Source organism: Streptomyces sp. NPDC004658 (genome assembly GCF_040609555.1).
Classification (GTDB): Bacteria; Actinomycetota; Actinomycetes; order Streptomycetales; family Streptomycetaceae; genus Streptomyces.
This window is the reverse complement of sequence record NZ_JBEXKG010000037.1, coordinates 1-55,622: the sequence shown is the minus strand read 5'-3', so window position 1 is coordinate 55,622 and position 55,622 is coordinate 1. Positions and strand designations below refer to the sequence as shown.

The 55,622-nt window shown below is 71.0% G+C and carries 53 protein-coding genes, 1 tRNA gene and 4 pseudogenes (1 of these 58 running past the window's edge); 36 read left to right on the top strand and 22 right to left on the bottom strand.

The genetic code is table 11. The features are described from left to right. The 3 genes from ABZV94_RS15935 to ABZV94_RS15925 form a co-directional block, all read left to right on the top strand. Positions 1 to 912, top strand: partial view of a P1 family peptidase gene (locus tag ABZV94_RS15935; RefSeq protein WP_356340848.1) — the 3' portion only. 114 nt of this gene lie to the left of the window's left edge; 912 of the gene's 1,026 nt are visible here — the last part of the coding sequence; its start codon lies off the left edge, out of view; its stop codon occupies positions 910 to 912. 149 nt (positions 913 to 1,061) lie between these two features. Beyond that, entirely contained in the window at positions 1,062 to 2,279 is a 1,218-nt protein-coding gene (locus ABZV94_RS15930) for an Ig-like domain-containing protein (RefSeq protein WP_356340847.1), read from the top strand. Between the two features lie 157 nt (positions 2,280 to 2,436). After that, entirely contained in the window at positions 2,437 to 3,183 is a 747-nt protein-coding gene (locus tag ABZV94_RS15925) for a DUF6227 family protein (RefSeq protein WP_356340846.1), read from the top strand. A gap of 3 nt (positions 3,184 to 3,186) precedes the next feature. On the opposite strand, the gene ABZV94_RS15920 is transcribed toward ABZV94_RS15925, so the two are convergent. From ABZV94_RS15920 to ABZV94_RS15900, 5 genes are all read right to left on the bottom strand, one after another. Further along, positions 3,187 to 3,447 carry a hypothetical protein gene (locus ABZV94_RS15920; RefSeq protein ID WP_356340844.1) on the bottom strand — a complete coding sequence of 87 codons (261 nt, stop codon included), beginning with the start codon at positions 3,445 to 3,447 and terminating at the stop codon, positions 3,187 to 3,189. A gap of 142 nt (positions 3,448 to 3,589) precedes the next feature. Then, positions 3,590 to 5,767, bottom strand: a complete 2,178-nt coding sequence (locus tag ABZV94_RS15915) for a fructose-specific PTS transporter subunit EIIC (protein WP_356340843.1) — start codon at positions 5,765 to 5,767, stop codon at positions 3,590 to 3,592. A gap of 286 nt (positions 5,768 to 6,053) precedes the next feature. After that, positions 6,054 to 7,001, bottom strand: coding sequence for a 1-phosphofructokinase (gene pfkB / locus ABZV94_RS15910; RefSeq protein ID WP_356340842.1), 948 nt, complete (start codon positions 6,999 to 7,001; stop codon positions 6,054 to 6,056). Continuing rightward, positions 6,998 to 7,759, bottom strand: a complete 762-nt coding sequence (locus tag ABZV94_RS15905; RefSeq protein WP_014673267.1) for a DeoR/GlpR family DNA-binding transcription regulator — start codon at positions 7,757 to 7,759, stop codon at positions 6,998 to 7,000. Before ABZV94_RS15905 ends, pfkB begins: the two co-directional genes overlap by 4 nt. Positions 7,760 to 7,998: 239 nt before the next feature. After that, a complete protein-coding gene (locus ABZV94_RS15900) occupies positions 7,999 to 9,528 on the bottom strand; it encodes an MFS transporter (RefSeq protein ID WP_356340840.1) in 1,530 nt (509 codons plus the stop codon). Between the two features lie 62 nt (positions 9,529 to 9,590). Here ABZV94_RS15900 and ABZV94_RS15895 point away from each other — a divergent pair, with 62 nt between their 5' ends. Then, positions 9,591 to 10,568: a WYL domain-containing protein gene (locus tag ABZV94_RS15895; RefSeq protein WP_356340838.1), complete on the top strand. Its 978-nt coding sequence runs from the start codon at positions 9,591 to 9,593 to the stop codon at positions 10,566 to 10,568. A 117-nt stretch (positions 10,569 to 10,685) separates the two neighbouring features. Here the strand turns inward: ABZV94_RS15895 and ABZV94_RS15890 are convergent, their stop codons facing one another. Both ABZV94_RS15890 and ABZV94_RS15885 read right to left on the bottom strand, forming a co-directional pair. Beyond that, positions 10,686 to 11,294 (bottom strand): TetR family transcriptional regulator, encoded by a 609-nt coding sequence (locus ABZV94_RS15890; RefSeq protein WP_356340857.1) that lies wholly within the window; start codon positions 11,292 to 11,294, stop codon positions 10,686 to 10,688. 568 nt (positions 11,295 to 11,862) lie between these two features. Continuing rightward, a complete protein-coding gene (locus ABZV94_RS15885) occupies positions 11,863 to 12,861 on the bottom strand; it encodes a sigma-70 family RNA polymerase sigma factor (RefSeq protein WP_171155379.1) in 999 nt (332 codons plus the stop codon). A 218-nt stretch (positions 12,862 to 13,079) separates the two neighbouring features. Between ABZV94_RS15885 and ABZV94_RS15880 the strand changes: the two genes are divergently transcribed. Next, positions 13,080 to 13,598 (top strand): N-acetyltransferase family protein, encoded by a 519-nt coding sequence (locus ABZV94_RS15880; protein ID WP_356340837.1) that lies wholly within the window; start codon positions 13,080 to 13,082, stop codon positions 13,596 to 13,598. Positions 13,599 to 13,616: 18 nt separating this feature from the next. Here ABZV94_RS15880 and ABZV94_RS15875 read toward each other — a convergent pair whose 3' ends face one another. Continuing rightward, complete coding sequence (locus ABZV94_RS15875) at positions 13,617 to 14,408, bottom strand: class III extradiol ring-cleavage dioxygenase (protein WP_356340836.1); 792 nt, start codon at positions 14,406 to 14,408, stop codon at positions 13,617 to 13,619. A 106-nt stretch (positions 14,409 to 14,514) separates the two neighbouring features. On the opposite strand from ABZV94_RS15875, the gene ABZV94_RS15870 reads away from it, so the two are divergent. Further along, on the top strand, positions 14,515 to 15,027 hold the full coding sequence (locus ABZV94_RS15870) for a MarR family transcriptional regulator (RefSeq protein WP_356340835.1): 513 nt from the start codon (positions 14,515 to 14,517) through the stop codon (positions 15,025 to 15,027). A gap of 58 nt (positions 15,028 to 15,085) precedes the next feature. Here ABZV94_RS15870 and ABZV94_RS15865 read toward each other — a convergent pair whose 3' ends face one another. Continuing rightward, the gene (locus tag ABZV94_RS15865) at positions 15,086 to 16,624 is read right to left on the bottom strand and encodes an MFS transporter (RefSeq protein WP_356340833.1); all 1,539 of its coding nucleotides are present in this window, start codon (positions 16,622 to 16,624) and stop codon (positions 15,086 to 15,088) included. 209 nt (positions 16,625 to 16,833) lie between these two features. Beyond that, entirely contained in the window at positions 16,834 to 17,481 is a 648-nt protein-coding gene (locus tag ABZV94_RS15860; RefSeq protein ID WP_356340832.1) for a helix-turn-helix domain-containing protein, read from the bottom strand. A 421-nt stretch (positions 17,482 to 17,902) separates the two neighbouring features. Here ABZV94_RS15860 and ABZV94_RS15855 point away from each other — a divergent pair, with 421 nt between their 5' ends. The 4 genes from ABZV94_RS15855 (at position 17,903) to ABZV94_RS15840 (ending at position 21,497) form a co-directional block, all read left to right on the top strand. Then, positions 17,903 to 19,213: a M6 family metalloprotease domain-containing protein gene (locus ABZV94_RS15855; RefSeq protein WP_356340830.1), complete on the top strand. Its 1,311-nt coding sequence runs from the start codon at positions 17,903 to 17,905 to the stop codon at positions 19,211 to 19,213. A 95-nt stretch (positions 19,214 to 19,308) separates the two neighbouring features. Next, positions 19,309 to 20,940 carry an IclR family transcriptional regulator C-terminal domain-containing protein gene (locus ABZV94_RS15850; RefSeq protein WP_356340856.1) on the top strand — a complete coding sequence of 544 codons (1,632 nt, stop codon included), beginning with the start codon at positions 19,309 to 19,311 and terminating at the stop codon, positions 20,938 to 20,940. Between the two features lie 26 nt (positions 20,941 to 20,966). Then, positions 20,967 to 21,039, top strand: a tRNA-Arg gene (locus ABZV94_RS15845). A gap of 113 nt (positions 21,040 to 21,152) precedes the next feature. After that, positions 21,153 to 21,497: a hypothetical protein gene (locus ABZV94_RS15840; RefSeq protein ID WP_356340829.1), complete on the top strand. Its 345-nt coding sequence runs from the start codon at positions 21,153 to 21,155 to the stop codon at positions 21,495 to 21,497. A 127-nt stretch (positions 21,498 to 21,624) separates the two neighbouring features. Here ABZV94_RS15840 and ABZV94_RS15835 read toward each other — a convergent pair whose 3' ends face one another. After that, a complete protein-coding gene (locus ABZV94_RS15835) occupies positions 21,625 to 22,440 on the bottom strand; it encodes a site-specific integrase (protein WP_356340828.1) in 816 nt (271 codons plus the stop codon). Positions 22,441 to 22,495: 55 nt separating this feature from the next. Continuing rightward, positions 22,496 to 23,629: a helix-turn-helix transcriptional regulator gene (locus ABZV94_RS15830; protein ID WP_356340826.1), complete on the bottom strand. Its 1,134-nt coding sequence runs from the start codon at positions 23,627 to 23,629 to the stop codon at positions 22,496 to 22,498. Between the two features lie 175 nt (positions 23,630 to 23,804). On the opposite strand from ABZV94_RS15830, the gene ABZV94_RS15825 reads away from it, so the two are divergent. From ABZV94_RS15825 to ABZV94_RS15795, 7 genes and pseudogenes are all read left to right on the top strand, one after another. Next, positions 23,805 to 24,242 (top strand): ATP-binding protein, encoded by a 438-nt coding sequence (locus ABZV94_RS15825; protein WP_356340824.1) that lies wholly within the window; start codon positions 23,805 to 23,807, stop codon positions 24,240 to 24,242. A gap of 2 nt (positions 24,243 to 24,244) precedes the next feature. Next, a pseudogene (locus ABZV94_RS15820) lies at positions 24,245 to 25,565 on the top strand (UDP-N-acetylglucosamine 1-carboxyvinyltransferase). Then, positions 25,562 to 26,808, top strand: a pseudogene (locus ABZV94_RS15815) (bifunctional metallophosphatase/5'-nucleotidase). Before ABZV94_RS15820 ends, ABZV94_RS15815 begins: the two co-directional pseudogenes overlap by 4 nt. Beyond that, complete coding sequence (locus ABZV94_RS15810; RefSeq protein ID WP_356340823.1) at positions 26,808 to 27,347, top strand: dCTP deaminase; 540 nt, start codon at positions 26,808 to 26,810, stop codon at positions 27,345 to 27,347. The pseudogene ABZV94_RS15815 and the gene ABZV94_RS15810 overlap by 1 nt, the downstream one beginning before the upstream one ends. 12 nt (positions 27,348 to 27,359) lie before the next feature. Then, a complete protein-coding gene (locus ABZV94_RS15805; protein ID WP_356340854.1) occupies positions 27,360 to 27,878 on the top strand; it encodes a deoxycytidine triphosphate deaminase in 519 nt (172 codons plus the stop codon). Then, positions 27,875 to 28,988: pseudogene (locus ABZV94_RS15800) on the top strand (glycosyltransferase family 4 protein). Before ABZV94_RS15805 ends, ABZV94_RS15800 begins: the two are co-directional and overlap by 4 nt. Before the next feature lie 98 nt (positions 28,989 to 29,086). Next, complete coding sequence (locus ABZV94_RS15795) at positions 29,087 to 30,136, top strand: serine hydrolase domain-containing protein (protein WP_356340822.1); 1,050 nt, start codon at positions 29,087 to 29,089, stop codon at positions 30,134 to 30,136. Positions 30,137 to 30,209: 73 nt separating this feature from the next. On the opposite strand, the gene ABZV94_RS15790 is transcribed toward ABZV94_RS15795, so the two are convergent. Beyond that, positions 30,210 to 31,460, bottom strand: coding sequence for an MFS transporter (locus tag ABZV94_RS15790; RefSeq protein ID WP_356340820.1), 1,251 nt, complete (start codon positions 31,458 to 31,460; stop codon positions 30,210 to 30,212). 7 nt (positions 31,461 to 31,467) lie between these two features. Next, positions 31,468 to 32,841, bottom strand: coding sequence for an FAD-dependent oxidoreductase (locus ABZV94_RS15785; protein WP_356340853.1), 1,374 nt, complete (start codon positions 32,839 to 32,841; stop codon positions 31,468 to 31,470). Positions 32,842 to 33,101: 260 nt separating this feature from the next. On the opposite strand from ABZV94_RS15785, the gene ABZV94_RS15780 reads away from it, so the two are divergent. After that, entirely contained in the window at positions 33,102 to 33,479 is a 378-nt protein-coding gene (locus tag ABZV94_RS15780) for a metalloregulator ArsR/SmtB family transcription factor (protein ID WP_356340819.1), read from the top strand. Between the two features lie 47 nt (positions 33,480 to 33,526). On the opposite strand, the gene ABZV94_RS15775 is transcribed toward ABZV94_RS15780, so the two are convergent. Beyond that, the gene (locus ABZV94_RS15775; RefSeq protein ID WP_356340817.1) at positions 33,527 to 34,741 is read right to left on the bottom strand and encodes an IS110 family transposase; all 1,215 of its coding nucleotides are present in this window, start codon (positions 34,739 to 34,741) and stop codon (positions 33,527 to 33,529) included. 245 nt (positions 34,742 to 34,986) lie between these two features. Between ABZV94_RS15775 and ABZV94_RS15770 the strand changes: the two genes are divergently transcribed. Next, positions 34,987 to 35,223: a hypothetical protein gene (locus ABZV94_RS15770; protein ID WP_356340816.1), complete on the top strand. Its 237-nt coding sequence runs from the start codon at positions 34,987 to 34,989 to the stop codon at positions 35,221 to 35,223. 105 nt (positions 35,224 to 35,328) lie between these two features. After that, positions 35,329 to 35,730 (top strand): TIGR02391 family protein, encoded by a 402-nt coding sequence (locus tag ABZV94_RS15765; protein ID WP_356340815.1) that lies wholly within the window; start codon positions 35,329 to 35,331, stop codon positions 35,728 to 35,730. 6 nt (positions 35,731 to 35,736) lie between these two features. Here ABZV94_RS15765 and ABZV94_RS15760 read toward each other — a convergent pair whose 3' ends face one another. The 3 genes from ABZV94_RS15760 to ABZV94_RS15750 are packed head-to-tail and all read right to left on the bottom strand — an operon-like array spanning position 35,737 to position 37,932. After that, on the bottom strand, positions 35,737 to 36,792 hold the full coding sequence (locus ABZV94_RS15760; protein WP_356340814.1) for an ArsO family NAD(P)H-dependent flavin-containing monooxygenase: 1,056 nt from the start codon (positions 36,790 to 36,792) through the stop codon (positions 35,737 to 35,739). Further along, complete coding sequence (locus tag ABZV94_RS15755; RefSeq protein ID WP_356340812.1) at positions 36,789 to 37,577, bottom strand: MIP/aquaporin family protein; 789 nt, start codon at positions 37,575 to 37,577, stop codon at positions 36,789 to 36,791. Before ABZV94_RS15755 ends, ABZV94_RS15760 begins: the two co-directional genes overlap by 4 nt. A 40-nt stretch (positions 37,578 to 37,617) precedes the next feature. Then, positions 37,618 to 37,932, bottom strand: a complete 315-nt coding sequence (locus ABZV94_RS15750; protein WP_356340811.1) for a metalloregulator ArsR/SmtB family transcription factor — start codon at positions 37,930 to 37,932, stop codon at positions 37,618 to 37,620. Positions 37,933 to 38,034: 102 nt separating this feature from the next. On the opposite strand from ABZV94_RS15750, the gene ABZV94_RS15745 reads away from it, so the two are divergent. The 8 genes from ABZV94_RS15745 (at position 38,035) to ABZV94_RS15710 (ending at position 44,635) form a co-directional block, all read left to right on the top strand. Continuing rightward, positions 38,035 to 38,670, top strand: a complete 636-nt coding sequence (locus ABZV94_RS15745; protein ID WP_356340810.1) for a three-helix bundle dimerization domain-containing protein — start codon at positions 38,035 to 38,037, stop codon at positions 38,668 to 38,670. Between the two features lie 47 nt (positions 38,671 to 38,717). Continuing rightward, positions 38,718 to 39,137 (top strand): arsenate reductase ArsC, encoded by a 420-nt coding sequence (locus ABZV94_RS15740; protein ID WP_356340808.1) that lies wholly within the window; start codon positions 38,718 to 38,720, stop codon positions 39,135 to 39,137. 257 nt (positions 39,138 to 39,394) lie between these two features. After that, a complete protein-coding gene (locus ABZV94_RS15735; RefSeq protein ID WP_356340807.1) occupies positions 39,395 to 40,228 on the top strand; it encodes a hypothetical protein in 834 nt (277 codons plus the stop codon). Continuing rightward, positions 40,144 to 40,512, top strand: a complete 369-nt coding sequence (locus ABZV94_RS15730; protein ID WP_356340806.1) for a hypothetical protein — start codon at positions 40,144 to 40,146, stop codon at positions 40,510 to 40,512. Before ABZV94_RS15735 ends, ABZV94_RS15730 begins: the two co-directional genes overlap by 85 nt. After that, positions 40,454 to 41,011 (top strand): hypothetical protein, encoded by a 558-nt coding sequence (locus tag ABZV94_RS15725; protein ID WP_356340804.1) that lies wholly within the window; start codon positions 40,454 to 40,456, stop codon positions 41,009 to 41,011. The genes ABZV94_RS15730 and ABZV94_RS15725 overlap by 59 nt, the downstream gene beginning before the upstream one ends. Positions 41,012 to 41,572: 561 nt before the next feature. Then, on the top strand, positions 41,573 to 42,547 hold the full coding sequence (locus ABZV94_RS15720) for an STAS domain-containing protein (RefSeq protein ID WP_356340803.1): 975 nt from the start codon (positions 41,573 to 41,575) through the stop codon (positions 42,545 to 42,547). A gap of 302 nt (positions 42,548 to 42,849) precedes the next feature. Further along, complete coding sequence (locus ABZV94_RS15715) at positions 42,850 to 43,302, top strand: DUF5994 family protein (RefSeq protein ID WP_356340802.1); 453 nt, start codon at positions 42,850 to 42,852, stop codon at positions 43,300 to 43,302. Between the two features lie 139 nt (positions 43,303 to 43,441). After that, on the top strand, positions 43,442 to 44,635 hold the full coding sequence (locus ABZV94_RS15710; protein WP_356340800.1) for a PP2C family protein-serine/threonine phosphatase: 1,194 nt from the start codon (positions 43,442 to 43,444) through the stop codon (positions 44,633 to 44,635). 2 nt (positions 44,636 to 44,637) lie between these two features. Here ABZV94_RS15710 and ABZV94_RS15705 read toward each other — a convergent pair whose 3' ends face one another. Continuing rightward, positions 44,638 to 45,117, bottom strand: a complete 480-nt coding sequence (locus ABZV94_RS15705) for a DUF5994 family protein (RefSeq protein WP_356340799.1) — start codon at positions 45,115 to 45,117, stop codon at positions 44,638 to 44,640. Positions 45,118 to 45,328: 211 nt separating this feature from the next. Here ABZV94_RS15705 and ABZV94_RS15700 point away from each other — a divergent pair. The 6 genes and pseudogenes from ABZV94_RS15700 to ABZV94_RS15675 all read left to right on the top strand — a co-directional run. Continuing rightward, positions 45,329 to 45,463, top strand: a pseudogene (locus ABZV94_RS15700) (deoxyxylulose-5-phosphate synthase); the annotation flags it as partial. A 724-nt stretch (positions 45,464 to 46,187) separates the two neighbouring features. Further along, complete coding sequence (locus ABZV94_RS15695; RefSeq protein WP_356340797.1) at positions 46,188 to 46,682, top strand: hypothetical protein; 495 nt, start codon at positions 46,188 to 46,190, stop codon at positions 46,680 to 46,682. 119 nt (positions 46,683 to 46,801) lie between these two features. Beyond that, positions 46,802 to 47,335, top strand: a complete 534-nt coding sequence (locus ABZV94_RS15690) for a hypothetical protein (protein ID WP_356340796.1) — start codon at positions 46,802 to 46,804, stop codon at positions 47,333 to 47,335. 37 nt (positions 47,336 to 47,372) lie between these two features. Then, entirely contained in the window at positions 47,373 to 48,386 is a 1,014-nt protein-coding gene (locus ABZV94_RS15685) for a hypothetical protein (RefSeq protein WP_356340794.1), read from the top strand. 18 nt (positions 48,387 to 48,404) lie between these two features. Continuing rightward, on the top strand, positions 48,405 to 49,739 hold the full coding sequence (locus ABZV94_RS15680; RefSeq protein ID WP_356340793.1) for a Dyp-type peroxidase: 1,335 nt from the start codon (positions 48,405 to 48,407) through the stop codon (positions 49,737 to 49,739). A gap of 248 nt (positions 49,740 to 49,987) precedes the next feature. Continuing rightward, complete coding sequence (locus tag ABZV94_RS15675; RefSeq protein WP_356340792.1) at positions 49,988 to 50,659, top strand: SGNH/GDSL hydrolase family protein; 672 nt, start codon at positions 49,988 to 49,990, stop codon at positions 50,657 to 50,659. A 137-nt stretch (positions 50,660 to 50,796) separates the two neighbouring features. Here ABZV94_RS15675 and ABZV94_RS15670 read toward each other — a convergent pair whose 3' ends face one another. Next, positions 50,797 to 51,999 carry an MFS transporter gene (locus ABZV94_RS15670; RefSeq protein WP_356340790.1) on the bottom strand — a complete coding sequence of 401 codons (1,203 nt, stop codon included), beginning with the start codon at positions 51,997 to 51,999 and terminating at the stop codon, positions 50,797 to 50,799. A gap of 88 nt (positions 52,000 to 52,087) precedes the next feature. On the opposite strand from ABZV94_RS15670, the gene ABZV94_RS15665 reads away from it, so the two are divergent. Together ABZV94_RS15665 and ABZV94_RS15660 are read left to right on the top strand one after the other, a co-directional pair. Then, on the top strand, positions 52,088 to 53,062 hold the full coding sequence (locus ABZV94_RS15665; RefSeq protein ID WP_356340789.1) for a winged helix-turn-helix domain-containing protein: 975 nt from the start codon (positions 52,088 to 52,090) through the stop codon (positions 53,060 to 53,062). A gap of 229 nt (positions 53,063 to 53,291) precedes the next feature. Beyond that, a complete protein-coding gene (locus tag ABZV94_RS15660) occupies positions 53,292 to 53,798 on the top strand; it encodes a glutathione peroxidase (protein WP_356340788.1) in 507 nt (168 codons plus the stop codon). Positions 53,799 to 53,927: 129 nt separating this feature from the next. Here the strand turns inward: ABZV94_RS15660 and ABZV94_RS15655 are convergent, their stop codons facing one another. Together ABZV94_RS15655 and ABZV94_RS15650 are read right to left on the bottom strand one after the other, a co-directional pair. Then, the gene (locus tag ABZV94_RS15655) at positions 53,928 to 54,119 is read right to left on the bottom strand and encodes a DUF397 domain-containing protein (protein WP_356340786.1); all 192 of its coding nucleotides are present in this window, start codon (positions 54,117 to 54,119) and stop codon (positions 53,928 to 53,930) included. Between the two features lie 189 nt (positions 54,120 to 54,308). Continuing rightward, complete coding sequence (locus tag ABZV94_RS15650; RefSeq protein WP_356340785.1) at positions 54,309 to 55,166, bottom strand: helix-turn-helix transcriptional regulator; 858 nt, start codon at positions 55,164 to 55,166, stop codon at positions 54,309 to 54,311. Between the last annotated feature and the right edge of the window lie 456 nt (positions 55,167 to 55,622).

The following is a 55,622-nucleotide window of genomic DNA, read 5'->3' as shown; positions in this document are numbered from 1 at the left end:
GTCGCGGCCGTGGACGTGCGCGGCGGCGGCCCCGGCACCAAGGAGACCGACGCGCTCGACCCGCGCAACGTGGTGCGCAAGGTCGACGCCGTCGTGCTGACCGGAGGCAGCGCGTACGGGCTGGACGCGGCCTCCGGGGTGATGGCCTGGCTGGAGGAGCGGGAGCGGGGCGTACGGGTGGGGACGGATCCGGCGCACGTGGTGCCGGTGGTGCCCGCCGCGTGCGTCTTCGACCTGGGGCGCGGCGGGGACTTCCGGGCCCGTCCGGACGCGGGGACGGGACGCGCCGCGGTGGAGACCGCGGCGGCCGGTGCGCCGGGGGCCCGGGTGGCGCAGGGGTGTGTCGGCGCGGGCACGGGCGCCGTCGCCGGGCGCCTCAAGGGCGGGGTGGGCACCGCGAGCACGGTGCTCGGCTCGGGGATCACGGTGGCGGCGCTGGTGGTGGCGAACGCCGCGGGGTCGGTGCTGGATCCGGAAACGGGGGTGCTGTACGGGGAGTTGTTCCAGGGGCGGGTGGAGTATCCGGAGCGGCGGGTGCACGAGGCCGCGTGCCGGCGCCTGGACGAGGCCGCCGCCGGGAACGGCCCGGCGCCGCTCAACACGACGCTGGCGGTGGTCGCGACGGACGCGGACCTGTCCAAGACGCAGGCGCAGAAGCTGGCGGGCACCGCGCACGACGGGATCGCGCGGGCCGTACGGCCGGTGCACCTCCTGCACGACGGGGACACGGTGTTCGCGCTGGCGACCGGCACGCACGCCCTGGACCCGCACCCCCTGGCCCTCAACGACATCCTCGCCGCCGGCGCGGACATGGTGACCCGCGCGATCGTCCGGGCCGTGCGGGCCGCCGAGTCGGTCGACGGACCGGGCGGAGTGTGGCCGTCGTACGGGGAGTTGTACGGGAAGGCGTAACGGTACCGTCCCGGCGGCGGGGCGGATTGTCGCGGTTCTGTCACGTGATGGCGTTCACGGGAGTCGGAGGGAACCTTCCCCGGCATCGACGCCCTCTTTCCTCACGCACTGGAACGGATCACGCACATCACACGAACTGGGAGCAGCCCGTGACAACGCCGGACATTGCAGCGCGGCGCGCACTCGGGGCCTGTGCCGCCCTGATGGTCGGCGCCCTCACCCTGACCGCCTGCGGCGGCAGCGCCAAGGCGAGCGACGACGGCAAGGGGGGCAAGGACTCCCCGAAGACGTCGACGGCGAAGATCGCGATCTCGGCGAAGGACGGTTCGACCGGGGCGTCCATCAACGCGACCGGGGTGAAGGTCAGCGACGGCAGGCTGACCGGTGTGAAGATGACCGTGGCGGGGTCGGGGCAGACCGTGCCGGGGACGATATCGGCGGACGGCCGCAGCTGGAAGCCGAAGGAGCAGCTGGAGCGCGGGACGAAGTACCAGATATCCGCGACCGCGAAGGACGCCGAGGGGCGCACGGCGGCGGCCAACTCCATCTTCACCACGGTCACCTCGGCGAACAGCTTCATCGGCACCTACACGCCGGACAACGGCACGACGGTCGGGGTGGGCATGCCGGTGTCCTTCACCTTCGACAAGTCGATCACCGACAAGAAGGCCGTGCAGTCGCACATCACGGTCAACACCACCGGCGGCCAGCAGGTGGTCGGGCACTGGTTCGGTGACCGGCGGCTCGACTTCCGGCCGCAGGAGTACTGGAAGGCCGGCTCCAAGGTCACGGTGAACATCGACCTGGACGGGGTCCAGGGCGCCAAGGGCGTCTACGGGGTGCAGAAGAAGACCGTCTCCTTCACGATCGGCCGGTCGCAGGTGTCCACGGTCGACGTCCACACGCAGACCATGACGGTCGTACGGGACGGCCGGACCGTCAAGACGGTGCCGATCTCGGCGGGCAGCCCGCAGCACACCACGTACAACGGGCAGATGGTGATCTCCGAGAAGTTCGTGCAGACCCGCATGAACGGCTCGACGGTCGGCTTCGGCGGGGAGTACGACATACCGGACGTGCCGCACGCGATGCGGCTGACGTCGTCGGGGACGTTCATCCACGGCAACTACTGGTACAACCGGGGCAACCCGCCGTTCGGGCGGGAGGGCACCAGCCACGGCTGTGTCGGCCTCGCGGACGTGCAGGGGGCGCAGGGCGCCACGTCGGCCAAGTGGTTCTACGACAACTCGCTCGTCGGCGACGTGGTGATCGTGAAGAACTCCCCCGACACGACGGTCGCCCCGGACAACGGCCTCAACGGGTGGAACATGTCGTGGAGCGCCTGGACCGCGGGAAGTGCCGTCTGAGCGGCGGGTTTTGACGGGACGGCGGGCCGCGCGGGAATTCTTCGCGCGGCCCGCGCGTTTTCCCGGCGTACGTTTTCTCGGTTCCCGGACATGATGTCCGACCGAGGGGCTACGGTATGCACCCACAAGGTGACATGCAGCAACGCCGGGAGATGCCTTGAGCGTTCCGTACGAGACCACAGCGTACGAACCAGCCGAGTCGCCCGAGTCTCCTGAGGAGCATCTCGCGCGGCTCCTCGGCCGTGCCCTGAACTCCTTCGAGCTGCCCGACGAGGTGATAAGGCAGCTCGACTGCGCGCTGGCGCACGACAGTTCGCTGCACTCGGCGTACCACAGCGCGGGGCTGCACCGGGAGACGTACCGGCACACCTGGCTGCTCGCCGACGGCTCGGCGGTCACGCTGTGGGAGCTGGTGCACAACCCCACGCCGGGCAGCGCACCGGAGCACGAGGTGTACGTCGACGAGGAGGAGGTGCAGACCGCCACGGCACGGCTGGGCCTGCCCCCGGAGACGCGGGACTTCGAGCTGCCCGCGCTGATGCGGCCGTGGGCGGTTCCCGAGCCCCGGCACATGTTCGCCGCGGACGACTCGGCGGACCACGCGCGCCGGCTGCTGCGCCGCGCGGAGAACCCGGACCGGCCCGACGCGCAGACGGCGGCGCTGCTGGCGACGGCGACCGCGCACGAGATCACCCAGGCGTTCGGCCGCCCGGGGCGGGCCGGACGGACGGGGCTGAGCTACGCGCTGTACGAGCACGCCTTCCTGCTGCCGGACGGCACGGAGATCTCCCTGTGGGAGGTGGAGCACACGGCCACGCCCGACGGCCGGCACATGTGCGAGGTCTATATGTCGGAGGACGCGGCCCGTGACGCCATGGAGCGGCGGGCGGCGCGGCAGGGCTGAGGATCAGCCGTTGGCGAGGTGCCGCACCAGGCCCGCGAACGCGTCCTGTTCGGCGGGAGTCAGCTCGACGGACTCCCGGGAGGGCCCGATCCGCGTCTGGCTCGGCAGGGCCGGGAGCGGTGCGGTGGAGCGGCGGACACCGCTCCGGCGGCCGGCCCGGCGCAGCAGACGCAGCAGGCGCAGCAGAACGACGGCCCAGACGACGGCCGCCACGGCGAGGACGACCACGCCGATCAGCTGGAGAGTCGTGGCGTGCTCAGGCATGCATCCCAGTACACACCACGGTCCGGGACTTCGGTCCCGGACCGTGACGTATCTCGCAGGTGCCGTGAACAACTCACAGCGAACCAAAGGGACAAGGGGGCAGGAGCGGTGAGGCGCGGTGCCCGGGGCGGGGACGCGGCGCTCAGGCCGCTATCGGCTGCTTGGTCTCCTTCGGCGCGGTGGCCGCCGGCGCGGCGGGATCGGTGGCCGTGGCCCCGGGGACCGGCTTGCGCAGCCCCTTCAGCAGCACCACCAGGGCCGTGGTGACACAGACGCCGGCCGCGATGGCCACCAGGTACAGGAGCGGGTTGCCGATCAGCGGGACCACGAAGATGCCGCCGTGCGGGGCGCGCAGGGTGGCGCCGAAGGCCATCGACAGGGCGCCGGTGAGCGCGCCGCCCACCATGGAGGACGGGATGACCCGCAGCGGGTCGGCCGCCGCGAACGGGATCGCGCCCTCGGAGATGAAGGACGCGCCCAGCACCCAGGCCGCCTTGCCGTTCTCCCGCTCGGTCTGCGTGAACAGCCTGCCGCGCACGGTGGTGGCCAGGGCCATCGCCAGCGGCGGGACCATGCCGGCCGCCATCACCGCGGCCATGATCTTCATGGCGGAGTCGCTGGGGTTGGCCACGGCGATGCCGGCGGTGGCGAAGGTGTAGGCGACCTTGTTGACCGGGCCGCCGAGGTCGAAGCACATCATCAGGCCGAGCAGGGCGCCCAGCAGGATGGCGTTGGTGCCGGTGAGGCCGTTCAGCCAGTCGGTCAGGCCCTTCTGCGCGGAGGCGATGGGCTTGCCGATCACGACGAACATCAGGAATCCGACGATCGCCGACGAGATCAACGGGATCACCACCACCGGCATGATGCCGCGCAACGCCGCCGGAATGGTGACCTTCTGAATGGCCATCACCACGCCACCGGCGATCAGACCGGCCGCCAGACCGCCGAGGAACCCGGCGTTGATGGTGAGGGAGATCGCGCCGCCGACGAAGCCGGGGACCAGGCCGGGCCGGTCCGCCATGCCGTAGGCGATGTAGCCGGCCAGGACCGGGACCAGGAAGCCGAAGGCCACGCCGCCGATCTGGAACAGCAGGGCGCCCCAGCTGTCGGCCTGGGTCCACACGAAGTGGTCCATCACCGACGGCGCCTTGTTGATCTTGTAGCCGCCGATGGCGAAGCCCAGGGCGATGAGGAGACCGCCCGCGGCGACGAACGGGACCATGTAGCTGACGCCGGACATCAGCCACTTGCGGAGCTTGGTGCCGTAGCCCTCGGTGGAGTCGCCCGTGCGGTCGACCGGCGTACCGGCCGACGCGTGCGCCGGGGCGCTCGCCTCGCCGCGCGCCGCCTTCTCACGGACCTCCGCGAGGAGTTCGGCCGGGCGGTTGATGCCGGCCTTCACGCCGACGTCCACGGTCGGCTTGCCCGCGAAGCGGTCCTTGTCGCGCACCGGGACGTCGTGCGCGAAGATCACGCCGTCCGCCGCCGCGATCACCGCCGGGTCCAGCCGGGCGAAGCCGGCCGAGCCCTGCGTCTCGACGACCACTTCGACACCCGCCTCGCGGCCGGCGTTCTCCAGGGACTCGGCCGCCATGTAGGTGTGGGCGATACCGGTCGGGCAGGAGGTGACGGCGACGACACGGAAGGGGCGCTCGCCGGTGCCGGTGGCCGTGCCGGCGGGCGCGGGGGCGGTCCCGGCGGCGGGCGGTGCGGTGTCCGCCGTGGGGGCGCCTTCCGCTCCCGGGCCCCCGTCGCCGGCGTCCGCGGCGCCTGTGTCCGGTGTGTGCGCCGTCTTGGCCGCTGCGGCGCCGGTGGAGGCCGCCACCGGGGCCGCAGCGGTGTCTTGGGAGGCGTCCTCGGCGCCCTTGGCCGAGGGTGCCTCGTCGCCCCGGATCAGCGCCGCCGCCGTCTCCGGGTCGCCCACCGCCCGCAGCGCGGAGGTGAACTCGGCGTTCATCAGCTGGCGGGCGAGGGAGGAGAGGATCGTGAGGTGGGCGTCGTCGGCGCCGGCGGGTGCCGCGATCAGGAAGATCAGGTCGGCAGGACCGTCGGGGGCGCCGAAGTCGATGCCGGCGGCGCTGCGGCCGAACGCGAGGGTCGGTTCGGTGACATGGGCGCTACGGCAGTGCGGGATGCCGATGCCGCCGTCGAGGCCGGTCGGCATCTGGGCCTCCCGGGCGGCCACGTCGGCGAGGAAGCCCTCCAGGTCGGTCACCCGGCCCTGGGCCACCATGCGCTCGGCGAGGGCACGGGCCGCCGCTTCCTTGGTGTCGGCGGACAGGTCGAGATCGACCAGGTCCGCGGTGATCATGTCGCTCATCGCGGGCTCCTATGCACGCGTATCGCCCGGGGAGAGGGGTGGGCGGAGGTGGGGACGGGGGTGGTGTGGGGGGCGGTGGGGCGGACGGGGACCGGCGGAACACCGCGACGGGGGAAGCGGGGCGGCGCCGCCGTATCGGGGAGGGTGGTCTTGCGGGGAGCGGTGGACCGGAACGGGGAGGACGTCACACGGACGGCCGGAGCGGACCTCGCACGGGCCGGGGCGAGCCTTGCGCAGGCCGGGGCGAGCCTCGTGCCGGCCGGAGCGGTCGTACCCCGCGTGGCGTTCATGACGCCGGCTCCGTCAGTTCGCGGTCCAGGGGGATGTCGGTGGTGACGGTCACCGCCGTGGGGTCCAGGTCGGCCGGGGCCGGCATCACGCTGCCGGGGAGCTGGACGGCGGCGGCGCCGTGGGCGACGGCGGAGGCGAGGGCGTCGGGGCCGGTGCCGCCGGCGATGAGGAAGCCGGCCAGGGAGGCGTCACCGGCACCGACGTTGCTGCGGACGGCGGACACCCGCGCGCTGCCGAACCACGCTCCGGCGTCCGACACCAGCAGCTGGCCGTCGGCGCCCAGGCTGGCCAGCACCGCGCGGGCGCCCATCGCGCGCACCTCCTCCGCCGCCTTGAGCGCGTCGCCCACGGTCGTCAGGGGGCGTGCGACGGCTTCCGCCAGCTCCTCGGCGTTCGGCTTCACGACGTCGGGCCGCGCGCGCAGCGCCTCCAGGAGCGCACGCCCTGAGGTGTCCAGCGCGATCCGCGCTCCCCCGGCGTGCGCCCGCGTGACGACATCGGCGTACCAGGAGGGTGTGAGCCCCCGGGGCAGGCTGCCGCAGCAGGCGATCCAGTCGGCGTCGCGGGATTGCGACCGGACGGTGTCCAGGAGGAGTTCCTGCTCGGACCGCGACAGCTCCGGACCCGGCGCGTTGATCTTCGTGAGGACGCCGTCGGCCTCCGCGAGCGCGATGTTGGAACGGGTGGCTCCGACCACCGGGACCGGCGCGACCTCGATGCCCTGCGCATGGAGCAGTTCGGCGATGAGCGCACCCGGCGCACCCCCCAGGGGCAGGACCGCGACCGTGCGCCGGCCGGCGGCGGCGACCGCGCGGGAGACGTTCACGCCCTTGCCGCCGGGATCCATCCGCTCGGTCTCGGCGCGGATGACCTCGCCGCGCTTGAGGGCCTGGACCTCGTAGGTGCGGTCCAGGGACGGGTTGGGGGTGACGGTGAGGATCATGCGCGCACTACTTCCGTGCCGCCGCGCTCGATGGCGGCGGTGTCTTCGGGGCTCAGCCCGCTGTCGGTGATCAGCAGGTCCACGTCGCTCAGGTCGCCGAAGCGGGCGAAGTGCTCCTGGCCGTGCTTGGAGGAGTCGGCCAGCAGCACCACGCGCCGGGCGGCGGCGACGGCGGCCCGCTTGACCGCGGCCTCGGCGAGGTCGGGGGTGGTCAGACCGTGCTCGGCGGAGAAGCCGTTGGCGGCGACGAACAGCACGTCGGCGCGGATCTCGCCGTACGCCCGGAGCGCCCAGGCGTCCACGGCGGCGCGCGTACGGTGCCGTACGCGCCCCCCGATCAGATGGAGCTGGATGCCCGGGTGGTCGGCGAGCCGGGCGGCGATCGGCAGGGAGTGCGTGACGACGGTGAGCCGCGCCTCCAGCGGGATGGCCGCGGCGACGCGTGCCACCGTCGTACCGGCGTCCAGGATCATCGTGCCCTCCGCCGGCAGTTCGGAGAGGGCGGCCTTGGCGATGCGGTCCTTCTCGTCGGCGGCGGTGGTCTCGCGCTCGGCGAGGTCCGGCTCGAAGTCGAGGCGGCCGGCCGGGATGGCACCGCCGTGCACCCGGCGGAGCAGACCGGCCCGGTCGAGAGCCTTCAGGTCACGGCGGATCGTCTCCGCGGTGACCTGGAACTCCTCGGCCAGCGACAGCACGTCCACCCGGCCGCCGTCACGGGCGAGCCGGAGGATCTCCTGCTGCCGTTCCGGTGCGTACATGTCCGTTCGCCTCCGCCTCGATGCCCGACCGATGTCCGACCATTTCCGGGTCATGCCCGAACGTGTGGTTTCACCGGCAGGCTACGCCCGGATTTCTGGAAAGTAAACAGATTCGGGCCCACTCTGGGCATGAACAGACGTGCGGCGGCTTCCCGCGGGCTCGGCACGGACCCCCGGCGCGGCCGGGGCAGCGCGAAGGCCCGGTACCGCACCGGTACCGGGCCCCTCGTCGCGCCTGGTCAGCGCGCCAGCGCGGGTTCCCTCTCCACCGCCGGCGCCTCCTCGGCCCCGCCCTCCCCATGCTGGGCCGGGCGCTTCGGCAGGGCGGACATCAGCAGGAAGATCACGCCCATGATCCCCGCGACCCACCACAGCGCGTGCTGGAAGGCGTGCACGAACGCCGGACCGACCTGGGGCGGGGGCAGCCGGTCGCCGATCCGCCCGAAGAAGACCACCGACACCAGCCCCAGCCCGAGCGCGTTGCCCATCTGCTGCACGGTGTTGATCAGACCGGACGCGGAACCGGCGTGCTCGCGCGGCACCTGTGAGAGCACCACGTCGGTCAGCGGGGCGACGATCAGGCCCATGCCGAGGCCCATCACGACCAGCGGCAGCGCCATCTGCCAGGAGGCGATGGCGAGGCCGTAGTGGCGGGCCTCCCACAGGTACAGCAGCACGCCCGCGCCCATCACCAGCGCGCCCGCCTGGAGCACCTTCCGCCCGAACCGGGGGACCAGTTGCTGCACGGACAGCCCGGCCGCCGTGGACACGGCGATCGAGAACGGCACCCCGGTCAGTCCGGCCCGCAGCGGGGTCCAGCCCAGGCCGATCTGCATGTACAGCGTCCAGACCAGGAAGAAGATGCCGAGCGCGACCCCGAAGACGGTCTGTACGGCGATGCCCGCGGCGAAGCTCTTCACCCGGAAGAGGGACAGTTCGACGAGCGGGGAACCGTCCCTGGCGGCCTTGCGTTTCTCGTACGACACCAGCGCCGCGAAGACGGCGAGCGCGCCGGCCATGCAGACGTACCCCCACAGCGGCCAGCCCAGCTCGCGCCCGCGGGTGAGCGGATAGAGCAGCATCAGCAGGCCCAGCGTGACCAGGGCGACGCCGACGAGATCCAGCTTGAGCGCCTTCGGGGCCCTGGACTCGGTGATGAAGCGACGGCCCAGCAGCCAGGCGAGGACACCGACGGGGAGGTTGATGAGGAAGATGGGCCGCCACGCCAGGCCGAACAGGTTCCACTCCGTCAGCAGCGCGCCGAGCAGCGGGCCGGAGACCGCGCCGAGGCCGACGATCGCGCCGAACAGGCCGAAGACCTTGCCGCGTTCGTGGGCCGGGAAGGTGGCGTGCATGATCGACAGCACCTGCGGCACCATCAGCGCGGCCATGCCGCCCTGGAGGATGCGGGAGGCGACCAGCATCTCCGGGTTGGCGGCGAAGCCGCACAGGGCGGAGGCGAGCGTGAAGCCGCCGATACCGATGAGGAACAGCCGCTTGCGGCCGTGGATGTCGCCGAGCCGCCCGCCGGTGATCAGACCCGCGGCGAAGGCGAGGGCGTAGCCGGCGGTTATCCACTGGATCTGGCTGACCGAGGCGCCCGCGTCGCGCTCGATGGACGGGATGGCGATGTTGACGATCGTCACGTCCACCAGGTCCATGAAGGCCGCGGTCATGACGATGGCGAGGGCGAGCCAGCGGGAGCGGTCGGCGGCCGGTGCGCGCAGTTCTCCGCGCCCCTGTGCGGTGGTGCTGTCGTTCGGGGTCATGGAGAGACCGTAGAACCGCATTAGGTCAGATCGTGTCCTACTTCTGCGGCATGCTCGGACCCATGACGACCGACACCCCAGCCCGGCTGCTTCAGCTCCTCTCCCTCCTCCAGACGCCCCGGGAGTGGCCCGGCGGTGAGCTGGCCGAGCGGCTCGGGGTGTCGCGGCGCACCGTGCGGCGGGACGTCGACCGGCTGCGGGAGCTGGGTTACCCGGTGCAGGCGACGAAGGGCGCGGACGGCGGGTACCGGCTGGTGGCGGGCAAGGCGATGCCGCCGCTGGTGCTGGACGACGAGGAGGCGGTCGCCATCGCGGTGGGGCTGCGGGCCGGCGCCGGGCACGCCGTGGAGGGGGTGGACGAGGCCTCCGTACGGGCCCTGGCCAAGCTGGAGCAGGTGCTGCCCTCCCGGCTGCGCCACCGGGTGTCCACCCTCCAGGCCGCGACCACGCCGCTGACCAGCGGGGACGGGCCGGGTATCGCCCCGGAGACGCTGACCGTGATGGCGTCGACCGTGGCGGGGCGGGAGCGGCTGCGGTTCGCCTACCGCGACAAGGACGGCAGCGCGTCCCGGCGGCTGACCGAGCCGCACCGGCTCGTGTCGACGGGCCGGCGCTGGTACCTGGTCGCGTACGACCTCGACCGGGCGGACTGGCGCACGTTCCGGGTCGACCGGGTGAGCGAGCCGTTCGCGACCGGGGTCCGCTTCGCGCCGCGGGAGTTGCCGACGGGGAGCGCCGCCGAGTTCCTGCGGCAGTCGATCCAGCGGCGACAGGAGACGTACGCGTTCGAGGTGCGGTTCGCCGCCCCCGCGGACCGGGTGTCCGGGCGCCTGCCGCGGTGGCTCGGGGTCCCCGAGGACGACGGCGCGGGCGGCTGCGTCCTGCGGGGCACCACGGGCGATCCCATGGAGTGGCTGGCGGTACGGCTGGTGATGGCCGACTGCGAGTTCTCGGTCCGCGAGCCGGGGGAACTGGTGGAGTGCGTGCGGGAGATGGGGGGCCGGTTGAGCAGGGCGGCCGACGCCGGGGGGAGGGCGTAGGGCGCTTCGCCGTTCCCGGGGGCCCGCCATGGCTCAGGGCGCCCTCACCGCTTCCGGGGCTCCCTCAAGGGGGCGCCCTTGCCGCTCCCCGGCGCCCTCACCGCTCCCCGGGTGCCCTCACCGCTCCCCCGCCCGGGCTTCCGCCGCGCCCCACTCGAAGGCGCGCAGCGCGCGCAGGTTGTGCAGGGCCAGGGCCGCCGGGCCGTCCGGGCCGGTGGGCGGGGTCGTCGTGGCGGCCCAGGACTCCACGGCCACGCGCACGGCGGCGCCGGCCACCGCCGCGGCGAAGCGGAGGTGTGGGGTGAGCGAGGCCGCTTTTCCGGCCGCCTCGGCCCGCCGCAGCAGGATCTCCCCGAGCGCCCCCTCCGACGTCTGGCACACCTCCGCCCAGACCTTGCGCAGGGCCGGGCTGGTGTCGGCGAGGCGGACCAGGGTGCGCAGCCATTCCCAGGACGCGGCCGAGACGCCGAGGCCGGGGGTGAGGGTGTGGTGGACGGCGTGCTCCAGGGCCTCGGGGAGGGTCAGATGGGCCGGGGCGGTGCGGACCGCCTCGGTCCAGCGCTGGGCGCCGGCCGCGTAGAGGGGGGCCACCGCCTCTTCCTTGGTGGCGAAATAGCGGTAGAAGGTGCGCGGTGCGATGCCCGCGGCCTGGGCGATGTCCTCGGCGCGGGTGGCCCGCAGGCCTTGCTGGACGAACAGGGCCGCCGCCGCCCGGGCGATCTCCATCCGGGTCTCGGCCTTCCGGCGTTCGGTGAGGGACAACGGTGCGGAGGGGGGAACCGGCTGGTCGGCGGCGCTGCGGGCGGTGCTGGTCTCGCTGGGAGTGGTGCTGGTCGCGCTGGGGGTGGTGCTCATCCCGGCAGGCTATGCCCGTGTGGCAGAATCTGCCATCCGGTGGTCCACCCCGGGGTTCAGGTACGGGGTGGGCCGCCTTTCCAGCACGTCAGGGCCGGACACGGCCCTCGACAGGGCAGCCCGAGCCCGTCGCGAGAGGAAGCCGGACTCCCCCGTCACGAGAAGAAGCCGGACTCCGGCGCCCGGGGGGGATAGGCGCCGAAGCCCGGCTGGGGAAGGTCCCGGCGCCGGGGGGGGATTGCGACGGGACGCGTGGTTCACGTGGGCCGGCCGAGTGGGGTCGGCCGGGGTCGTGCGGTGAGGTGGGGAGTGCGGTTCCCGGGGCCCGCTCCTGGGCCCGGAAGGGTTGTTCCCTCGGGCCCAGCGGTTGAAGCGATGGGACCGCGCCATGTTTGCGCCGTCTTTCGCCACCGGGCGTACGCCCCGTGCATCCCCTGCGTCACGCCGCCGCGTCGAAACCGGTCTGGCGGGCCAGCTTCTTCAGCTCCAGCAGCGCGTGCTTCTCGATCTGCCGGATCCGCTCACGGGTGAGGCCGTGTTCCTTGCCGACCTCGGTCAGGGTGCGTTCGCGGCCGTCCTCGATGCCGTACCGCATCTTGATGATGGAGGCCGTGCGCTGGTCCAGGCGGCCGATCAGGTCGTCCAGTTCCTCGCTGCGCAGCAGGGTCATGACGGACTGCTCGGGGGAGACCGCCGAGGTGTCCTCCAGCAGGTCGCCGAACTGGGTCTCGCCCTCGTCGTCCACCGACATGTTCAGCGAGACCGGGTCGCGGGACCAGTCGAGGACGTCCGTGACGCGCTCCGGCGTCGAACCCAGCTCCGCGGCGATCTCGGCCGGCTCCGGCTCACGGCCGTGCTCGCGGTTGAACTCGCGCTGCACACGGCGGATGCGGCCCAGCTCCTCCACCAGGTGGACGGGGAGCCGGATCGTGCGGGACTGGTCGGCGATGGAGCGGGTGATCGCCTGCCGGATCCACCAGGTGGCGTACGTCGAGAACTTGAAGCCCTTGCGGTAGTCGAACTTCTCGACGGCGCGCACCAAACCGGCGTTGCCCTCCTGGATCAGGTCGAGCAGCGGCAGACCGCTGCGCGGGTAGCGTCGGGCGACCGCGACGACCAGGCGGAGGTTGGAGCGGATGAAGACGTCCTTGGCCCGCTCACCGGCGGCGACCAGGGCCTCCAGCTCCTCGCGGGTGGCGTCCGTCTTGGACTCCTCCTCGCCGTCGAGGACCTGCCGCGCGAACACACCCGCCTCGATGGTCTGGGACAGCTCCACCTCCTTGGCCGCGTCGAGCAGCGGCGTACGCGCGATCTCGTCGAGGTACATGCCGACCAGGTCGCGGTCTGCGATCTCGCCGCCATGAGCGCGAACACTGCTTGCCGAGTCGGCCGTCTCGCCGGTGGCGGACTGACGACGGGCGACGGCACGGGTTGCCATGCGTGCTCCCTTGCGATGGTGGGCTGGCGGGTGGTCCTGGCGAACGCTCGGCACTGAGGGGGGAGTCCCTGGGACTCGCTCACTCGCTCTCGCTCCGAGACTCTCTCCGAGTGCCCTGCATCCGTGGGAAACAACGACTGGAATCCGGACAGAATTCCCAACCCGCCCCCCAATTTTTCTGATCATGCAGTACCCTGTCCGCCACGCTGGGAGGCGAGATGCCGCCGGAACACACTGAGGCGCAGGTCAGACCGGGAGTCGAGGCGGACCTCGATGCCCTCACCGCGATCTACAACCACTATGTGCGTGAGACGGCCATCACATTCGATACCGCGATCTTCACTCCGGAAGAGCGCCGCCCTTGGCTGCTCTCCCACCCGGAAGACGGCCCGCACCGGCTGATGGTTGCCACGGACGCGGAGTCACAGGAGATTCTGGGGTACGCCACATCCAGTCCTTACCGGCCGAAGCCGGCGTACGCGACGTCCGTGGAGACCTCGGTGTACGTCGCCCCGCACGCCGGCCGCAGGGGGATCGGCACCCTGCTCTACGGCGCCCTGTTCGACGCCCTGGCCGGGGAGGACGTGCACCGCGCCTACGCGGGCATCGCCCAGCCCAACGAGGCCTCGACCCGCCTCCACGAGCGCTTCGGCTTCGCGTACGTCGGCACGTACCGCGAGGTGGGCCGCAAGTTCGGCCGCTACTGGGACGTGGCCTGGTACGAGAAACCCCTCTAGCCCGGCCGGGCCGTCACCTCATCCGAACTGCACCGACCGCTTCGCCATTCCCATCCAGAACCCGTCGATCACCGACTTCTGGGCGTCCAGCTCGCCGCCCGCCTCCGCCGCGCCCATGGTCACGAAGAGCGGGGCGAAGTGCTCGGTGCGCGGATGGGCGTAGCGGCCGGCCGGGGCCTTGTTCAGGAAGTCCAGCAGGGCGTCCCAGTCGCGGGCCTCCAGGGCCCGCCGCCCCCAGTCGTCGAACTCGGACGACCAGCTGGGCACGCCCCGGCCGGCGTACCGCAGGGCGGCGAGGTTGTGGGTGAAGAACCCGGAGCCGACGATCAGTACGCCCTCGTCGCGCAAGGGGGCGAGCTTGCGGCCGATGTCCATCAGGCGCACCGGGTCGAGGGTGGGCAGGGAGATCTGCAGGACGGGGATGTCGGCGGCCGGGAACATCTCGACGAGGGGGACGTAGGCGCCGTGGTCGAGGCCCCGGTCGGGGATGTCCTGGACGGGGATGCCGGGGGCGCGCAGCAGCTTGCGCACGGACTCGGCGAGCGCGGGGGCGCCGGGGGCGGCGTACCGGACCCGGTAGTAGTGCTCGGGGAAGCCCCAGAAGTCGTAGACGAGCGGGACGGTCTCGACCGCGCCGAGGGCGAGCGGGGCCTCCTCCCAGTGCGCGGAGACCATGAGGATCGCCTTGGGGCGGGGCAGGTCCGCGGACCAGGCGGCGAGCTGTCCGGGCCAGACGGGGTCGTCGGCGAGCGGCGGGGCGCCGTGGCTGAGGTACAGGGCGGGCATGCGCTCCTGGGCGGTGGCGGACATCGCGGCGGCTCCCAGTGGTCCACGTACTTTAACTCTCAAGCTTTCTTCCGAAACTCTACGCGCGATTTGTTCAAGTTTCAAGGAGCTGGCTCGTACAGTGGGAGATATGAACACGGCACCCGACTCCGCCGCCGCAGGCCACCGCTGGCTCACCGACGAGGAACAGCGCGTCTGGCGCGCCTACCTGCACGCCACCACCCTGCTGGAGGACCACCTCGACCGGCAGTTGCAGCGCGACGCGGGCATGCCGCACATCTACTACGGGCTCCTCGTCGCCCTCGCCGAGGCGCCACGCCGCCGGCTGCGGATGACCGAGCTGGCGATGAAGGCCAAGATCACCCGCTCCCGGCTCTCGCACGCGGTCGCCCGGCTGGAGAAGAACGGCTGGGTACGCCGCGAGGACTGCCCCTCCGACAAGCGCGGCCAGTTCGCCGTCCTCACCGACGCGGGCCAGGAGGTGCTGCGGCGCACCGCGCCCGGCCATGTGACCGCCGTACGGCAGGCGCTCTTCGACCGGCTGAGCCCGGAACAGCAGAAGGCCCTCGGCGAGATCATGGAGATCGTCGCCGAGGGCCTCCAGCCCGACGAAGCGGGTGCGGACCTGCCCTGGCTCCGCTAGATCAGCGGCAGACCGGTCGTACCGTACGGCCGGTCAGTGGGCCACCGCCGGGACCGGGTCAGTGGGCCACCACCGGGACCGGCACCTCGTCCTCGACGCCGTCGCCGGAAGCCACCGCGGTGGCGCCGGGACGGCCGGCGTTGACGAAGGTGAAGGCGATCAGGGCGGCGAGCGCCAGGATGCCGACGGCGAACCAGATCGCGGTGCTGTAGCCGTGCACCTGGCCCTGGAGCATCACCAGCTGCTGCTGCGGCTTGGCCGTGGCACCGGCGATGTGGTCCTTGATGTACGAGGTGGTCGCCGAGGCAGCGATGGTGTTCAGCAGGGCGGTGCCGATCGCGCCGCCGACCTGCTGCGAGGTGTTGACCATCGCGGAGGCGACACCGGCGTCCCGGGGCTGGACCCCCTGGGTGGCCAGGGACATCGCCGGCATGAACGCCGTGCCCATGCCGAGGCCGAGCAGCACCATCGCGGGCAGCAGCAGGGCGCCGTACGACGAGTCGATCTCCAGCTGGGTCAGCAGCAGCATGCCGATCGCGGCGACCAGGAAGCCGGGGCCCATCAGCAGGCGGGCCGGGACGCGGGTCATCAGCCGGGTGCCGATCTGGGTGGAGCCGGTGATCATGCCGGCCACCATCGGCAGGAACGCGAAGCCGGTCTTGACCGGCGAGTAGCCCTTCACGACCTGGAGGTAGTAGGTCAGGAAGAGGAACAGGCCGAACATGCCGATGATCGCGAGACCGAGGGAGAGGTAGATCCCGCCGCGGTTGCGGTCGGTCACCACGCGCAGCGGCAGCAGCGGGGCCTTGACCTTGGCCTCGACGACCGCGAACCCGGCCAGCAGCACCACGGACGCGACGAACATCGACACGGTCACCGCGTCGCCCCAGCCGTCGGACTCGGCGCGGGTGAAGCCGTAGACCAGCGCGACCAGGCCGAGGGTGGACAGCAGGACGCCGGGGATGTCGAGCGGGTTGCGGTTGCGGCCGCCCTCCGGCTCACGGATGACGAAGTAGGCACCGGCCGCGGCGACCACCGCGAAGGGCACGTTCACGAAGAAGGTCCAGCGCCAGTCCAGGTACTCGGTGAGGAACCCGCCGAGGATCAGGCCGACGGCACCGCCACCGCCCGCGATGGCGCCGTAGATGCCGAACGCCTTGGCCCGCTCCTTGGCGTCGGTGAACATCACCGCGAGCAGGGACAGCGCGGCCGGGGCGAGCAGCGCGCCGAAGACGCCCTGGAGGGCGCGGGCGCCGAACATCATCGCGCCGGTGGTGGCGGCACCGCCGAGCGCGGAGGCGGCGGCGAAGCCGGCGAGGCCGAGCACGAAGGCGCGCTTGCGGCCCCACAGGTCGGCGATCCGGCCACCGAAGAGCAGCAGGCCGCCGAAGGCGAGGGCGTAGGCCGTGACGACCCACTGCCGGTTGCCGTCGGATATGCCGAGGTCGGTCTGGGCGGAGGGAAGGGCGATGTTCACGATGGTGGCGTCGAGGACGACCATCAGCTGGGCGAGCGCGATGAACACGAGCGCCTTCCAGCGGTTGGCGTCTCCGCTCGGAGCGGCGGCGCCGGGAGCCTTGAGGGCTGCTTCGGACATGGAGATACCCACTTCGGGACTTCGTGACGGAGAAGTTCGGGACTTCGTGACAGAGAAGGTCGGGACTTCGTGAAGGAGAAAGGTGACGAGAGGCGTGGCGGAAAAATGACGAGAAAATGACGGAAAACGGAGTACGGCGGAAAGGTGAGGAGGCCGTGCTACGGAAGGTGGACTGGGTACGGGAGCAGAACTGATCGGTCAGGCGTCGGTCAGGAGTCGCGCAGCTCCCTGATGTTCACGGCCTGGCCCGGCAGGACCGAGCGGGCGGGGGCCCGCAGACCGTCGAGGAACAGCTGCAGATGACGGTGGACGAACCGGTCGCCGCGCATGCAGTCCGTGCCGGCCGGGGGCCGGCTCAGCTGGGCCACGACGATCATCAGATCGCCGACCCCGACGTCCGGCCGGAGCTGCCCGGCCGCCTTGGCCCGGCCCATGACCTCCTCCACGAGCTGCTCGACGCGCTCGCGGGAGGCCTCCAGGTCGGGGTGGTGCTTGTCGAAGGTGCTGGACACCATGGGGCACAGCGCGCTGATCCGCTCGTCGGCGGCGGCGTGCACGAAGCGCTCCAGGGCGGCGAAGGCGTCCCCGGTCTCCGCGAGGGCCAGCTCGGCCGCCTCGGCCGTGCGGTCCATCACGGAGCACACGACCTCGCGGACGAGCGCGTCGCGGTCGGGGAAGTTGCGGTACACCGTGGCGTTGCCGACGCCGGCCCGGCGGGCGATCTCGTCCAGCGGCACGTCCGGACCGTGCTCGACGAACATCTCGCGGGCGGCGGTGACGATCCGCTCCCGGTTGCGCAGGGCGTCGGCGCGCGGCCGGGGCGCCTTGCGCACGGAGGGGGCGGTCGTGGCGGTCACGGTGAACTCCTCGGGTCGGTCGGGTCCTGCGTCGGTCTGGTCCTGCGTCGGTCGGATCCTGCGGGAGCGCCGCGGGGGCGGTCGCACAGCGGTGCGTCGGCGACCGCGCGCCTCGGCTACTCGGCACGTCGGCGTCGAGCACGCGACGGTGAGCGCCCGCGCCGGCCGCGATCCGGGGAGCCGGTCCCCGTTTCAGCCGGACACAGGGCTAAACGGGGAAACCGTCCCCGGTTATTTCCCGGCCGCCGAGAGAAACGGTGTGACCTGAGACACAATCACCACCCGCTGGGATTCACCCCGCTGCGGCCCCGCTTTCCCACGATCGGTCTCCTCCAGCGCGCGCCCGCCGCCCCGCCGACACAGGGTGAGCGCAAGGGTGCAGCCGGAGACCGGCGGCTGCCGTGGCGCGAAAGGTCCCTGCATGCAGCCGCAGCCGCAGCCCCGCCCCCGCCGCCGCATACGCCCGCGCCGGGTTGCCGCCCTGTCGATGGTGACCGCACTGACCCTCGCGGTCAGCACCTCGGCCGGGACCGGGAACCTGACGGCGCCCGCCTCCGCCGCCGGGCCGGTCAACCTGGCCCGCAACTCCGCGCTCGTACCCTGCATGATCCATGGCGGCCTGGACGTGCAGATGACCGAGGGCCTGCCCACCCCGTCCGGATACTCCCGCTCCACCGGCACCGTCCGCGCCCTGACCCTGATGGTGGACTTCCCCGACGCCCCCGGACCGGGCAACGCGATGGACCGCTTCCACGAGTTCTTCCCGCAGACCCAGGAGTGGTTCCGCACCGCGTCGTACGGCCGTCTCGACTACCGCCCCGAGACCCCCGTCACCACCTGGCTGCGCATGCCGAAGACCTTCCAGGCGTACGGCATAGAGCGCGGCGCGCCCTTCGACCCCGGCTACCGGAACCTGGTGCAGGACATCGTGGCCGCCGCCGACCCGGCGGTGGACTTCCGCGACTACGACCTGCTGAACGTGCTCATCACCCCGAACGCCGGCCCCTCCGCCCTGGACACCGTGCTCTCCGTGACCTTCGCCGGGAACGACGACGCCCCCGTCGCCGACGGCGTCCGCATCTCCAACGCCTCCTTCGTCTACTCCCGCCAGGACGACGGCTCCGGCTCCTACGCCCGCACCGGCTACCGGGTGCTGCCCCACGAGAACGGCCACACCTTCGGCCTGCCCGACCTGTACACCCAGCAGGGCGGGGGCGCGGTCGGGCACTGGGACATCATGAGCGAGGACTGGGGCGCCAACAACGACCTGCTCGGCTGGCACAAGTGGAAGCTGGGCTGGCTGGACGGCGGCCAGGTCGGCTGCGCGGCGGCGCGGGGCAGCGCCGAGTACACCCTGTCCCCGCTGTACAGGCCGGGCGGCGGAAAGCTCGTCCTGGTGCCGGTCACCGCGCGCAGCACCTACGCGCTGGAGGTCCGCGCGCAGGGCGGCAACGACGAGGCGGTGTGCGGCCCGGGCGTCCTCATCTACAAGGTCGACGGCACCGTCGACACCGGCCGCGGCCCGATCACGGTCTACGACAGCCACCGCAGCAGCGGCGGCTGCACCCGCAGCCCCAACGTCCACGCCGAACTCTCCGACGCCCCCTTCACCCCCGGCGAAACCTTCAAGGACCCCCGCCACGGCATCACCGTCCAGGTCCTGAGCACGGACGACGAGGGGAACTACCGGGTGCGGATCACGAGGGGGGCGGGAGCGGGTACAGGGGTCTGAGAGCCGGGCCGGGGGCTTGCTCACGGGTTGCCCGCGGCTTGCCGACCGGGGTTTACGGTAGGCGTGCCCCGATGGGAAGCCGTACCGGAGAGACGATGCCCGCGATGACCGCAGTGGATGCCGACGCCCGCGCCGGGGCCGGGACGCCGGCGGAGGCGGTCGGACCGCTGGTACGCGGAATCGCGGTGCTACGGCGGCTCACCGAGGCGGGCGGCACGCTGAGCCCGAGCGCGCTGGAGCGGTCCACCGGCCTCGCCCGCTCCACGGTGGACCGGATCACCGGCACCCTCGGCCGCATGGGCTACGTCCGCCTCGACGGCCGGGACGTCGTCCTCACCCCCCGCGTGATGGAGCTGGGCAACGCCTACCTGGCCGCGCTGCGCCTGCCCGCACTGCTCGACGCGAGCGCCGACGCCCTCGCCGACGACCTGGACGAGTCGGTGTCGCTCGCGGTCGCCGACCTCGACGGCATCCGCTTCATCCACCAGGCCACCCGCCGCCGCGCGCTGTCCGTCAGCTTCCGCATCGGCGACCTGCTGCCGGCCGAACGGACCGCGCCGGGCGCGCTGTTCGCGGCCGAGTGGACGCAGACGGACTGGACCCGCTGGCGCGAACGCCGGTCCGCCGACGCACAGGACGCGTCCTTCCCCGCCGTACCCCCGAGGGCGGCCCCCGCGGACGACGCCTCCCTCATGGCCTCCTTCACCGAACGGGCGGAGCGGGCGCGCCGGGACGGCTGGGCCGTGGACGACCAGCTGATCGAGCCGGGCCTGGTCGCGGTGTCCGTACCGGTACGGGACCCCGGCACCGGCCGCGCGGCCTGCGTGGCGAGCGTGGTCAGCCACACCAGCCGGCACTCCGCGGCGGACCTGCGCACCAGCCTGCTGCCCCGGCTGCGTACGGCGGTCGAGGCGATGGAGGCGGACCTGCGCACCGCACCCGCGCCCGAGCCGGGCCCCGCACCCGCGGGCCTCGCGACCTGGACCACGGCGTCCAAGCACGCACTCGGCCGGGACTTCGTGGAATCACTGGCCCGGGGTCTGACGGTGCTGACGGCGTTCGGCGAGGGCCGCCCGGCGCTGTCCCTCACGGAGGTGGCCCACGCCACCGGCCTGACCAGGGCCACCGCGCGCCGGGCCCTGCTCACCCACGAGCACCTGGGCCTGGTGGCGGCACACCCCGACCGCACCTTCACCCTCACCCCGCGCGTCCTGGACCTCGGCTTCCCGGCCCTTTCCCGGACGTCCCTACCCCGCCTGGCCGAACCGCACCTGCGCGCCCTGGCGGAGGAGATACGGGAACCGACCGCACTGGCGGTGCTCACGAGCGGCGGCAAGGAGATCCAGTACACGGCCGGCGCGGGCACGAGCCGGGTCCTGACCGTACGCATCACCGTCGGCACCCGGCTCCCGGCCACCGCGACCTCCCTGGGTCGCGTCCTCCTCGCGGACACCGCCGCCCCCCTGTCCCCCACGCTCGCCGAGGTCCGCTCCCAGGGCTACGCCCTGGTCGACGAGGAACTGGAATCGGGCCTGCGGTCCATCGCCGTACCGGTACGGGACCGCACGGGCCGTACGGTGGCCGCCGTCGACATCTCCACCCACGCGGCCCGCCGCACCCTGCGGGACTGCGTCCACGACCTGCTCCCCGCCCTCCACGCGACAGCGGCCCGCATCCAGCGGGACCTCCACACCGCATCCCGCTTCACCCACGTCCCCCCGTCCTGATCCGGTACCCTGTGGACCGAGCACACGCCTTCGTAGCTCAGGGGATAGAGCACCGCTCTCCTAAAGCGGGTGTCGCAGGTTCGAATCCTGCCGGGGGCACAGAGAAGCACCAGGTCAGGAGCCCTTCCGTCCAGCGGACGGGAGGGCTCCTGCGCTTGCAGCACACATATGGCACACATGCCGTGCGCGCGGATGGTGGGGAGCTGTGCAGGATGGCCGTCAGGGACGAGCTGGCCCGGCGCCGGTACGAGAAGCTGGTCGACCGGCTTGAATCGCTGATGCGGGCGGCCCTGAAGCCGCAGTACAAGGGCTACTACGGGCAGCTGATCCTGAGCGCCGACGATCTTGCGGAGATGGGCGAGCTCAAGGACGTCCGGCGTGCCGCTCGGGAGGCGGGGCGTCGCCTCGGCTGGAAGACGACCACCCACCTCGTCGGTGGCCGGCTCTTCGTGCTCGACGAGCGGGAGGTCCCCGAGGAGATCGAGCGTCTGGCTGGCGATGAGGCTGCTGCTGCGATCGATCGAGCCCGGCAGGAAAGCCACCGGCCGCGCGGCTGACCTGATCCGGGGGAGACGCAAGGGGCCCCCACCGCATCAGCGCGGTGGGGCGGCCCCTTCGGTTACGGCTACCCAGCACGGATCAGACACACATCACGCGGCATCTTCCTCCAGGGCAGCCACCGCCTCAGCGGCTCGCAAGCCTTCCGCTCGGCCTTCTCCAGCTTGGCCTTCGCCTTGGCCAGCTGCTTTTGGCACGGCGCTTGTGCATCTTCTTCGAGACCTCGTCCAGGCGGTCCGGGAAGAGGTGGCCATAGGTGTCCAACGTCAGGGTCGCGGACTTGTGGCCCAACATCGTCTGTACGACGTTGACGTCCGCGCCGCTGGCGATGGCCAGCGAAGCCGCCGTGTGCCGCAGCTTGTGCGGGGTGACCTTGAGGTGCCCCGGCCCGGCCTTCACGACCGCCGGTGCGAAGAACCGCTGACGGAAGTTGCGAGCCCGCAGCGGTCCGCCCTGCGGCGCGGTGAAGAGCAACTCCTCATCTCCCCGGCCCTGGACGTGGGGCTTCAACTCCTGTGCCAGGAACCGCGGGATCGGTACCGACCGGCGCTCGTGGTTCTTGGGGGTGTCGAGGTAGAGCTTGCCGTTGTCCTCGGCGTACGCCTCGACGATGTGCGCTCGGCAGGCGTCCAGGTCCACGCGGCCCACCTTCAGCGCGGACGCCTCGCCCCAGCGCAGGCCGGTGTAGGCCAGCAGCAGGATGAACACCCGGTAGGCGCCTGACGCGTTGGCCAGCGCGTCGACCTGCATGTCGTCGAGATACACGTGGTCAGCCGGCGCCGCCTTCGGCAGGGGCACGCCGACAGCCGGGTTGACCGCCAGGCGACGAGCCTTGACCGCGTAGCCGAGGACACGACTGAGGACGACGTACGCCTTGCGGACCGAACGGGGCTGAGCTTTCTGCCGCCGGTCGCCTCGCCGGACAACAGGTCCGCGAGCCACTCGGCGATGTCCTCGAACTGGATGCGGTCCAACGGAGTGGTGCCCCACCGGGGGATCACGTGGACATCGAGAACGCCGCGGTAGCGGCCCCGGGTCGAACGCTCGAGATGGATCTGCGCGGCCAGCCAGGACTCCGCTCGGGGACCGGGATGTGCCGGCGCATGAGGGGCCGGGCCGCCTGGAGGGCGAGGCCGGCGTCGCCGAAGGCCACCAGGGCGCTGAGTTCGTGCAGGGCGACATTGGTCGGGCTGAAGGTGGCCCAGGCGTCTGGCCTGTCCAGAGTGACGTACCGGGAGACTTCCTTCGCCTCGGTGAGGAATCCCTTGGTGGCGGCGCGGTCACCGCGACTGCTGACCGCGGTCACGCCGCGCAGGAGCAGCAGTCCCACGGCAGCGAGGTACTTCGGGGAACGCCGGTCGTAGGAGCCGGTGAGCTGGTCGGCGGTGTGCCGGACCAGGGTGACAGCTTCGGTGGCGTGCTTCTCGCGGACCAGGACATGGGCCTGGACACGAACGCTGGAGGCGAGGACCACCGGATTCCCCGAGCGTTCGGCTTCGGACATCGCCCGGCCGACGGCGAGCCACGCGTTGCCCTGATCGTGCTGCTTGAGGAGCAGGCTGGTTGCGGTCTGATACGCCGTGGCCAGCAGCCCGGACACGGTGTCCCTGTCCGTCGCATCGCCGGCGGCCAGTCGCAGATCGGCGATCAGGCCCGGGAGGGTGCGCTCCAGCTCCGTGTAGTGACAGGTGTGGAAGAGCCTGAGCGCTGCCCCGACTCGTTCGTGCAACACGGTGGTGTCCTGTGGGCCACCGGGGCCTGCCGGGCCGGGACCGGGCAGGAGGGCCTGGACGAGGGCGGTGTGCGAGGCGGCAGAGCCGGCCGGGGTCGCGAGCGCCGCGATGCTCGCGGCGAGGAAGGAGCGGCGGTGCATGTCATCAGCTTCTGGATCGGTGGCGGAGGCGTCCTGAGTGAAGGCGAGGCCCAACTCATCTGGCGGGATGTTCAGTTCCTGCGCGATGGCACGTAGTACGCGGATGTCCTCCGTGCCGCGACCGCTCTCCAGACGGCTCACCTTGGACTGGTGATACCCGAGCGCTGCGGCCACGTCGTGCTGTGAACGCCGCTGTAACACCCGTGCCCGACGGATCCGGTCTCCGATCCGTCTCGCTTCCCCATGCGCATCGGCCATCTGCCACGGCTCCCTCCGCCGTCGCTGATCCTGCCTGCTCAATCGAGCATAGATCAGCCGTAGTTGGCGGTGATGCAGCTCCTGCATAACTCATGCAGCGCCCGCACCCGGGCTAACCACTCACCGCGACGGACTGGTTGCTTGAAGTGGCCGCACCTACTCCGGGAGGCCACTCATGGAAGTGCACCAGCTCACTCTCTCCGTACCCGCAACGCCCGCCGCAGCGACCGCCCTCCGGCACCAGGCCGTGGACGCCATAGCGGGTTGGGACGCGGGGCTGGGCACCGAGGTGATGCACACGGCCGAACTCGTGATCAGCGAGCTCGTCACCAACGCGGTCCAGTACACCGACACCGGATCGGTCTCGCTCACGGTGTGTCTCGACGAGGACGTCCTGCGGATCGAGGTCTGCGACGCGAGCCCGGTGCTGCCGCAGCCCGGCCTGCCCGATGCGGACAGCGAAGGCGGCCGGGGTCTGTTCCTCGTCGCCGCTCTCGCCGACCGGTACGGCGCCGAACCTGCGGAGGGCGGCAAGCGCTGCCGGGCCGAGATCGACCTGACCACCAGACCAAACCAGGAAATCGCCTTCGCCTTTCCCCTGCAGAGGAGTTGATGATGACGACCACCCGCGCCCCTGGCGTGGCCGCCGAGGTGATCGCCGTACGCCCCGGACCGCCGCTCGCCGGCACCGTACGCGTCGACGGCTCCAAGAACGCCGCTTTACCGCTTCTGGCCGCCGCGTCGGCTCTCGGCCGCCCTGTTCGGCTGAGCAACGTCCCGGACAGCACAGACGTCCGGATCATGCTCGCTCTGCTGCAACAGGCGGGCTGGCATGTCGCGCAGCCTCTGGGCGAGCCCACCACCGCGGTGATCCTGCCCACGGAGGTACGCCGGGGACTACCCGACCTGGCGCAGGCCGCCCGCATCCGCGCCTCCTACTACCTCGTCCCCGCGCTGCTCGCGCTTTACGGCCAAGCGCGGCTGCCCTGGCCGGGCGGCTGCCGCATCGGCACCCGCGGGATGGAGCTGCACTTCAAGGTGTACGAGGCGTTCGGAGACCGGAGCGAGCAGGACAGCTCCGGATACCGCGTGGAGGCCGTCACGCCTCACACCGGCACCGTCTCACTCGTACTGCCCTTCCGCTCACGCGGTGCGACCGTGGCTGCGACGCTGCGCGCCCTCACGACCAACCGGCCCCTGCAGCTGGGCCAGCCCAACCTTTCGCCGGAGGTCCTGTGCGTGCTCGACGCTCTCAGGTCCGTGGGCTGGGAGACCCGCGCCAGCGAGCATCTACTCACCCTTTCACCGCCGTCCTTGCCGCCGACCGACGCCGCTGTCTGGGCGGTACCCGGCGACAAGATCGAGGCGGCCACACTGGCCTGCGCGATCGCCGCCACACGCGGTACCGCGCGCATCGCCGGCGTGCAGGACAAGGACGTAGGCCCGTTCCTGGCCGTCCTTCACCGGCTCGGTATCCCCGCCGACGCGGAGCCGGACGGTGTTTCCGTGAACGCCCAGGAAGCACACCCCACCGGTCGCCCTCTCAGGGCCATCGCCTCCCTCAGCCCAACCGGCCTGGACGCCGACTTCGAACCACCGCTCATGGTGCTCGCCCTCGGGCTCCCTGGCACCCACCTGTTCGCCGACGCCATCAACCCCGGCCGCCACGGCAACCTTGCTGCCACAGTTGGCCCGCCTGGGCGCCGAGATCGACGAGATCTCCCCCACCGAATGCCGTCTGACCGGCCCCCAGCAGCTGACGGGCGCAGGAGTGGAGGCCACCGACATCCGCACCGTCTCCGCCCTCATGGTCGCCGGCCTCACCGCCCGAGGCATCACCACCATCGGCGGCCTCGACCAGTTGCGCCGCGGCCACGCCGACCTGTCTGGCAAACTGCGCACCCTGGGCGCCGACATCTGCGAGGTCACGCCATGACCGTCGGCGCTCGACTTCTGAGCCAGATCGTTGCCACGACCGACGTCCACTCCGCCTTCGACAATGCCGCACCGTTCCTGACCCATCTCCACGCGCTCCGGCCACCTCGCTCACCGTGGACTGCGGCGATTTCTTCGAAGGCAGCGGCTACTACCGCCTCGCTCACGGCACGATCGAACGGGAGATCCTACTCAAGCTCTACGACGTACTGGCCCCTGGAAACCACGGCTGGCCCCACCACTTCGAACCCGACCTCCATCGGCGCACTGTCTGCGCCAACGCCGTCGATGCCGACACCGGCGACGCGCTCTTCCGCCGCCTCTACATCGCCAACATCAGTGACCGGCGCGTCGGTGTGACCGCCGTGATCGGCCGGCAAGCATTCCACTCGATCCCCGTTGCCCAGCGGGCCGGCCACTGCGTCATCGGTCATCGATCCTGTCCAGGCCCTGCGCGAGCTGAGGCTCGCCCACCACCACGAGGTGGACAGCTGGGTCCTGCTCAGCCACTCCTCCTTCGAGGAGGACCGCAAACTCGCGGCGGCCTGCCCCTTTCTCGACGTGATCTTCGCCGGGCACTGCCACAGCGATCAGTACGGACCGGTCCGCGTCGGCGACACCCTCGTCGTCAAGGGCCGCGAACTCGCCGACGGCTATGCGATCGCCACGCCCGTGGGCACAGGATGGGGTGCGGGCACCACATGCTTCCCGGATAGGTCCCCGAGCGCCGTTCCGACGGAGCTTGTGCGCCTTCACTCCCACATCGAGGACATCAAGCAGCAGCTGACCAGCGTCCTCGGCACGATCCGACCGGGCTACCGTCATCAGACCCTCGACCGGCGCGGCTTGCTCCTGGACCTCACCGCCCGCCTGCACACGGCGCTCGGCGCGGACGCGGTCATCCTCAACGAGACCGCGCTGCGCTCCGCCCCACTGGGCGAGACCCTCACCCAGGGCGACCTGGCCTCCATCGAGCCGTTCGCCAACCAGCTGGTGCACGCCCACCTGCCGACGCCGGACGCAGCGACCTCCGTGGCCTCCTGTCGCGTCTGACCGCCCAGACCGGCCCGCTTGTCACGGCCCCCGATCCCCTGCCGGACGCCATCACCACCGTGCTGACCACGGACTACCTCGCCGACACCTACCTCGGCGAACGCACTCACGAGGCCGGTCTGCGTCTGGACCAGACCGTCCAGCACGTCCTCACCGCTCGGTTCCCTGACACTGCGGATGGAGGCAACTAATGATCCTGACCGGTCCCGAGATCACCGCTGCCGCTCACGACGGTCGCCTCCGCATCACCCCGTTCGCCGCCGACCAGGTCAACCCCAATAGCTACAACGTGCGTCTGGGGCCGACCCTGATCACCTACACCAGCATGGTCCTGGACGCCCACCGTCCCAACCCGACCCGCGAAATCACCCTCGGGCCGGATGGGCAGGTTCTCCAGCCCGACGAGCTCTCCCTCGGCCACACCCTCGAAGAGGTCGGCTCCGACACCTTCGTCCCGCTGCTGTTCGGCCGCTCTTCCGTCGGCCGGCTCGGACTGTCCGTCGAGATCACCGCACCCATCGGCGACATCGGATTCCACGGTCAGTGGACGCTCATGCTCAACCCGATCCGACCACTGCGGGTGTACCCGGGCATGAAGATCGGGCAGATCATGCTCTTCGTCGCCACCGGCGCCATCGACCTCTACCGGGGCAAGTACCAGGCTGCAACGGGCCCACAGCCCTCTGCCTACTGGCGTCACATCGCCCGACTTCGGGCGGTGACATCGTGATCCTCACCGGCCATCGCCGCCGCGGTCCAGGCCGGCGAGACCACCATCGACCCGTACGAGCCCAGCCGCCTCTCTCCCAACCCCTACGACTGGCGGCTCGGCGACACGATCCGCATCTGCGACAGCGACGTCCTCGACGCCGCAGCGCCCACCGCGTACACCGAGCAGCCCATCCCCAACGCCGGTCTGGTGCTGCGCCCTGGCCTGTTGTACCTGGGCATCACGCTGGAGCGGACCGGCTCGGAGACGTACGCGCAGATGCTGAACGGCGACCGCACCACCGGCTCCCTGGGCGTCTGGGTCCACGTGTCGGCCCCGCTCGGTCACCAAGGTCACGCGATCCGCTGGACGCTGGAGATGCGCGTTGCCCGACCGGTGCGCGTGTATCCGGGCATGACCTTCGGCAAGCTCCTCTTCCTCACCCCATTCGGCGCCCCGGCCAGCTACCAGCAGCAGCCCGCCAAGTACGCGGCCACAGACGGCATCGACATCTCCCGCCTTTACGAAGAGATCCGTGGAGGAGTCCGGTGAACTCCCCTTCGGCCGGCGGCCCTCTGGCTGTCACCTTCCTGGATCTCCCTGCGGGTAGCCCTGGCGGCAGCGTCGAACTCTTCCTCGATCTCTACACCGGAGACCAACCTCTCAGCCCGGCCCGCGCCTTCATGCTGACATCACCTGGCACCCGGCCCCCGCTCCCGGCCGGACTCAGTCTGCTGCCCGTCGCCGGCAAGTGCCTGGAAGGCATCGCATTCGCTCGCTACGTCCAAGCGCTGCGCAAGGCCCTCGCCGCCGCTGTCGACCCGGCGCAAGTCGGCGTCCTGCATCTACAGCACTCACCTTCGGTGCCACCCCAGCGCTGATTCGAGCACTGCCCCTACCTCCCCGCATCGCGCTGGTTCACGGCACCGACCTGCTCTTCGCCGAAGCCCACCGGGACCAGCTCCAGGTGCTGCGCGAAACCGCCAGGGCAGCGGACGCCATCGTGGTGCCCACCGCCGCGATGGCCGACCGACTCATCAAACTCGCCCCCAGGTCGAGCGCCGCGAGATCACACACATCCCCTGGGGCGTTCCCGACCACCTGCTCACCGCGCCACCACGACGGCCGAGCCGCACTGCGCCCAGTCATCTGCGTCTGCTCTACGCAGGACGCCTGACCGTTGAGAAAGGCGGCGAAGCACTGATCAAGAGCCTCGCCCCCGTGCAGGGCGTCGAGCTGAGCATCGCCGCGCCCCGCTCCCAGTTCCTGGCGCTGGCCCCACAACTGCAACGAGCCGGCGTGCGCGTCCGATACCTTGGCTGGCTCCGCCGCCCGCAGCTGTGGAAAGCCTTCACCGAGCACGACGTGCTGGTGGTACCGTCCACCACCTTGGAGGCAATGGGCCTGGTCGCCCTGGAGGTCCAAGCCTGCGGACTGCCCGTCCTCTACCAACCGGTACCCGGCCTCAGCGAAGCCCTCGCCGCCTCGGGTATGGCCACCGACTTCACTCGCTCCACCGCTCTGGCCCGCGACCTCGACCGTCTGCGCACCTCCCCCAGCATCCTGGCCGCCTTACAACAGGCGGGGTACGCCAACGCGGCGCGCTATCCCCTCTCGGCGACCGCACGAGCCCTCACCGATCTCGGCCGCCAGCTCACCTGAACCGCATTCCGTCCGACCAGTCCGACACGTCACTACCCGGCCAGGCCCGCGAATCTCACTACGCTGACCGGCGGGATGCCCCGGCGAAGAGGGAGACCATGACGTACGGCAGCGACCGCATCGAAGCACTGCTGGACGAAGGCGTCCGCGACAAGGTGTACCCCGGCGCCGTGTGGGCCGTCGGCGACGCCACCGGCATCCACTCCCAAGGCACCACCGGCGTCCTCGATCCCGACGAGCCGGACGTGCCAATGCGCTCCGACACCGTCTTCGATGCCGCCAGCCTCACCAAGATCCTCGCCGTGTGGTCATCCATCGGCGCCCTGTGGGAGGACTGCGCCCTCGACCTCGACCAGCCGCTCGGCGCCTTCTGGCCCGAGGTCACCGGCCATCCGCTCGGCGCCGTGACCGCCCGACAGTTGCTGACCCACACGGCCGGCGTCCCACTGCGAGCCCAGCTGAAGAACCTCTACGGCACCGATCCGGCCGACATCCGCCGCGGCGTACTGCACGAGCAACTCCACCGGCCACCCGGCGAAGCGGTCGAGTACACCGACCGGGCCGCCCTCATCCTCGGCTACCTTGCCGAACATCTCTCCGGCCAGCCCTTGGACCAACTGGCCACGGTCCGCACCTGGCACCCACTGGGCATGAAGTTCACCCGCTTCGGCCCACTGCCCGCCGACATCGCGGCCCGTTGCGCACCGACCGAACTCGACCAGGACACCGACACCCACCTCAAGGGAGTCGCGCACGACTTCTCGGCCCGCCTCCTGGGCGGAGTCTGCGGCATCGCCGGCGTCTTCACCGTCCTCGACGACCTCGCTGCCTTCCTGCGCTACATGCTGAACACCGAGACCGACACCGCGCCAAGGCAGGCTGGCTTCGGCCCCGCTTGGACCACCGAGTCGCTCACGATCCAGACCGGCGCGCTGCAACCCCCGCGCGGCTTGTTCTGGCATCCGGCCCCTGGCACCACCGCGGAACAGGACACATGGGTCCACTACGGCTTCACGGGCACAGGAATGTGGGTCTCACCCACCAGGGGCCTGTGGGCAGTGCTCCTGACCAACAAGCTCTACCACACCCGGGACCGCGGACCACTGGCCGATGTCCGTAACGCCCTCCGTGAACTCGCCTTCATGTAAGTGGTGCGTGTGGCCGCATGAAGGAAACGTCGTAGGCCGCCATTCACGTCGGACGACGTCGGACGTGAGCCCCTCACAGCCTCACCGCATTCCGCTGCCTCGCCTTGGTCGGAGCAAGTCCGTGCCCCGATCCAGCGGCCAATACGGCAGCGGCGAGCGAGGTCACCGCCAGCAGTGCGAACAGAGGGGCGTAACCGCCCAGTTCGCGCGCAAGTGCGGCCCCGGCGAAGGGGGCCAGTGCGCCGGCGATGGTGGCAGGTGCCGCCAGGACAGCCGAGAGCCTGCCGTAATGAGTCGCGCCCCAGCGGTCGGTTACTGCGGTGGCCTGGAGCAAGGTGAGATTGCCCCGCACCATGCCCGCGCCGATGGCAAGGGCAAGCAGCAGCGGATAGGGACCGGGCACGAGTGCGAGCGCCACCGTGGTGGCTCCTCCCGCGCTGATCAGCAGCACCGTGCGGCTGGTGACGCTCGTCCATCGGGCAAGAGAGGCGTAGAGCGTACGGCCGAGAGTCTGGCCCGCACCGCCGAGGCCAAGGGCCCACGCAGCGGCGGTCGGGCTGAAGCCGCGGACGATGAGCAGCGGAACGAGGGCGATGACGACGGCGTACATGGCGAAACTGTTCAGTGTCAGCGCTGCGGCGAGAAGCAGGAACGGCCGGCTGCGAACCACTGACCGGTTGCCATCGGCCGCGCGGACGTGGGGCGTGGGCGCTGGTGGCCATGGAGCCCGCAGCGCGAGGGCGTGAGCGGGGATGGTGACCGAGGCGAGAAGTGCAGCCAACAGCGTGTATGTGGTACGCCAGCTGAAGTGCTCGGAGAGTGCGGCGGTCAGGGGTGCGAAGGCGGTGGAGGCCAGGCCGCCCGCAAGCGTGACGACGGTCAAGGCGCGTACACGCTGTTCGCCCCACCAACGCGTCACGGCGGCGAAGGCGGGCTGGTAGAAGGTCGCGGCCATGGACATTCCCGCCAGCAGCCAGGCGACGGTGAAGGCCAAAAGATTGGGCGCCTGGGCGATCGCCAGCAACGCGACAGCTCCGAGCACAGATCCAGTGGTCATGACGGCGCGCGGCCCGTGGCGATCGAGAATGCGGCCGACCGGAATGCCAGTGAGGGCGGAAATGAGGAGGGCCCCGGAGAAAGCAGCGGTTGTTGCGGTCGTCGACCAGCCGGTGGCGGCGGCGATCTGGGGGTTCAGGACGGGGAATGCGTAGTAGACGATCCCCCAGCTGGTGATCTGCGTGGCGCAGAGCGCGGGCAGGGCGGCACGAGGCCGCGACCGGCCCCCCGTACCGATCACGGCCTCGCTGGTCTGGAGGTTGTCCATCAGCGGGTCAGCAGCCGCCCGAGGAGGCGGGGGCGCCGATGCCGATCTGCAGGGTGGCCGGGGCGGCGCAGCAGCCTCCGCCCTCGCCGCTCTGGGCGGCGTCGGGGTCGTCGTACAGGCCGGCGCCGCCGCACACACCGGTCTCCGGCAGGGTCAGTTCGACGCGTTCGGCGGCCTCGCGGTCGCCGGCGAGGGCGGCGGTGATGGAACGGACCTGCTCGTAGCCGGTCATCGCCAGGAACGTGGGGGCGCGGCCGTAGGACTTCATGCCGACCAGGTAGATGTCCTTCTCCGGGTGGGACAGCTCGTTCACGCCGTGCGGGTAGACCGTGCCGCAGGAGTGCACGTTCGGATCGATGAGCGGGGCCAGCATGGTCGGAGCCTGGAGGCGCTCGTCGAGGCCCAGGCGGACCTCGGACAGGAAGGACAGATCGGGCCGGAAGCCGGTCAGCACGATCACCTCGTCCACCGGATCCAGGCGACGGCCGTCCTCGGCGACAAGTACCAGCTGGTCGCCGTCGCGTTCCACGGCCTGGGTACGGAATCCGGTCACCGCGGAGGCGTGGCCGGCCTCGACGGCGGCCTTGGCGCGCAGGCCCAGGGCGCCTCGGGCAGGGAGCTGGTCGGCCTCGCCGCCGCCGAAGGTGTTCGCTCCGATGCCGCGCCGCAGGACCCATGCTGCGTGCGTGCCGGGCTCGTCCTTGGCCAGGTCGGCGAGGTAGGCGAGCGCGGTGAAGGCGGAAGCTCCGGAGCCGATGACGGCGGTGCGCTTGCCCGCGTACCGGGCGCGAACAGCGGGATCCCTCAGGTCGGGGACGCGGTAAGAGATGCGGTCGGCTGCCGACTTCTCGCTGAGGGCGGGCAAGCCGTCGGCGCCCATCGGACTGGGGATGGACCAGGTGCCGGAGGCATCGATGACGGCGCGGGCGCTGATGCGCTCCTCGCCGCCGTCCGCGAGCTCGATGTGCACTGTGAAGGGCTGCTCGTCGCGGTCGGCGTCGACGATGCGGTCGCGGCCGGCGCGGGCGACGCCGGTGACCGTGGCGCCGTAGCGGACCTTGTCGGCGAGGACGTCGGCGAGCGGCTGGAGGTACTGCTCAGCCCAGTCGCCGCCGGTGGGATAGGTGGCGCCGTCGGGGCGGGTCCAGCCGGTGGGGGCGAGGAGCTTCTCGGCAGCGGGGTCGGTGACCTCGGCCCACGGGGAGAACAGCCGCACATGCGCCCAGTCGCGTACGGCGGTTCCGGCGGAGGGGCCGGCCTCCAGGACCAGCGGTTCGATACCGCGCTCGACGAGGTGGGCGGCGGCGGCCAGGCCGACCGGACCGGCGCCGATGACGATGACGGGCAGCTGGCCGGTGGTGGGCACGCTGTCGGTGGACACAGCCACGGGGTTCCCCTTTGATTCGACGTCTGTCGATGTCTTGCGACGCCCAGCATGGCACCTGTATCGATGAGCGTCAACATAGACATTCACCGAATCAGTGGTCGCAGGCGCGTTACAGGTCGATGCGGCGGCGAGCGAGGGCGACCGGCCGAGACCGGCGGTGACGTCGGCGCTACATGGCGCCCGCAGGGCACCTCGCTCATGGGTGAACATTCACCCCTCGCCCCCCCTGGTTCGACATGTGTCAACATAGACGCATGTCGAATACTAAGGTGCTCCCACTGATAGAGCCCGAAGCCGCCGACGCCGTGGCGCCGTGCTGCCCGCCGCTCACCGAGCGCCCGTTCACCGCGGAGGAGGCCGAGACGGCCGCGCGGATGTTCAAGGCGCTGGGCGATCCGGTGCGGCTGCGGCTGTTCTCGGCGGTGGCTTCGCACGAGGGCGGCGAGGCGTGCGTGTGCGACATCTCCGACGTCGGCGTCTCCCAGCCGACCGTCTCCCACCACCTGAAGAAGCTCAAGGAGGCCGGGCTGCTGACCTCCGAGCGGCGCGGCACCTGGGTGTACTACCGGGTCGAGCCGTCTGTACTGGCCGCGATGGGCAAGCTGCTGACCATAGCGCCGGCTGCGGCCTGACGGTTTGGCCTCACTTCGAGGGTCGGGCGTTGATGCTCCTATTGCTGTCAAGCGGCTTGAAGCCAGTCGCGGTAGGCGTGGGTGAGGTCGTCGTCCCTGCTGAGGCCTCTTTCGAGTCTGGAGATGGTGGTCGGCCAGACTCCGAAGTGCTGGGCGACGGCGGTGAGGGTGATGTTCTTGGCCTGCCGCATGGGCCGCAGGTCGGCTATGCCCGGGGTGGTGACCGTGGTGGTGAGGCAGCGGAACATCTCCCGGGCGATGGCCCGTTTCAGCATCCGGATGATGTCCTTCTTCGTCCGTCCGGCAGTGGTCTGTCGTGCGACGTATGCGCGGGTCCGGGCGTCACCGGACATACGGACCAGGGCAATTCGGTAGAGCGCGGAGTTCGCGGTCCGGTCGCCTCCCCGGGAGAGTCGGTGACGGTTGGTTCTGCCGCTGGAGGCGGGGACGGGGGCGGCTCCGCAGAGGGCTGCGAAGGACGCCTCGGTCCGCATCCGTTCGGGGTTGCCGCCCGCAGTGATCAGCAGTTGTGCGGCGGTGTCGGGCCCGACACCGTAGGTCGTTCGCAGGCCCGGGTTGTGGGTGGTGACCTCGGCATCCAGGGCCTGCGTCAGCGTTTCGTGCTCGGCGGTGAGCTCCTTGACGCGGCGGGCGAGGCTCTTCAACGCGGTCAGGACGGCGATGTGGAGGGCGTCGCCGGCCGGCCGCAGCCGGGCCAGGGCCTCGGTGCGGTCGGTGCCCTTGAGCTGCCCGTATTTCGCGCGGATGGCGTCCGGGGCGGTGATGAGGACGTTGCCGATCTGGTTGAGTGCGGCGGTGCGGGCCTTGACAGCGGAGCGGGCTGCGTTGTGCAGGGCACGTATCCCGGCGACCGTGTCGTCCTTGGGGGAGCTAGAGGCTCTGCCGGACAGGGCGGCGCGGGCGGCAGCGTAGGCGTCGATCGGGTCGGACATGCCGGTGCGGCGCCGTTCGCCCTTGTCGGGGCGGTTGACCTCGACGACCTGGTGCCCGCGGGAGCGGGCGGTCCGGGTGAAACCGGTCCCATAAGACGAGGTGCCTTCCACCCCGATCGCCACCACACGTCCGTGCGCGGCCAGGAAGGCCAGAGCTGCTGCGTATCCAGCGGCGGTGGTGGAGAACTCCGCGTCCGCGAGATGGCCGCCGTTGTCGCTGATCACAGCGACGTGGACGGTGTCGGCGTGGGAATCGACCCCGCCGAACACATCCTGGTCCACGGTGTCCGTCGCAAGCTCTGATGCCATGCTGATAGTGCCTTCCCAGCCGAAGGTGGGCGCCGGCCGGGTGGCGCAGACAGGACATTGAAGGGGCTTCTGACCAAGCTCCTGTCAGGTCATGTTCCGCCCGGCCGGAGCCATGAGAACGAGCTCCGGCGGCCGGACAGACCAACGCGAAGACAGCCCAGCAGAGCGTCAGTCAGTGCCCGAGTCACGACCGCCAGAACCTGAGTATCAGCATCAATGTCAGTGCCGTGCGGCACGATGAGCCCATGGGTATGGATATCGCCTGGGCTCGCGAGGAGTTGGCCCAGTTCCTCAAGCTCACCGAGCTGTACCGACCCGACGACCCGCCGGGTATCTTCACCGTCACTTCGAGGCGCTCCAACCGCGGCGCCCAGGCAGATATCGTGGCCAGCGCCCATGTGGTGGAGCAGATCCTGGACCGTGTCCTGCCACGCTGGCGTACCGAGGTCCCCTCAGACCGGAACAAGACCGTCAATCGCTAGTGCCAGCACCGTGAGGCAGCCCAGCGCGCGGATGCTGCCATACAGCGGGACGCCGAGGTCCGAGGCCGCCTCGGTGACGATGCCCCGCAGCTGAGCGCCGGAGTTATGCACCCATGGGTCTGGGAAGGGGCCAAAGCCCTCTGGCGCAGCGGACATTTCCGCGAGGCCGTGACCGCAGCGGCCCGCAAGGTGAACGCCGAGACGCAGAACAAGGTCGGCCGCCGGGACCTGAGCGAGACGAAGCTTTTCCAGAATGCCTTCTCGCAGTCCCCGCCGAAGGCCGGCGAGCCGCGCTTGCGCCTTATGGACGACGACGGTGGGGACACCTTCCGCAGCGTCCACCGCGGCGCCATGGCCTTCGCCGAGGGCTGCTACGCAGGCATACGCAACCCGAACAGTCATGAGGACGGCCTGCCCGAACTGCCCGAGCACGAGGCGCTGGAGCAGCTGGCAGCGTTCAGCGTGCTCGCGCGCTGGGTCGACACCGCCAGTCTGGAAACCGCGTAGGCCGGTTCAGCGGAGAAGCCTCGCGATCTCCCTCGCCGCCTCCCGAGCGGGCCGACCGACACCGATGAGGGTGGCGGAGGCGGGCCCGGTCCAGTCGCCGTAGCCGAGCAGGTGCAGGCGTGGCTCGTCCGCCGCGCGTGTGCCGGTGGTGGCGATGTGGCCGCGTCGGCCTCGGAGCTGGAGTGGGGCGAGGTGGGAGAGAGCGGGACGGAAGCCGGTGCACCAGATGATGGCGTCGGCCTCGGCGCGGGTGCCGTCCGCCCATTCGACGCCGCCGGAGATGAGGCGGGTGAACATGGGGCTCGCCTTGAGCAGGCCGCGGTCGCGTGCCTCACGGACCGGCGGGACGGCGACGATGTCACCGAGCGAGGCGACGCCGCCGGTGTCGGTGCGGCGTTCGTCGAGGGCGCGGCGGCGGGCGGTGGCCGCGTCGAACAGGGCGCGGCCGTCGATGTCGTCGGTCAGGTAGCGGGGCGGGCGCTGGGTGACCCAGGTCAGCTTGGTGTCATAGGCGAGGTCGGCGGCGATCTGCGCGCCGGAGTTGCCACCACCCACCACGATCACGCGGCGGCCGGAGAATTCCTGCGGGCGCCGGTATTTGACCGTGTGCAGCTGGCGACCGCCGAAGTCCCCGCGGCCTGGAACGGCGGGGAGGAAGGGGCGCCACCAGGTACCGGTCGCGCTGATCACGGCTCGCGCATGCCAGGTGCCGGAGTCGGTCTCGACGCGCAGGAGTTGGCCGTCCCGGTGGACGCCGTGGACGTGCACGGGCCGTTCGACGGGCAGCTCGTAGCGCTTCTCGTAGTCGGCGAGGTACTCCACCACGTGCTGCGCGTCGGGGTAGGTCGCGCCGGTCTGCTGTGGCATGAGGCGGCCGGGCAGCGAGGAGTACGCGGCCGGGGAGAACAGGTGCAGGGAATCCCAGGTGTGCTGCCAGGCGCCGCCCGGAGTGGTCTGGGCATCGAGGATGACGAAGTCGAGGCCCAGGCGGCGCAGGTGGTAGCCGGCGGCGAGCCCGGACTGGCCGCCGCCGACCACCACTACCTGGGACGTGCGCGTCACTCGGCGGCTTCCCGGCCGGGCATGAAGATGAGGGCCACCAGCGCCAGGCCGACCACGGCGCCGACGAGCTGCATGGCGATGAAGCCCGCTACCGAGCCGGGCGCGATGCCCGCGAAGGTGTCGGTGAAGGCGCGGCCGATGGTCACCGCCGGGTTGGCGAAGGACGTGGAGGAGGTGAACCAGTACGCGGCGCCGATGTAGGAGGCGACGGCCACGGGGGCGAAGCGCAGGCGGTCGGTGCGAGCCAGGCCGAAGATCAGCAGGATCAAGCCGGCGGTCGCGACGACCTCGCCGAGCAGCAGGTGCCCTGCCGACCGGTCATGGGTGGACCACTTCACCAGCGGCTCGCCGAACATCGCATCGGCCAGGACCGAGCCCGCGATCGCCCCGGCGACCTGCGCGGGGACGTACACGGCCGCTTCTCGCAGGGTGACTCCGGCGCCGCCGCGCCGGGCGGTCCACCACTCGGCCAGGGTGACGGCCGGGTTGAAGTGCGCGCCGGAGACCGGGCCGAGCAGGGCGATCAGGACGCCGAGGCCGAAGACCGTGGCCGTGGAGTTGGCCAGCAGCTGGAGGCCGACGTCCTTAGTCAGTTCGGTGGCCTGGATGCCGGAGCCGACCACGACCGCGACGAGCGCCGCAGTGCCGACCAGTTCGGCGGCGGCCTTGGCGAGCAGCGGCGGGGCCTGGGGCGGGGTGGCGCCCGGGGCGGGCTGAGGCTCAGCGACCGGCGCTATGGGCGACTGGCCGGCTCTGTCGTGCTCGGTGGCCTCGGTGGTGGTCAACAGGACTCCTCGGAGCATGCGGATGGCGGCGGGCGCCGGGTCAGGGGCAGGACCGCTTGACGTTGTTCTCGGCGGTGGCGCGCGCGGTTTCCGCGAGGTCGGCGAACTGACCGGCAAGCGAGGCGATGACGTCGGGCTTGAGCCGGTAGTAGGTGAACCGGCCGCATGGCTCCGTCTCCACGACGCCCGCCTCGCGCAGCACCTTCAGGTGGTTGGAGAGGTTGGTCTGCCTGGCCCCCGTCTCCTCGATCAGGTGTGTGGTGCAGAGCGTCTCCTTGGCGAGCAGGGTGACGATCTGGAGGCGGAGCGGGTCGGCGAGGACCCGCAACAGATCAGCGTCGACTGACATCAGCATGGACTGATACTCTCACATCACTCCGGGCTGATACCAGCCTGACCTGATCCCTGGGACCCGCATCCCCACACCCGTGGGGACCCACGCCCCGAAGGGGTTCCCATGACCGCATCCCCGCCCCCCGTCCTGCCCGACGAACGCCTCGCGACCGGCATCGCCCGCCTCGCCGTCCGCTACCGCGGGCACTTCTCCCCGGAGACCATCCAGCGCCTGATCATCGACTCCTACGAACGGCTCGCCGAGCACGCCCGCATCCGTACCCACCTGGTGGTGCTGGCCGAGCACCTGGCCACGGAGCGGCTGGACGCGCTCGCGCATGTTCAGGGGTCGCCGGGCAGTGGCCTGCCGCGGGTGCTGTTCGTGTGCAGCCACAACGCCGGCCGCTCCCAGATGGCCGCCGCCCTCCTCGCCCACCGGGTGAACGGCAACATGGTCGTCTCCTCGGCGGGCACGCACCCGGCGGCCGCGGTCGAACCGGTCGTCGCCCAGGTACTGACCGAGGCCGGAGTGGACCTGACGGACGCCTTCCCCAAGCCGCTCACGGACGAGGTCGTGCAGGCCGCCGACATCGTCATCACGATGGGCTGTGGCGACGCCTGCCCGATCGTCCCCGGCCGCCGCTACCTGGACTGGCCCGTCACCGACCCCGAGGGCGCCCCGATCGCCGTCGTCCGCAGCATCCGCGACGGGACCGACGCCCACATCACCCAGCTGCTCGACTCGCTGCCGAGCACCTGAAACCGACTCCCCCATCCCCCCTTGATCCACTTACGAAGGAAGAACCAATGTCCTCCAGCCCGCTCGCCTCCGTGCTGTTCGTCTGCGTCCACAACGCCGGCCGTTCGCAGATGGCCGCCGGATTCCTCTCCCACCTCGCGGGCGACCGGATCGAGGTCCGCTCCGCCGGCTCCATCCCGGGCGACCAGGTCAACCCCGCCGCGGTCGAGGCCATGAAAGAGGTCGGCATCGACATCTCCGAGGCGAAGCCGAAGATCCTTACCACCGAGGCCGTCCAGGCGTCCGACTACGTCATCACCATGGGCTGCGGCGACGCCTGCCCGATCTTCCCCGGCAAGAAGTACCTCGACTGGGCCCTGGAGGACCCGGCCGGCAAGGGCGTGGAAGCTGTTCGCCCGATCCGCGACGAGATCAAGACCCGCATCGAGGCGCTGATCGCCGAGATTGACGCCAAGCAGGAAGCGTGACCTCGTGACCGGCAGCGGGATACGCGAGGTCATCCCGGACCCGCCGCAAATACCGCTGCCCGCTAGCCTCGATCTTTCGCGATGGGCCGCCGACGGAGTCGGAGGCCCATTTGGTTGCTGGTAGTCGAGGGCGGGCCGGCCGAGGGCCCGGGTGCGGCCTCCGGTAAACGCCCGGTTCCACTGCTCCAGGCTGGATCCTCGCACCAGGGCAACGAATCCGACCGGTGTTGTCAGTGGGGCCGTGCAAACTGGATGCCGTGACGACACCCGACGTCCGAGGACTAGAGCAGCTTGAGCGCGCCGTCCTAGACGACGCTGCCTCTCTCGCCACTGCGCTCCGGCAGTGCCTCATGTTGGCCGGCTACGCGCGCCATGAGGAGCTGCGCGCATGGGCGCTGAAAGAGCTGGAGGGGTACGCGGCGTCCGATGAGCTGCCCTCTTACCGGAAGGTGCCAGCCGCGCTCGAAGTCGTGGTCGATCTCTACCTTCCAGGTCAGATCATTCGGGACAATACCCAGCGGGTCAGCCCAAACCAACTACCTCAACACGCCCAGGATCGCGGCATCGGGGAGAGCGCGCCGATCCGACAAGGAGTACGGGAACTCGAAGCGCTGGTCGCCCGCACCGACAGGGCGGCGGTACGCCTGAGCCCGCCCGGTTCTGCCGAGTACGCCCTGCTGATGACACAGGAGCAGCATCAGCAGGGAAACGAAGGTTCCCAGATCACGTCTCTGCACTGGGACGTCTCCGTCGCCAGTATCGCGGGCGTCCTCGATCAAATCAGAACCCGTCTGACCCAGTTCGTCGCGGAAGTGAGAGCAGCCATGCCCCCGGGCCAGCAGAACCCCAACCCCGCCCAGATCGACTCGGCCGCGCAACAAGCCCTCAACATCACAGGAGGCGACGGCTCCACTTTCAACATCGTGGCGCCGAACGCGAAAGCGGACCGCGGCGGCACCGCGAGCGCCAACGTCAATGAACCCGCGCCCGCGACTCCGCAGCCCTGGTGGCACCGCACCTCGGTCATCTGGGGTGCCATCGCCTCTCTGGGGACGGTTGCTGGCGTCATCGTCACCGTGGCCGTGAAGTGAGATTCCGCCGAAGCCGCCTCGACAGACTGGAAGGCGACGTCCTCGACGAGAGCCGCCCGCTCGCGCCGATCTTGCGCCAGGTGATCACCCTGGGCGGGCACGCTCACTCCGAACCGTTGCGGGCCTGGGCGCTGCGGGAACTCCAGGGTTACGAGGGCACGGACGTGCCGATTCCCGACTACCGGAGGATCTCTGCCCCCCCTGGTGATGGATGGCCTCGCTGGGATGTACCAGTTCCGGGAGCAGCCGGTCAGCATGTTCGACCTGCCGGACTTCGCCCGTGACAGTCTGGGCGGCGAACTTCGCCTCGGGCAGGGCGTCGGCCAGATCGAGTCCCTCATCGCCGGAAATCCTGGCCAGACTGTGCAGCTCGGTCCGGCCATGGCTGCCGACCTGGCCGTGTTCATGAGCCAGAACTCGCCCAGGCAGGTTCTCAGGCTGTATTGGGCTGTGCACCCGTCAGCCCTGGAGGGCATTCTGGACCAGGTCCGCACGCGACTCGTCCAGCTCGTCGGGGAGTTGCGGGCCGCGATGCCACAAGGGCAAAAAGATCCGACACCGGACCAGGTCGCTCAAGCACTCCAAAGCATCAACATCATCACGGGCGACAAGTCCTCTGTGACCGTCACGGCGCCTATTGCGGTCGCGCGCCATCGCGGATCAGCGCGAGCCGAAGTCAGCGGAGGGGCCCAGCAAACCTCTGCGCGGACAGCGATCGTCTGGGCCGTCTCGGTCGCCCTGGTTGCAGCCGCTGCGGTCATTGTCTGGGGGGCGTGGTCCTGAAGCGAGCTGGCCCACCAGGGCACGTGAGCCTGGGAAACGGCGTTCACCGTCTGCGCTCCAATCCGTTCGCCAAGAGGCGAGTGCGGCCAGTTTCTCCTCAGCTGCCATGCGCGATGGCGATTTCCACTGGACCAATTTCGGCGGCCCCGACCTCACCACCGTCGACTGGGAAGGATGGGGGCAAGCCCCGGTCGCCTTCGACGTCATAGAGGTGGAGGACAACGCCGGAGGTGGCCTTCGCAAGCCGGGCCTGGCGCGGACCCACACGCTCGTACTCGCCAAAGAGCCCGGACCGGGGGACGGCCCGTGCCGCGCGCCCGTCGCCGCAGCCGCTTCCGGTTGCGGCCGACGTACGGTTGAAGTACCGAGGGCATGACGCGCTCCGGCCGTCCCGCCGGGTCGTCCTCGGCGAGAGACGAACCCCGGGCCGCCCCAGTGGTCGGCGCGGAGACGGGTCGGCATCATGTCCGCCGCGGTCGGAGCAACTCCGCGCAAGCTCATCATGGCAGGGGCCGCGCTGAGCACCCGTGCAGGTCCGCAAACCCGCCGAGGGGAGGCGTGATGACCTTTTCCCGGCTGGACATCCATCGACGGAACCGAGGAGAGCGGACGCTCGTCACGCTTGCCGGCGACATCGGGCCGGCCACGACGCCGCTGCTGCGGGCCGCAGTGGAGCAGTGTCTGCTGGACGGCGTCACCGAGATCGACATCGACCTGACCACGGTCAGCTCCTGCGACGCCCGGGGCTTGGACGTCCTCCTGTCGGCTTCACGACGCGCCAGCCGGGTCCACGCCCGCCTGCGGCTGCACCATCCGTGCGCTCAGATCGCCCGGCTCCTCGATGCCACCGGATCGAATTCGCTGCTCCTTACGGCCCCCATGAGTCCCGTGCCGCCCGCCGCATCCGGCGACCTCGTGAGTACCGCGACGCGGGCGCCCGAGGACCCTGCTCGTCGGGTGGATCAGCCGGTCCTCAGCGACGGGATCCGCCTTCGCCGGCTGACCCGCTGGCAGGCAGAAGACATGCGCGAGGACATCGCTGACCTGGCTGCGGAGTCCGTCACGGGCACCGCCGGCGAGGCGTACCACGACCGCGGAGACTTCCTGCACCGCTTGGCGGTCACTGCCCACCGCCCCGGTTTCGCCCTGCTGGTCGCCGAGACGACGGTGCTGGTCGGTTGCGCCTTCGGTTTTCCGGTGGGCTCTGACTGCTCCGGTCGCCGGGGGTTCGACGGAACGCTGCAGGAGATCATCCAGCGGCTCACCTACCGCGCACGGTTCGTCGTCCTCACCCAGGTCGTGGCCCATCCGCACGCTCAGCACCGCGATATCGCCCGCCGCCTGCAACAGCGTCTGCTCACAGACCTGCACTCCTCCCTCGGGGTCACCCTGCTGCATCCTGCCGACCTGGCAGGACAAGCCGCCTTCTCGTCCTGGGGCTGGCAGAACATGGGTGAGGTCGTCGGGCTGCCCGGCCCTGTCGCCCCCTGCGTGTTGACCCTGTCTGCCGAAGGGCAGCCCTCGGCACGCCGATGATGTGGCAGAGGAGCGATGAGCCGGCGGTCGTACCCGGCCAGGGCCGTCACGCCACGCGTCTTCCGCCGTACGGACGTGTCTCGACGCGATGGCTGTCTGGACGGCTGCGCGCCGCGCCGCTTGCCACGGCCGGGAGTAGCCTGACAGGTACCGAGAACCTTCGGGCGCACGATCACGGCGGCGCCGTTCCCGGCGAGTAACAGACACGGGCAGCCGGAAACCGCCCCGAATGGGATCGCACCATGAACGCCATCACAAAGCCCGCCGAAGGTACGGCGCCAGGTGACGGACACACTTACCAGATGCCCATGCCCCGGCTGCGCCTCACGCCGGACGTCAGCCATGGCCCGCTGGACGGCGCATGGTGGCCGCGCTGCGACGCACTGGAACTGGAGCTGCCCACGCTGGTCGGCTCCTTGGATCCGAGCATCGGCACCGTCACCCGCGTGACCGTGGGGACCGCCGCCTGGCCCGATGCCCCGCAGGAGGTGATGGCGCCCGGCCATGTGATCGAGGTGATCCTGACCGACTTCGCCGCCGAGGCGCATGCCATCACCGTGGACTGCGGCACCGTGGGACGCTGGGAACTGCTGGTGATCCCCCCCGACGAGCCGGCCGGAACGGCAAGCCAGCTGCTGACCGCTGCCGCCGACCCCGAAAACCCACTGTCGGCTCCGCGCCTGCTGGCACTCGCCGAGAGCGGCCTCGGCGGACAGGACACATGGGAGTCGGAAGGAGGGGCCGGACTCAGGTGAGAGGCCCGATCCGGACGGGCCCGGGTGACGGGGCCAGTCCCGGGTCGTCTACGACCCCTCGGTGGAGCGATGACACTGGCAGACCCTGCACCGTCCCAGCCCGCCGCTCCGATCGGCTCGGAGCATGGCAGGTGAGGGGATGACGGCCGAACAGCGTGTGGACCGCTCCGAGAGCTTCGGGGAAGCTCTGCTGGGAGAGGTCCTCGATCGCGCGCACGAATTGCCGCCCCATCTCATCGGGCCATTGGTCGCCGACGTGGTGGAACGGCTCGGGGGCCGCCGGCCGCAGGTGCTGCTGCAGGACTACGGCCAACTGCTGCTCGTACCCCTGCCCGGCGACGGCCTCACGGACGGCGAACCGCAGGTGATAGACGACTCCGAGGCAGGCCGCTGCTTTCTCGACGCTCACCCCGTCGAACTGTCCGAGGACGACGGCGTGCGGGTTCACCTGCCACTGCTGGACGGCGGCGACCAGGTCGGGGTCATGGCAGTGACGCTGGACAGCATCGATGACGACGACCGCCGCATACTGCGCAGGATCGCCGGCCTCGTGGCCGACCTGCTCGTGACCAAGCACGGCTACTCCGACCTCTTCTTCGGTGTCCGACGCAGGGAACCGATGAGCGTCGCCGCGGAGATCCAGTGGGCCCTGCTGCCACCGCTGGCGATGATCATGCCTCGGGTCGCCGTGGCCGGGATCCTGGAACCCGCCTATGACGTGGCGGGTGACAGCTTCGACTACGCCCTGAACGGAGACGTCCTCCACGTGGCCATGATCGACGCGATGGGGCACGGACTGGACGCGGCCACGATGGCGACCGTGGCCATCGGCTCCTACCGCCACGCCCGCCGCGCCGGCACCGGGCTGCCGGAGATCTACGCCTTCATGGACCGCGCTGTGGCGGACCAATTCGGCCCCGAGCACTTCGTCACCGCGCAAATGCTGCAGCTGGACACCACGACGGGGCATCTTCAGTGGGTCAACGCCGGGCACCCGTCACCGATGCTCATCCGTGATCACCGCGTCACACTCCGGCTGACCGGTCCGACGACCCTCCCTGTCGGCTTCGGAGGTCCGCAGCCGCAGACGAGCGAGATGAAGCTGGAGCCGGGGGACCGCCTCCTCTGCTTCACGGACGGACTGATCGAGGAGCACAAGACCGGGGAGGACGAGTTCGGGGAGGACCTGATGATCGACTGGGTGAACCAGTTGGAGAGAACCGGCCGCGGAATCCGGGCGGTGGCGCGGTCCCTGTCCCACACGCTCAAGCGGGCGCGGGGCGGACACACCACGGATGACGCGACGCTGCTCCTGGTGGAGTGGCGCGGCTGACCTCACTCTGGCGGCACCTGCGCGCTTCCTGTGTCGATGAGTATCTGATTCGCCTGGGTGACGTTGTCGGCCCGGACGGCCTGAGCCATCGCGGCACGGGCGGCCTCGGGTGCTGTGTCCGGCGGAACCACCAGCAGCGAGAAGATGTGGTCACCTCGGGTGATCAGCACGGTGTCGTCGCCCAGCGGAAAGGAGTCGATGTGTACCACCCGGTCGTCGACGACGATCCGCGTCGGGAGCCCTTCCCACGCCGTGGTGTCCAGCCCGACGCGGGTGACGGGGCCGAGATGACCGGTGAGGGCGCTCAGCAGCGCGGGCAGCTCGGCACCGATGTCCCGCGACCGCGGCCACCACGCACCGTCCAGGACGCCTTCGCGCGACTCCGTGGTCTCCAGCCGGAGCAGCGCACACCCCGGCTGCACGGCCTTGTGAACGCCACTGGGCAGACGCCGGGAAACAGGCTGTGCATCGGAGCCGGTCATGAGGATCACCCGTCTTCGGGAATCGGTGCGATCACGGGACTCGCCTCGCCCTTTACACGCTACTCCTCGTGCCACGGGCGCCGATTTTCCAGAATTGCCATGTCCCGGGCAGCCAGCCGGCCAGAACGGATTCGGCACACATGAGGCCGGGAAACCCCATGAACACGTGAGAACTACAGAGAGGTGTTTTCCCACCCAGGCATCATGCAGCCGACGGCACAAGAGCTGCTGCGGCGGCCCCGGTTACCGCCCACGCACCCTCGGCGAGGTGCGCGAGCGGATGGCCTACGCCCGGGCCACCGGAGAACCATTCGCTCAGGCGTTGGTCCGCCGCGCCCTGCCATAGCGGCCCGACAGCAGGGGGCACTCCGCCACGCCGCCGAAGCGGCCCTGCTGTCATACGCAGCACGCGTGAGGCACGCATCTCGCTGCGGGATCCTCCGGGACAGCCACCGCCGGCTCCCCCCTTAGCACCCGCAGCAACCTGGCTATCGGACGTCAGCAGGACGAGCCGCCAAGCCGAGCGGGCGGCGGCGCGACAGCAGACGCGCCTGTGTGCGCCCGGGTGCGCCAGCCCTCCTTGGTACGCGCCTTCCCTCTCGGCAGGAGCCGGGCCACTGTGCCTGAAGCTTCACGTACTTCGTGACGAGACCGAGGGGGGAAGCAGCGTGGCGAAGTGTGGCGCGCCGACCAGGACCGGAGGGCGGTGCCAGCGGCAGGTGGTGACCGGCACGTCCCGGTGCCCAGTGCATCAAGGACCGTGGTCCGCATACGGCGTGGCCCAGCGCAAGGAGAAGGAAGCCAAGGAGAAGAAGCGCAGGATCCGCAAGAAGCGCTAGCTCCGGCTGACATCCAAGGGTGACATCGGCAGCACCGGACGCGGGCACCCGAGCACGGCCTTCCGTGGGAACGGGGCGCGGGCCCGACGGCTCCGCTGCGGCTGGTTCGCAGAGCTGACCCGCCGGGCGACGCCGGTCCGCAGTGGCCGTGCGACGGACTGTGGCCGTGCGGCGTACTACGCGAGTGACCACACTGGGATCATGGAAGATCGGCCTCCTGCGCGAGAGCCCATGGCACAGGCGGATGCCGCCAAGCGGTGCGATTACACGGGTGCCGTGTACGGCTCGCTGCTCGCGGCCTCGGTCGTGGTGGGGGCGGGAACCGGCTCGCTCGGTTCTCTCCCCCGGCTGGAACTCGTTCTCTTGCTGCTGGGCACCGGGGTGGTGTTCTGGGCGGCCCATGTGCTCGCCCGGCTGTTCGGGGCACGGGTCATGTACGTGCCCGTGAACGCGAGGGAAGTCCGGCGGGCGTGCGTGACCGAGTGGCCCATCGTCGAGGCGGCCGTCCCGCCGGCCGTGGCGGTCGCCGTCACCCCCCTGGTGGGCGTCGGCCCGAGAGGGGCTTTGTGGCTGGCCCTGGGCGTGGCGCTGGCTGGTCATGTCGGCTGGTCCACGGTCGCCGCCGTGCGGGCGGGAGCCTCCCGCCGCGCCGTGGTGACCGCGGGGGCAGTGAACCTGCTGCTCGGGCTGCTCATCGTGCTCCTCAAGGTCGCCGTGACGCACTGACGTCGCCGCCGACCGATGGCGCTGACCGACCCGCGGCCGCTCGGCAGGCGCTCTCGGCCGTCGAGTGCAACGCTGTAGACGGACCGGTCCCGGCCTCCGGATTGCGGAAGGGAACGGACATGGAGATCAAGCCTCAGGCAGTCGTCATACCCAAGGAGACCGACCACCTGGCACAGGGGAAGTACGGCCCCGTCTTCCCGAGGACTCCGGCCTGCTACGGCTTCACCATCGTCGCGAAGGTCAAACCGGGCAGGGCCGACACCATGCGGGAGTACGGCCTGACCCTGGCCAAGGCGCTGGAGCAGGATCCGTACCTTCTCGCGCCGTTGAAGCTGCACTATCTGCGCTGGGTCCTCTTCGACGACGACACGCGCTTCATGTACCAGGGGATCTTCGACACCGACTTCGACAAGTACACCGAGGACGCCGTCGCGCTTTTCAGCAAGGCCGGCGTCAGTACGGCCTTCGAGAACCTCGAAGGCTTTCCCGAGGACTGGCGGACGAACCCGGAGGCGTTCGTGCGCTTCGTACGGGAGCACCACTGTCCGAGCTTCATCGAGTACGGAGAGTACCCGTACGTGACGGCGGACGAGATCAAGAAGGCGTTGCGGATCAAGAACGCCCTGTCGGAGATGCTCGACCAAATGCAATGAGTAGTCCAGACGAGCAGACGCAGTGAGACGATCGGCTATGAGCGAGGCCAGGACCGCGCGCACGTACAACCAGAGGCACATTCCGCGGGAGTACACCCCGGGCGGGCGGCGGGTGAGCATCTATGTCTCGTGGAGCTATCCGGCCGAGGCCGGCCGCAACCCGGCCGAGCTGGACAACCGTTTCTCCACGATGACCGAGGTCAGGCGGGCAACATGGCCGGCCTACGAGGACCCGCAGTGGTCCGACCCGTATCGGTTCCAGCAGGGCGTGGCCGGGTCGCTGGAGCTGTTCTTCTGGGCCTGGGTGCCGTTCCAGGACTTCGTCGAGGAGGTCACGGGGCACCCCGTCCCGGTGTACCAGCGCATCGACCAGGCGGGCTTCCACACCCCGCTCGACGAGCGGGTGCTCGACGACACGGACGTCCTGTTCGTGTTCGGACTGGACCACGCGGTCACCGAGCAGGAGGCACAGCCCGGGGAGATCGAGGCCCTGCGGGCGTTCCTGGCCCGGGAGGACACCCGTCTCGTTCTGGGCCCGCACCATGATGTCGGCGCCTCGGACGATCCGTCGGTACGGGAGCTGGAATACCGCCATCACGGCGATCCCCTGGTGCCACGCCAACAGCGGTTCGCCACCTACGTGAGGGACCTGATGCGGGGCCTCGGGGTACCGGTGATGAACCGGTACGGCCTGCGCCCGGCAACCCGCGAGGGCAACCAGATCGTCCCTCTGTCCACCGTCCGGGACCTCGATACGAAGGACTGGCTGGACGGGGTGACGAACTTCAACTTCCACATGCACCTGCCGCACTACGACGTGACGGCCCACGAGCCGGAGACCGTCCACGTGCTGGCCAGGCAGCCGATCGACATGTCGAGGCCGCATCCGTTCACCGAAGCCGGCAACACCGAGTTCAACATGTTCCTGTGGATGCCTCCCGGCGGCACGCGCGCCGGTGATCTGATGCTGGCGGACTCGACGATCTTCAGCTCCTTGTTCGGCGGGGACGACAGCCTGCGGAACTTCTGGCGCAACCTCGTCTCCAAGTAGAGCCACGGGAGGCCGACCGTGAGTGTGCACACGGAGGACACGCTGGACCTCGCGGACATCCAGCGCGGTGTCCTCAGCGGCCGGCCGACGCCCTACGCGGCGACCTACCTCGCCTTCCGCATCGACGACCGGGGAGACGGGCGGGAGCTGATGCGGCGCGCGAGCACGGCGGTGACCTCCGCGGCGGACACGGTCAGCCCCCTGGGAGAGACCTGGGTGAGTGTGGCCGTCACCTGCCGCGGCATGGAGGCGCTGGGGGTGCCCCGCGCCTCACTGGACACGTTCGCCTGGGAGTTCCGGCAGGGGATGGCCGCCCGCGCCGAGGCTCTGGGCGATGTGGGCGCCAGCAGCCCGGAGCACTGGGAGGCGCCGCTGGGCAGTCCCGACCTCCACGTGGTGCTCACCGCGGTCGCGCCCGACCCCGAGCGCCTGGAGGCGGCGATCGACCACGCCCGCCCCGCCTACGACCGGCTCGCCGGAGTGACGGCGACATGGCGGCAGGACTGCTACGCGCTGCCCACCGAGACCGAGCATTTCGGCTATCGCGACGGCGTCAGCCATCCGGCCGTCCAAGGCAGCGGGATACCGGGATCCAACCAGCTGGAAGTGCCGCTGAAGGCCGGTGAGTTCGTCCTGGGTCACCGCGACGAGATGGGCGGTGTGCAGAACCCGCGGCCCACCGTGCTGGGCCGCAACGGCAGTTACGCGGTCTTCCGCAAGCTCCATCAGAACGTCGCCGCGTTCCGGAGGTACCTGAAGGACAACTCCACCGGGCCCGAGGACGAGGAACTGATCGCCGCGAAGATCATGGGGCGCTGGCGCAGCGGCGCTCCCCTGGCGCTGGCCCCGCAGCACGATGACCCCGCGCTCGGCGCCGACCCGCACCGCCGGAACACCTTCCTGTACGGGGCCGACGATCCGACGGGATACACGACGCCCGGCGGCAGCCACATCCGCCGCGCCAATCCCCGCGACGCCTCCGTGGCTGGAGAGGTGCGGCTGCACCGCATGATCAGGCGTGGCGCCGTCTACGGCCCGCCGCTGCCCGAGGGAGTGCTGCAGGACGACGGCGCCGACCGCGGCCTCATGTTCGCCTTCATCGGAGCGCACCTGGGCCGGCAGTTCGAGTTCGTCCAGACGCAATGGATGAACGACGGCGTCTTCTTCGGCGCGAACGACGCCAAGGACCCCGTGACGGGAGCCCACGACGGGTCCGCCGGCTACACCATTCCCCGCCGCCCGCTGCGCCGCCGCCTCGCTCCACTGCCGCGGTTCGTCGTCACCCGAGGAGGCGAGTACTGCTTCCTGCCGAGCCTGACCGCCCTGCGCTGGCTCGGCGACCTCCACGACTGACCGCGCGACGACGGGCACCTGCGAGACCCTGCGCCTGGTGCTGCCGCGATGCGGTCCAGGTCATCCACGGGGCCGTCGTGCCCACGAACAGCGGCCGGGGCGTCCGGGCAGCGGGCGGTACGGCTTTCGTCTTCATGGACGGCCGTCCATGCACGACCGCCGCCGCCCTGGCATGGCCGCCCACGGCGCGTGCCCCGTTCGGCTCGGTCCATTGGTGACATCTCCGGCAGGCGCATTAGCTTCTGCACATGGGCATGTGTGCAGTCCGGCCGGCAGGCCGCGCAACGGTGCTGGCGAGTCTGCTGTGCGCCCTCCTGGCCGTGGGCGCGAACATTCCAGCGAGCGCCGCCGCGCCGCATGTGCGCTTGTTCGTCCTGGGTGACAGCATCGCCGGCGGCAGCGCCCAGGGCGGCAAGGGATCGTACGGCTGGCCCTCGCTGGTCGCCGAACAGCTGGGACTGACGCTGACTCTCGGCGCCAAGGGCGGCACCGGCTACACCACGGGTGGCCCGCAGGAAGGCGGACGGCCGTACACACAGCGGGTCAAGCAGGCCATTGCCGCGAAGCCGGACGTGGTGGTGGTCGAGGGCTCCCGCAACGACGTCAGCCCGACGAGGACCCGAGCCGCCGCGGTGGACACGCTGCGCCGTCTGCGGGCGGGGCTGCCCCACGCGCGCATCCTGGTCATCGGGCCGATCTACTCGTTCCGGCGGCCGGTCGACTCACACCCGATCGACGAAGCGGTCTCGGCCGCGGCGGAGAAATTCGGCCTGCCTTACGTGTCCGCCGTCCGCCGTGGGTGGTTCACGGGATCCGCTCACCGGTTCATCGGACGCGATGGTGTCCACCCCACGAACGCCGGCCACGCCTATCTGGCCAAGCGGATCCGCCCCGCGCTGTCGCTGCTGCTGCGTACCTAGCCGGCTTCCCACCCGGTCACGCGCGGGACGCGGGAAGCACGCCGCCCCCAAGGCGGCGGCCGGTATCAGTCGGTGAGCCGGGGCCCTGTGCGGGGGCGGGGCCCGTGCCGTCGTCCGCCTGGGCCGACCGTGTCGGGTCAGAGCGGAGAGCGTTCCGGCGCGGGCTCGGTGACGGGCGGGGCCGGAGTCCGCCGGGCCGCGGCGGCCAGCGTCAGCGTCACGCAGAGGGAGCCCGCCGCCATCGCGGTCATCGCCGCGGCCGGTGAGGTGAGCTGGGCCACCGCGCCGGCCAGCGCCGCGCTCACGCCCTGGAGGGTCAGCATGCCCGCCGAGTGCAGGCCCAGGGCCTGGCCGGCCATGCCGCCGGGGGTCAGGCTCATCAGCCGCTCCTGCTGGACCAGGCTCGCGCCGAACCCGGCGGAGGCCACCGTCACGCAGACCGCCGCCACCGGCACCGGCGGGTGGGCGAAGAACACCAGGTACGGCGCCGCGAGCAGCAGCAGGAGCGGGGTGACCAGCCGGCGCCGTACCGCGGGCCGCAGCAGACGGCCCACCGTCACGTCCCCGGCGAACATCCCGAGCGCGGCACACGCGAACAGGGTGCCGGCCGTGTGCGGGGCGTAGGACACGTAGAGGGACTCGCAGCCGACGACCATGCCGTTGGGCAGCCACAGGCCGAGGTAGGTGAGGCGGCGCGGGCGGGAGGACCACAGCTCGGCGTTGGCGCGCCAGGTCGCCGACGGCGAGGGGCGGCCCGCGGCCCGGGGCGGACGGTCGGTCAGGCCGAGGCGCAGGACGAGCGCGGCCGTCAGGTACAGGGCCGCGGCCAGCAGCAGACAGGCCCGCGGGGAGAGCACGGCGAGCAAGGCGCCGCCGGTGGCGAACCCGGCGATCTGCACGAGCCCGCTCATCATGTTGAACAGCGAGCGCCCCGGCAGGTAGCCGCTCTTGGCGAGGATCTCGTTCAGCAGGCCCCAGCGGACGCCGCCGCCGAGGGAGGCCACCAGACCGAGGACCAGGACGGCGGTGAACAGCGCGCCGACCGGCAGACCGGGCAGCGCCTGTACGGCCGTACCGGCGGCGAAGGCCAGCGCGACGGCGGTGAGGGTGGTCCGCGGGGGCAGCCGGTCGGCACCGGAGAGCAGCACGGTGGCGCCGAGCACCTGGGCGAGGGACGGGCCGAACATGCTGAGCGCCGACAGGAGGGGGGAGCCGGTCGCCCGGTAGACGAGCGTGCCGAGAGCGAGGCCGCCGACGGTCCCGGCGGCGTTCTGGGCGGCGGTGCCGAGGAAGAGGGGGGTGAACTCCGGGGTGCGGAACAGGGATCGGTAGCTGGGCATGTCCCGGAGTCTCGGGCGGGCCGCAGCGGACCCGTTACTGTTTCGCCGTCCCGCGAAAGGTCCGTGGGCGGTGCACGAGGAGGCGCGCGTGGGGTGGTGGCAGCTCAACGCGGACACCCTGGCCCGGAGCCGGTTCGTCGTCTCGCCGCTCGCCGAGACCTTCGCCGGGCTGAAGCTGCTGCACGCCGGGCGGGGGACGCACCCCGGTGAGCACAGCTGGCTGGGCACGCATCTGCCCGCCTACCGGGACAGGCTCGCGGCCGACCCGGTGACGGCCCGGCTGGTGCGGGCGGGGCTGGGCCGGGACTGGATCGCCGACTTCCTCACGCCCACGCCCCGCGACGGCGAGAGCCTCCCGGACGGGATCGCCCGGGTGCGCGCCACGCGGCCGGCGGACGCCCGCGCGCACCTGCGCCGCTCGCTCGCCGGGCCGCTGCCCGCCGAGCTGGACCGCGACGACCTGCCCGAGCGGGCCGCCGTACTGCTGGAGTGGGTCTGGGAGGAGACCGTACGACCGTACTGGGGGCGGCGCCGGCGGGTGCTGGAGGCGGATGTGGTGGCGCGGACCGCGCAGGCGAGCCGGGGCGGCTGGGCGAGCGTGCTGGACTCCCTGCGGCCGGGCGGCACGCGGTGGCTCGGGGACAACCGGTTCCAGATCAACCTGCACGAGTATCCGCCGCGTGAGATCTCCGGCGCCGAGCTGCTGTTCGTGCCGGTGACCGCGCAGCGCATGGGCTGGGTCGCCTGGGAGGACGATGAGCGGTACGCCGTGGTCTATCCCTGTGCCGGTGTCCTGGCCGGGGACGGCGACCGGGTGGTGCCCGCCGGGCTGAACGCGCTGCTCGGACCGGGCCGGGCCGCGGTGCTGGTGCTCCTCGGCTCCCCGCTGAGCACCACCCAGCTGACCGCCGTGACGGGGCAGGGGCTGGGCTCGGTGGGCCGGCACCTGAAGGTGCTCCGGGAGGCGGGGCTGGTGACGCGGCGGCGGGCCGGGCGGTCGGTGCTGTACGTGCGGACGGCGGCCGGCGACGTCCTGGTCGAGGCGGGGCAGGAGGGCCGGTGAACTCCTCTGCGAGGCCGGGCAGGAAGGCCGGTGAACTCCTCTGCGAGGCCGGGCAGGAAGGCCGGTGAACTCCTCTGCGAGGCCGGGCAGGAAGGCCGGTGATGTCCGGCGAGGCGGGGCAGGGGGGCCGGCGATCCCCTCGGCAAGGCCAGGCGCAGGCACGAGGCCCGGCGGCCTCCTCGGCGAGGCCGGGCAGGAGGGTGTGCCCCGGCGGGGCTAGCATCCGGGCATGACGACTACTGAGCACAGCGGCTCCCCGCTGGACGTCGAGATCGGGGCCCTCCAGGGCGGCTCCGCGGATCTGTCGCGCCTCGCGGGCAAGGCCGTCCTCATCGTGAACGTGGCCTCCAAGTGCGGACTGACCCCGCAGTACACCGGGCTGGAGAAGCTCCAGGAGCGGTATGCCGAGCGGGGCTTCACCGTGCTGGGCGTGCCCTGCAACCAGTTCCTCGGGCAGGAGCCCGGCACCGCCGAGGAGATCGCGGAGTTCTGCTCGGCGACCTACGGCGTGACCTTCCCGCTGACGGAGAAGGTGGAGGTGAACGGGGAGGGCCGGCATCCGCTGTACGAGCGGCTCGTGGGCTTCGCCGACGCCGAGGGGCACAGCGGGGACATCCGCTGGAACTTCGAGAAGTTCCTGATCGGCCGGGACGGTCAGGTCGTCGCGCGGTTCTCGCCGCAGACCGAGCCGGAGTCGACCGAGGTCGTCTCCGCGATCGAGGCCCAGCTCGGCTGAGCCCGGCTCGTGCCCTTTCGGGGCCCGGAAGAGGCGGTGAGCCCTCTCGGCAAGGACGGCGACTGGTCGAGAGGGCTCTCCTGGTGGTGCGTGTGCAGTTGTGGTCCGGACAGGGTCAGGGGGAACCCCTCACGCCTTGACCGAGGCCACGAAGGCGTTCCACGCGTCGGCGGGGAAGGCCAGGATCGGGCCCTCGGGCGTCTTGGAGTCGCGGACGGCGAGTTCGGCGGCGGTGGGCGACTTGACCTCGACGCAGGCGCCGTTGCCCGCGGAATAGGAGGACTTCATCCACGTCTCCGAAGCGCCCTGAATCAGTGCCATGTCCACTCCTGTTGCGAGTTGCGGTAGTGCGGTTCACGCCAACCATGTCGTCTGACTGGCGTGATCGACGCTACCGGGCAACTGCGCGCCGCGGAGGAGGCGTTCACTCGACCGGATGGCATATTCCAGGTGAGCCTTCCATTGGAGTGGACCGGCGGTGTACGATCCCGCGCCCCGCGTGAACCCGGGTCAGTCGGCGTACTCCTTCGCCACGTCCGCGATGAACTTCCGGGACGCCTCCACGTTGAGGGACTGCGCCCGCAGGTGCTCGTACATCACGGCGTACTTCTGCACGTCCTGGGCCTTCTCCAGGTACAGGTCGCTGGTCACGCCCTCCAGGTACACCACGCTGGAGTCGGCCGCGTCGGCGAACTCCAGGATCGCGTACTGGCCGTTGAGCCCCGGATGCGCGCCCACGTCGAAGGGCAGCACCTGCACGGTGACGTGCGGCAGCTGCGACATCTCGATCAGGTGCTCCAGCTGTTCCCGCATCACCAGCCGGCTGCCCACCACCCGCTTCAGGGCCGCCTCGTCCAGCACCACCCACAGCCGGAGCGGGTTGGTCTGGGCGGTGATACGTTCCTGTCGGCGCATGCGCACCTGGACGCGCTTCTCGATCTCGGCGGTCGACGTCTCCGGCAACGCGCCCTGCACCAGCGCCTCGGCGTAGGCCCGGGTCTGCAACAGCCCGGTCACCAGCTGGGGTTCGTACACCCGCAGCGACTCGGCGTCCGTCTCCAGCCCGATGTAGACGCTGTACGGGATGTCGCCGAAAGTGTGCCACCAGCCCTGCTGTCTGGAATCCCGGGCCATCTCCATCAGCGAATCGACGATCCGCTGGTCCTCGACCTCGTACACCCCGCACAGATCGCGCACGTCGCGCTGGCTGATGCTCCTGCGGCCGTTCTCCAGCCGGCTGATCTTCGACTGCGACACCAGCAGCCGCTCCGCCACCTCTTCGGCCGTCATGCCCTTGAGCTCACGGAGCCTGCGCAGCTCCTGGCCCAGCCGGCGCCGCCTGACGGTGGGATTGACATTGGACGCCACGGGACGTGCACCTCCGGCTGCCTGCCTGTTGCTTAACACTTTGCGTATCTGCTGTTGAGCAGACTGCCACCAAGGTGCTTTCTACCGCTGGGAAACCGAGGATATGCAGCAGGGGACGCAGTCGAGCGGGGCGGGGGGTACCGAGGGGGGAGGCCCCCCCCAGCCGCCCCCCGCCCCCCCAACCCCCCGGGTGGGGCCCCGGGGGGGGCGGAGCGCCCCCCCCCCCCCCCCCCCCCCCCCCCCCCTCGGACCAGCGGCTCCCGAACCGGGTCTGTGGGGACCGGGGTTGCGGCTCAGTGGGCCACGGCGCGCGCCATGGACCCGCGACGCGGCTGCATCGGGACCCCGCGCGCGGGTTCCGGCGCGGGCCGGGCGCCGGGCGCGGCCTGCCGCCCGGCCGCGGCCGGGCCGCGGCGCGGCTGGGCGCCCGCACCGTTCTGCACGACCATGACGGCG

Coding starts and splice junctions, on each gene's coding strand:
- ABZV94_RS15920 (WP_356340844.1), bottom strand. CDS start 3,447: ATGCCTGAGCACGCCACGACTCTCCAGCTGATCGGCGTGGTCGTCCTC.
- ABZV94_RS15915 (WP_356340843.1), bottom strand. CDS start 5,767: ATGAGCGACATGATCACCGCGGACCTGGTCGATCTCGACCTGTCCGCC.
- pfkB (WP_356340842.1), bottom strand. CDS start 7,001: ATGATCCTCACCGTCACCCCCAACCCGTCCCTGGACCGCACCTACGAG.
- ABZV94_RS15905 (WP_014673267.1), bottom strand. CDS start 7,759: ATGTACGCACCGGAACGGCAGCAGGAGATCCTCCGGCTCGCCCGTGAC.
- ABZV94_RS15900 (WP_356340840.1), bottom strand. CDS start 9,528: ATGACCCCGAACGACAGCACCACCGCACAGGGGCGCGGAGAACTGCGC.
- ABZV94_RS15895 (WP_356340838.1), top strand. CDS start 9,591: ATGACGACCGACACCCCAGCCCGGCTGCTTCAGCTCCTCTCCCTCCTC.
- ABZV94_RS15890 (WP_356340857.1), bottom strand. CDS start 11,294: ATGGAGATCGCCCGGGCGGCGGCGGCCCTGTTCGTCCAGCAAGGCCTG.
- ABZV94_RS15885 (WP_171155379.1), bottom strand. CDS start 12,861: ATGGCAACCCGTGCCGTCGCCCGTCGTCAGTCCGCCACCGGCGAGACG.
- ABZV94_RS15880 (WP_356340837.1), top strand. CDS start 13,080: ATGCCGCCGGAACACACTGAGGCGCAGGTCAGACCGGGAGTCGAGGCG.
- ABZV94_RS15875 (WP_356340836.1), bottom strand. CDS start 14,408: ATGTCCGCCACCGCCCAGGAGCGCATGCCCGCCCTGTACCTCAGCCAC.
- ABZV94_RS15870 (WP_356340835.1), top strand. CDS start 14,515: ATGAACACGGCACCCGACTCCGCCGCCGCAGGCCACCGCTGGCTCACC.
- ABZV94_RS15865 (WP_356340833.1), bottom strand. CDS start 16,624: ATGTCCGAAGCAGCCCTCAAGGCTCCCGGCGCCGCCGCTCCGAGCGGA.
- ABZV94_RS15855 (WP_356340830.1), top strand. CDS start 17,903: ATGCAGCCGCAGCCGCAGCCCCGCCCCCGCCGCCGCATACGCCCGCGC.
- ABZV94_RS15850 (WP_356340856.1), top strand. CDS start 19,309: ATGCCCGCGATGACCGCAGTGGATGCCGACGCCCGCGCCGGGGCCGGG.
- ABZV94_RS15840 (WP_356340829.1), top strand. CDS start 21,153: ATGGCCGTCAGGGACGAGCTGGCCCGGCGCCGGTACGAGAAGCTGGTC.
- ABZV94_RS15830 (WP_356340826.1), bottom strand. CDS start 23,629: ATGGCCGATGCGCATGGGGAAGCGAGACGGATCGGAGACCGGATCCGT.
- ABZV94_RS15825 (WP_356340824.1), top strand. CDS start 23,805: ATGGAAGTGCACCAGCTCACTCTCTCCGTACCCGCAACGCCCGCCGCA.
- ABZV94_RS15810 (WP_356340823.1), top strand. CDS start 26,808: ATGATCCTGACCGGTCCCGAGATCACCGCTGCCGCTCACGACGGTCGC.
- ABZV94_RS15795 (WP_356340822.1), top strand. CDS start 29,087: ATGACGTACGGCAGCGACCGCATCGAAGCACTGCTGGACGAAGGCGTC.
- ABZV94_RS15790 (WP_356340820.1), bottom strand. CDS start 31,460: ATGGACAACCTCCAGACCAGCGAGGCCGTGATCGGTACGGGGGGCCGG.
- ABZV94_RS15780 (WP_356340819.1), top strand. CDS start 33,102: ATGTCGAATACTAAGGTGCTCCCACTGATAGAGCCCGAAGCCGCCGAC.
- ABZV94_RS15775 (WP_356340817.1), bottom strand. CDS start 34,741: ATGGCATCAGAGCTTGCGACGGACACCGTGGACCAGGATGTGTTCGGC.
- ABZV94_RS15770 (WP_356340816.1), top strand. CDS start 34,987: ATGGGTATGGATATCGCCTGGGCTCGCGAGGAGTTGGCCCAGTTCCTC.
- ABZV94_RS15765 (WP_356340815.1), top strand. CDS start 35,329: ATGCACCCATGGGTCTGGGAAGGGGCCAAAGCCCTCTGGCGCAGCGGA.
- ABZV94_RS15750 (WP_356340811.1), bottom strand. CDS start 37,932: ATGCTGATGTCAGTCGACGCTGATCTGTTGCGGGTCCTCGCCGACCCG.
- ABZV94_RS15745 (WP_356340810.1), top strand. CDS start 38,035: ATGACCGCATCCCCGCCCCCCGTCCTGCCCGACGAACGCCTCGCGACC.
- ABZV94_RS15740 (WP_356340808.1), top strand. CDS start 38,718: ATGTCCTCCAGCCCGCTCGCCTCCGTGCTGTTCGTCTGCGTCCACAAC.
- ABZV94_RS15725 (WP_356340804.1), top strand. CDS start 40,454: ATGTACCAGTTCCGGGAGCAGCCGGTCAGCATGTTCGACCTGCCGGAC.
- ABZV94_RS15720 (WP_356340803.1), top strand. CDS start 41,573: ATGACCTTTTCCCGGCTGGACATCCATCGACGGAACCGAGGAGAGCGG.
- ABZV94_RS15715 (WP_356340802.1), top strand. CDS start 42,850: ATGCCCATGCCCCGGCTGCGCCTCACGCCGGACGTCAGCCATGGCCCG.
- ABZV94_RS15710 (WP_356340800.1), top strand. CDS start 43,442: ATGACGGCCGAACAGCGTGTGGACCGCTCCGAGAGCTTCGGGGAAGCT.
- ABZV94_RS15705 (WP_356340799.1), bottom strand. CDS start 45,117: ATGACCGGCTCCGATGCACAGCCTGTTTCCCGGCGTCTGCCCAGTGGC.
- ABZV94_RS15695 (WP_356340797.1), top strand. CDS start 46,188: ATGGCACAGGCGGATGCCGCCAAGCGGTGCGATTACACGGGTGCCGTG.
- ABZV94_RS15690 (WP_356340796.1), top strand. CDS start 46,802: ATGGAGATCAAGCCTCAGGCAGTCGTCATACCCAAGGAGACCGACCAC.
- ABZV94_RS15685 (WP_356340794.1), top strand. CDS start 47,373: ATGAGCGAGGCCAGGACCGCGCGCACGTACAACCAGAGGCACATTCCG.
- ABZV94_RS15675 (WP_356340792.1), top strand. CDS start 49,988: ATGGGCATGTGTGCAGTCCGGCCGGCAGGCCGCGCAACGGTGCTGGCG.
- ABZV94_RS15670 (WP_356340790.1), bottom strand. CDS start 51,999: ATGCCCAGCTACCGATCCCTGTTCCGCACCCCGGAGTTCACCCCCCTC.
- ABZV94_RS15660 (WP_356340788.1), top strand. CDS start 53,292: ATGACGACTACTGAGCACAGCGGCTCCCCGCTGGACGTCGAGATCGGG.
- ABZV94_RS15655 (WP_356340786.1), bottom strand. CDS start 54,119: ATGGCACTGATTCAGGGCGCTTCGGAGACGTGGATGAAGTCCTCCTAT.